The organism is Pseudomonas sp. C321 (assembly GCF_055407105.1).
Genome location: NZ_JBUZRB010000001.1, coordinates 228,647 through 286,084 on the forward strand (window position 1 = coordinate 228,647; position 57,438 = coordinate 286,084).

The following is a 57,438-nucleotide window of genomic DNA, read 5'->3' on the forward strand; positions in this document are numbered from 1 at the left end:
CTGCGGCGCTTAGGGCGTTGTTGAGTCGGCATTTGCCGCTTTAGCCAGGATACGCTGCCACACAAGCCACATATATTGACGGTGCTCTACTCCGGTAACTGCGCCACACCGTCTTCATCGGTCATCGCCCGCTCCAGCAGATCGGCCGGAAGGCTTTTACTGGCGCGAGCACCGAGCAGTTTCAGTTGCTCGGTACGACTGACCAGATTCCCGCGCCCATCCGTCAGCTTATTGCGCGCCGCGCTGTAAGCCTTGTCCAACTGCTGCAGGCGATTGCCCACCTCATCCAGATCCTGGATAAACAACACGAATTTGTCATACAGCCAGCCAGCACGTTCGGCGATTTCCCGGGCGTTCTGGCTTTGCCGTTCCTGTTTCCACAGGCTGTCGATCACCCGCAGGGTCGCCAGTAACGTCGTCGGGCTGACGATGACGATGTTGCGGTCGAAAGCCTCCTGAAACAGGTTCGGCTCAGCCTGCAATGCAGCGGAAAACGCGGCTTCGATGGGCACGAACAGCAGGACAAAGTCCAGGCTGTGCAAGCCCTCCAGACGCTTATAGTCCTTGCCGGCGAGGCCTTTAACGTGGGTGCGCAAGGACAAGACATGCTGCTTGAGAGCGGCCTGGCCGATCACTTCATCATCAGCAACAACGTACTGCTGATAGGCGGTCAGGCTGACCTTGGAGTCCACCACCACCTGCTTGTCACCCGGCAACATGATCAGTACGTCCGGCTGGAAGCGCTCGCCATCCGGGCCCTTGAGGTTGACCTGAGTCTGGTACTCGCGGCCTTTCTCCAGGCCTGCATGCTCAAGCACCCTTTCAAGAATCAACTCACCCCAGTTGCCCTGGGTTTTCTGGCCTTTGAGAGCACGGGTCAGGTTGGTCGCTTCGTCCGACAGACGCAGGTTCAGTTGCTGCAGGCGCTCAAGTTCCTTGGCCAGGGAAAAACGTTCCCGCGCCTCGCTCTGATAGCTTTCTTCCACGCGCTTTTCGAAGGACTGAATGCGCTCCTTGAGGGGATCAAGCAGTTGTCCCAGGCGCTGCTGGCTGGTTTCGGCGAACCGCTGCTCGCGCTCGTCGAAGATTTTTCCGGCAAGCTCCGCGAACTGCGCCCGCAGCTCATCCCGCGAACCCTGCAGGTCGCTGAGGCGTTGCTGATGGCTTTCCTGTTGTTCCCGAAGTTCGGCGCGCAGGGCGGCCGACAAGGCATCAAGACGCCGCAGCTCGACTTCCTTGGCAGAGCGCTCGATATTCCAGGCATGGGCAGCGTCGCGTGCGTTGTCGCGATCGATCTGCAGCAACTCGACTTCCCGGCGCACAGCAGCAAGATCTGCCTGCTTGGCGGCATTGGCCTGGCTCAGGTCGCTGATTTCATCGCGACTGGCGTCCAATTGCGCCGCCAACCCTTCCTGGGCTAGTTGCGCGGTGGACAGGCGCTCTTCGAGCAATTCCCAGCCAGCCATGCGCGCACTCAGGCGTCGCTGAATCTGCCAGCACAGCACCAATAAAGGTAACGCAGCAGCAGCGAGACCCAGCGCCACACTGGTCCAGTCAAAAGCCATAGCCACTCCTGCCATCACCATAAAAGAAGAAGGTTAACCAAGCAGGCGCGCCGTGGACAGCTCAGTCTTCGATCTGGCCCAGTTCGCGCTGGGCACGGAGGTCGCCTGCACGAGCGGCCTGACGCAACAGATCGTGACCGATGCGCCGGTCCCGGGCGCTGCCACATTCGCGGCACATCAATTGGCCTAATCGACTTTGCGCGGCAACCACACCTTCACGGGCGGGCTGCTTGAGCAAGCGACCAGCGAAATGCTTGACGTTGGGGCTGTCAGCCAGGCGCGGGTTGTCCAGCAGCCACAAAGCGACCCTCAAGGAAAAACGCTTGGGTGCGGTAACAACGGAAGGGCTGTCGGTAACAGAAGGTGATACTGAGCGAAACTTCATAAAGCACTGTAGGGCAGAACGGAAGGCGCGCCACTCTACTCCTTTTTTCATACGGGTAAAGCTGAAAAAAGCCTGCACGCCCGTCCTAGAGCAAGCGCTTGGGACAATCCACAGAAGCTGTGGATAACTCAGTGGACAACCCTCCTTTAATCCCCGCAAAGGCCCATGGAGCGGGGGCCGCAGTCAAACTGACGATTTTTTCACCAATAAAAAAAAGCCAGATTTTTCATTGACTTAAATTTTCGTTGCAGGCATTCGAGGGTATTGCCAACCTTATGACTGTGAGGTGACACGCTGCGCAACCAATGTGCACAACTGCCCACCTGATGGTTATATCGCCGCCGCTTTTTAGCCAACCCCCCCAAAAAAACGTTACTGACGTCACACCTGCGCCACTTTTCAAACGCTCTCGGGCTCGCCACACTGCTCGGCCTACATGAAACCCATTCGGCTAGCCGCGACGACGACCGCGCTGATTTATCGAGGGCTTCTAGGGGCTGACTGAAGTATTTTCTCTAACGCGCTTCCTTTTCAGGATTCAATCCGTTAGTATCCCCGGCGTTAGTACCAAGCTGAAAGTCAATTCTGGTCGAACAAATCCCCCGCGACATAACTTTCCTAAAGAAGAGTGACTGTCCATATCGATGGGATCGACCACCTCGATGGTTTCCAGGTATCACTTGTGACGACACTGCCTTTGAATAATGCAAAGGGTGTCGCGAAGTCTCAATACTCTGACCGAACCAACCTGCAGATTGATCAGGATCTTCACCCTGGGCCCAGAACCTTTGCCCCTGTTGTGTTGCCTGCCCTCCTAAGTACCTACCTGCCAGCCCAAGCGCGCCAAACTAATTAGCGCTTCAAACTGGCTGCTTTGTTCCAGTCGGGCTCTTCGTTCGATCAATGGTGATCAACGTCACTGGAACGTTTTAATGTTGCACGGTTTTTAACCGTGTTATTTGTAGGAACACCAATAATATGTCCACTCAAATCCATACTCAGGATGCCATTCGCACCCTCACCAATGCTTTTGCACCAATGAATTGCCTGATCATGGCCGCTCGTAAAGGCTGCTTCAGCTTCACCCTGGTCAACGAACACGGCATCGCTCGTCACAGCGAACGCCTGTACCCCGATCAATACTCCAGCGCAGAACCGCTGCAGGCCGTGATCGAGCGTACCCGTCAGGCACTGATTGCCTGATCGACCCGACACTGAAAAACCCGAAACCCTGCCTGCAAAGCAGGGTTTTTTATTGCCTGAAATCCGAGTAATTGAACTTTCGATTAAGTTCAAACAGATATAACGGTTATAACCGAATGATAAAAATATTTTAAAAACAGTCCTTTACGTCGTAAATATGACACTACACTTCAACTCAAGCGGCATGATCCGCTTCCGGCGAGCCTGAGATCCGATTCACCGCTGCCAAGCCCCCCCTTCTCAGGCCTCGTCGACCACTTCCACGCTTCGAGGGCTTTATGGGTATCGCCGCCAGCGAATTGTGTCGTTATGTGATCCGGCCCACCTTGATTTACCTGGGCCGCCACAGCCAAGCTGCGGAATCTCTGCTGCTGGGCATCGCTGCCAGCCAATCCGCCCTGGGTACCGCCCTGCATGACCGTCGCGGCCATGGCCTGTATCGCATCACTGAACTACGCCACCGGGCCCTGTGGGACGAATACCTGGCCCTCGACCCAGAACGCGCCAGCCTGGTACGAGGTCTCGCCAGCCAACACGCATTCCTTAGCGGGCCCCAGCTTGAGTTGACGGTCAACCTGCGTTACGCCACTGCCATTGCCTGGCTGCTGGTGGAAAAACATCACCCCGCCCTACCCCCTCCCGACGACGTGCAGGCCATGGCGCGAATCTGGCGAGAAATCTTCCAACCCCAGGGCCGGCTGCGGGATTTTACCCGCGCCTGGCACACCTGTGTTTCACCGCTGAATCAGGTCGCCTGCTGATCGGGCAATTTGCATGATTCGACAAATGTCGCTTATTTTGGTCTGATTGTCCTACAAAACCGCTCTATCTCCTGCGTTTCAGCCTATAGCGCTAACTTGAAAATATTGTTACTTTCCGCAGCGGTGATCACCTCGGAGTTCTAATAATGAAAAAAGTAATGCTCAAGACCACACTTAGCCTCGCCGTTGCCATGGCCTCCTCCCAACTGTTCGCAAGCGGCTTTGCCCTTAACGAACAAAGCGTCAGCGGGATGGGTACCGGTTTTGCGGGTCGCTCTTCATCTGCCGATGATGCAAGCACTGTTTTTGGCAACCCTGCCGGTATGGCTCGCCTTGAAGGCCAGCAAGTCACGGGCGGTGTTGCAGTAATTGATGCCTCTAGCGACATCAGCGATACCAGCGGTCGCTCGCGCGGTAGCAACAAAGGCGACATGGTCCCGTTCACTGCAGTACCGTTCGGTTTCTACACCAATAAACTCAACGATCAGTGGGCTGTCGGTTTCGGTGTCTATGCACCATTTGGCCTGATTACTGACTACGAACGCGGCTTCCAGGGCAAAGCCTTCGGCAGCAAGAGCGAAGTTCAGGTCATCACGTTCCAGCCGACCATCAGCTACGCCTTCAATGACAAGGTTTCCATAGGTTTCGGTCCTACGATCAACCGCATTGCCGGCACCCTGGAATCGGAGCCAAGCCTGCAGGCCTTGGTCCCAGGCAGCGGCGACAACAAAGTCAAGGTCAAGGGCGACGACACCGCTCTGGGCTTCAACGCCGGCGTCCTGGTGCAAGCCACCGACACGACCCGCGTGGGCCTGACCTATCACTCGAAAGTGAAGTACAAGCTCGAAGGCCACACCGATGTGACCCCAGGTGCCGGCGTTCCAGCTACCGTCCTGGCCAACCGCCGCTACGACGCCTCGTTGAAGGTCGACACCCCTGAGTCCTGGGACCTGTCGGTCACCCAAGACCTCAGCGACGTCTGGAAACTCTACGCAGGTGCCACCTGGACCCGCTGGAGCCGCCTGAAAGACATCACCGTAGAGAACGAAGGCGTCACTCGCACTGGTGGCGGTATCGCTGCCCCCGGCATGGTCGGCACCATCAAGGAAGATCAGAACTGGCACGATACCTGGGCTTACGCCGTGGGTACTTCCTACAAGGTTCACCCTCAGTGGACACTGCGTACCGGCCTGACCTTCGACCAGTCGCCCACCAACAACACTGACCGTTCACCACGCATCCCTACCGGTGACCGTGTGATTTTCAGCGTGGGCGCTGGCTACGATGTCATGCCGAACATGACCATCGACGTGGCCTACTCCTACCTGAAGGAAGAAAGCGTCAAGGTTGCTCGCAACAACGCCTTGGGCCAGTCCTACAACGCCAAGTACGAAAACAGTGCCAACGGCTTCGGCCTGGGCATGACCTACCGCTTCTGATTCACCGCGGTATGAAAAAGCCCCGCCCTCCTGCAAAGGAGCCGGGGCTTTTTAATGGGCGGCGATCAGGGCTTGGAAGCCAACGCCTGCTCCACCGCCTTGATCAGATCCGGGCTGTCGGGCTTGGTCAGGCTGGAAAAATTGGCAATCACCTTGCCCTGGCGATCTACCACGTACTTGTAGAAATTCCACTTGGGCGCGCTGCTTTGTTGCGCGAGGATCTTGAACAGGTGCACAGCGTCTGGCCCCTTGACCTTTTGCGGCTCGGTCATGGTGAAGGTCACACCGTAATTGACGTAGCAGACCTTGGCCGTTTCCTCGCCGGTCTTGGCTTCCTGCTTGAAATCATCGGAAGGTACACCAATCACTTCCAGCCCATCGTCCTTATAGCGCTGGTACAACGCCTCAAGGCCTTTGAACTGGGGAGCGAACCCGCAGAAGCTGGCAGTGTTGACGATCACCAGCGGCTTACCGGCAAAGCGCTGGCACAGGTCGATGGACTCCTTGGCGCGCAACTTGGGCAATTGGCCTTCAAGCAACGCCGGGCAATCGGCAGCCATGGCGACACCGCCAAAAGCCGCCATCAGAGCAGGTACTGCAAGCCAGCGCATCAGCATGTGGAATGTCCTTGAATAGGTTCAGACACAGAACTTAACAGATCACCATGCCCAACTGCATCAACGCCAGGCCGCCCTGCTGCCACCCCCACCATGCCAGTAACAGCAGCAGGCCTGCTCCACCTGCCACGAACCAATGCCCTATCGAACTCATGCTGCCTCCATCTGCGCCTGCAATCGGGCCACCGGGCGCTCACGCACCGGCCAGTTCAAGGCAGCGGCGAGCACGCTCAAGACAATCGCCACCTGCCAGATCAAATCGTAGTTGCCGGTTCGATCATAGACCACCCCGCCCAGCCAGCCACCGAGGAACGAACCCAATTGGTGGAACAGGAACACGATCCCACCCAGCATGGAAAGGTTTCTGACACCGAACAGGGTTGCTACCGTGCCATTAGTCAGCGGTACGGTAGACAGCCACAAGAAGCCCATGGCCATGCCGAACAGGTAGGCACTCATTTCAGTCACTGGCGCCCACAGGAACAGCACGATCACCACAGCCCGCAACAGGTACAAGCCGGTCAACAGCCGCGGCTTGGACATCCGCCCGCCGAGCCAACCGGCCGTGTAGGTGCCGAAGATATTGAACAAGCCAATCAACGCCAACACCGTCGTACCCACGGTGGCCGGCAGATGCTGGTCCACCAGATACGCCGGCAAATGCACACCAATAAATACCACCTGGAAACCGCAGACGAAAAAGCCAAAGGCCAGCAACCAGAAACCAGAAACCAGAATGGGAACAGGCTTCGTGCAGCGCTTCACGTAGTGTCTGCTGGCCTGCCAACACCGGCAGCGGGCGATCCTTGAGCATGGTCACCAGCGGCACAATCAACGCCACCAGAAGGCCCAGCACCAGCAACGCGGCAGACCAGCCGAGCCAACCGATCAAGCCGAGGGTGCCTGGCAACATGGCGAACTGGCCGAAAGAGCCGGCCGCACTGGCGATACCCATGGCCATGCTGCGTTTCTCCGCTGGCACGGCGCGCCCCACCACGCCAAGAATCACCGAGAACGAAGTACCGGAAAGGCCAATCCCGATCAATAAACCGGCACTCAGCGACAGCGACCATGCCGAGTCCGACAAGCCCATGAACACCAGACCCAGGGCATAAAGTACGCCGCCAATCATCACCACTTTTGCCGCACCGAAGCGGTCGGCCACGGCGCCGGTGAAAGGTTGGGCCAGGCCCCAGATCAGATTTTGCAAGGCGATGGCAAAGGCAAAGGTTTCGCGCCCCCAGCCAAATTCTGCACTCATGGGCGCCAGGAATAGGCCAAAGCCGTGCCGCACACCCAGGGACAGAGCCAGGATCAGCGCACTCCCGACAAGAATCCAGCCACTGGTACGCCACATCGAGGTCATTTCTTATTCTCCGCTAACGGGTATATACCCGCTTATGATCGAACAAGCTTGCGTTTAAGCAAGTTCGTCCAGCAAGGCCAACAGGGTTTCGCGCTTTTCTGCTCCCAACCGATCAATCAGCTTCTGCTGCGCCGCTTCCCAGGCGGGCAAGGCCGCGGCAAGCCGCTCATTGCCTGCCTCGGTGAGCAACACCAGGCGATTGCGCAGATCATCTCCCTCGACCAATTGCACCAGGCCTTCGCCCTCCAGCACCCGCAGATTGCGCCCCAGGGTGCTGCGATCCAGGCCCATGGCATCGGCCAGGCTGGAAATGCTCGGTTGATCAAGACGCTGCAGGTTGCATAGCAAAGAATACTGGGCGACGTTGATCCCGAAGCCGTCGAGAGCGCCGTCGTAATGCCTGCTGACGCCACGAGCGGCGCGACGCAGGTTGGTACATAAACATTGGGAGGCAAGCATGGAGCGTGTATATACCCGCGATTAAGGAAATGCAAGAAACTGTTACAAAGCCATACCGATCAACACCGCCACTTCCAGCAGTTCCAGCAGGGCACCGGCGGTGTCGCCGGTGGTGCCGCCCAGTCGATTGACCATCAGTTGGCGCAAGCCAATGAAGCAGATGGCCGCCAGTAACACCGCTATCCCACCGCTGAAGCCGCCGATCAAGATACACGCCAGACCACTGAGGATCAGCACCTGTTGGCCGACGATCCTCGGTAAATGATCCGATAACGCCTGGCCCAGCCCTCCGGCCCGCACATAGCGAGTGGTAAGAAAAAGTGCCAACATCGAGCTACGACCGATCAACGGTGCCAGGAGCAGCGCAGCACCGTTGTGCTGTTCGATCAGGGCCACCAGCGCAGTAAATTTAAGCAGCAACACCAGGCCCAGGGTAACCACGGCAATCGGCCCGCTGCGCGGGTCTTTCATGATGGTCAGGGTACGCTCGCGGTCACCAAAACCGCCCAGCCAGGCATCGGCGCTGTCGGCCAGGCCGTCCAGGTGCAAGCCGCCGCTGAGCAACACCCACGCCGTCAGCAACAACGCCGCATGTAACAGCAACGGCGCGCCCATCAGTACCGTGTTCAAGCCCCACAGCAACAGCCCGAACAACAGCCCCACCAGCGGATAGAACAGCAGTGAACGCCCCAGTTCCTGCGGCTGCGGCATACCCGGCAAGCGGATCGGTAAGCTGCTGAGAAACTGCAGGGCAATCCAGAATGGCAACATGATCAGGCGCCTTCCCTTAATACACCATCGGCCTCGACCTGCAGGCTGAACAAGCCGCCGTGGCCGACTTCAACATTCAATAGCTGCTCACGGGGCAAGCCTCGGGCCTGGGCCAGCAGCAAGCGCATGACCCCGCCGTGACTGATCAACAGCACTCGTTGGCCGGTATAGGCCTGATGCAAACGCGAGACGGCGCCGCGCACACGGTTGGAAAACTGCTCCACCGGTTCGCCATTGGGCGGGGTGAAACGATAGGGATCAGCCCAGAACAAGCCCAGCGCCTCGGCATCGGTTTCCATCAACGTCACAGCGCTCTGCCCTTCCCAGGCGCCGAAATGCAGCTCTTGCAAATCCTTTTCCAGGGTCACCGGCAGGTTCAGGCGCACGCCCAACTCGTCGGCAAAGCGCGCGCAACGTTGCAGCGGCGAGCTGACCAAACGGTCCCACGGCCCCCGCTCGATCACAGCAGCACGCATCTGCTCCCAGCCCTTGGCCGTCAACGCATCGTCCAGGCTGCCGCGCAAGCCGCCGCCCAGTTCGGTTTCACCGTGACGCAGCAAGTCCAGGTGCAAGGTCATGCCGGACGATCCGCTACAGCGGCTTCGGCAAAGGTCGCCATCTGACCGTGCAGCGCGCAAGCCAGGCGCAGCAACGGCACCGCCAACGCAGCGCCACTGCCTTCGCCCAGGCGCAGGCCCAGTTCCAGCAGCGGTTCAGCGTTAAGACTTTCCAGCACATGACGATGGCCCGGCTCGGCACCGCGATGGCTGAATAGCAGCCACTCGCGGCACACCGGGTTCAAGCGTGTGGCTACCAGGGCCGCGACGGTGCAGATAAAACCGTCCACCAACACCACGACACCCTCTTGGGCGCAGGCCAGATAAGCACCGACCAACGCGGCAATCTCGAAACCACCCAGGTTGAACAGGGTTTGCAGCGCATCGCCGCGCTGAGCCGCATGCAATACCAAGGCACGCTCGATCACGGCCACCTTATGGCTGATGCCCTGGGCGTTCAAGCCAGTACCTGGCCCGGTCAAGTCACTCACTCGGCAGCCCAGCAACGCACACGCCAGCGCACTGGCTGCCGTGGTGTTGCCGATACCCATCTCGCCGCCAATGAACAATTGAGCGCCGCCCGCGACAGCCCGGCGCACGCTGTCGCGCCCCGCTTCCAGGGCCAGGCGGCCTTGGGCCTCGGTCATCGCCGGGCCGTTGACGAAGTTGGTGGTGCCCGCGCCGATATTCAGGTGACGCACACCCGGCAGGTTCAACGACGGCGTGACGGTGCCCAGGTCGATTACTTCCAGTTGCGCATCCAACTGACGGGCCAACACGCTGATGGCAGCGCCGCCAGTGACGAAGTTGTGCAGCATCTGCCCGGTGACTTCCTGGGGAAATGCGGAGACTCCTTCGGCAACCACGCCGTGATCGCCGGCAAAGATTGCGACCCACAGGTGGTCGAGGCTCGGTTTGACTTGCCCTTGCAAGCCGGCCAGTTGCACTGCCACTGTTTCCAACTGGCCGAGGGAGCCGGCGGGTTTGGTCAGCTGTTGTTGACGGGCCAGGGCTTGGTCGTGCGCTTGGGCGTCAATAGCCTTACAAGGGTTGAGCCACCAGGTGTCAGTCATAACGCAGTACCTTTCAAAGTCAGGGGCAGGCCGGCGACGGTCAGGACAACACGCTGACAACGCTCGGCCAGGGCTTGATGCAGCCAACCGGCTTCATCGACATAGCGGCGAGTCAATTCGCCCAGCGGCACGACACCCAGTCCGGTCTCGTTGCTGACAAAGATGATTTCACCTGGCAGGAAGGCCAGGATTTGCAGCAGGGCGTCGCGCTCTGAGGCAAGACGTGCGGGATCTTCGAGCATGAGCAGGTTGGTTAGCCATAGGGTCAGGCAGTCGACCAGCAGGCAGCGGTCGGGGCCGGCGGCTTCCCGTAGGACGCGGGCCAGTTCGATGGGTTCTTCGATCAGGCTCCATTCGGCCGGGCGGCGCTGGCGATGCAGGGTGACGCGCTCGTTCATTTCGCCGTCCAGGGGTTGGCTGGTGGCTATGTAGGTAACCGGAAGCGCGCTGTTCGCGGCGAGTTTTTCGGCGAGGCGGCTTTTGCCGGAGCGGGCGCCGCCCAGGATTAGTTGGAGCATGGGTGGGACCTCTTTTTTTGATTGTGTGTGTATCCGTTGCTGCGGTAACGGCGGCTTGGGGTTTCGCTCTTACAGCGACTCACTTTTGAAAGAGCCCAAAAGTAAGCAAAAGGCTCTTGCCCCACCACTTGGTGCCTCGCTGTGGCTCGGCGTACCCTCACTCCGGCCCACGGAGCAATGCCGGAGTGAGGGTACGCCGAGCCACAGCGAGGCGCCGACAGGTAGGGCAGGAGCGCTTTGGTTACTTTGTCGCTTTTACAAAGTGACACGCCGTAAGGGCGTAACCCTAAGTCGCCGTCACCGCAGCAACGGATATACACACCACCCAAAACAAAGCCCGGCTCCCACACTGGATCGGTGTACACCCTCAAACCCCACACAACGAACGCAACAATCCTGTATCCAAATGCTGCTCCACCAAATCCGCCAACCGCTCAATATCCCGCTCGCGAAGGGCGTGGTAATCCACCTCCTGCACATCCTCCAACCCCGCCCAGCGCAACAACGCACTGCAAGCGGCCGGAGTCTCAAACAACCCATGCAGATAAGTACCAAGAATCTGCCCGTCGGCACTTTGCGCACCATCCTTACGACCGTCATCCAAAACCACCGCCGGTCGCAACAAGGCACTGCCACTGGTCACACCCGCATGAATCTCATAACCACTGACCTCAGCGTCTTCCAACAGCAACCGCCCGCGAACATTGCGCAGTTGCTTCTCTTCTTCCAGCGTCGTGCTAAACGCCAAAAGCCCCAGTCCCTCACTGGAACCGCAGGGCCCTTCCAGCCCCAACGGGTCATGCACCTGCTCGCCAAGCATCTGCAACCCACCGCAAATCCCCAACACCTTGCCGCCATAGCGCAAGTGCCGGCCCAGCGCCACGTCCCAACCATTGGCCCGCAAATAGGCCAAGTCGCTACGTACGCTTTTCGACCCCGGCAAGATAATCAGGTCAGCCGCAGGAATCGCCTGCCCCGGCCCGACAAACTGCAAATCCACCTGGGGATGCAGCCGCAGCGGATCAAAATCCGTGTGATTGCTGATACGCGGCAATACCGGCACCACTACCTTGAGCACCTGCGCCGCCTTGTCGATCTGACGCTGGTCGATGCCGTCTTCGGCCTCCAGGTGCAAATCCATCACGTAAGGCAGAACACCCAGCACCGGCTTGCCGGTGCGTTCTTCCAGCCAGTCCAGTCCCGGTTGCAGCAGCGCGATATCGCCACGAAAACGGTTGATGATGAAACCCTTGACCCGCGCCTGCTCCGAAGGCGACAGCAATTCCAGCGTCCCTACCAAATGAGCAAACACCCCGCCGCGATTGATGTCGGCGATCAACAGCACTGGGCAATCCACCGCTTCGGCAAAGCCCATGTTGGCGATGTCGTTGGCCCGCAGATTGATCTCCGCGGGTGATCCGGCACCTTCCACCATCACCACCGGATACGCCGCGCTCAAGCGGGCATGGGACGCCAACACCGCTTGCATGGCGATGGCCTTGTAGTCGTGATAAGCCACCGCATTCATGGTGGTGACGGCCCGGCCATGGATGATGACCTGCGAACCGGTGTCGCTATTGGGTTTGAGCAGCACCGGGTTCATATCGGTGTGAGGCGCCAGCTTCGCCGCCTGGGCCTGGACCGCCTGGGCCCGGCCAATCTCGCCGCCCTCGGCAGTCACCGCGCTGTTGAGCGCCATGTTCTGCGGTTTGAACGGCACCACCGCCACGCCCTGGCGCACCAGCCAGCGGCACAAGGCGGTGACCAAGGTGCTTTTGCCCGCATCGGACGTGGTGCCCTGCACCATCAAGGTACTCATGATGCTTCCTTGTACGCGGTGAGCGCTTGTTCCAGGCGCAGCCAGTCAGCGTCGGTACCCGGCAGGCCAAAGCGCAGGCTGCTGTCGTGGACAAACAGGCGCAGCAGAATGCCGCGCTGGGCCATGAATTCGTGCAGGTGCTCGGCGCAGTCGGTAATCAACCACTGGAACAGCGCGCAGCCGCCTTGCGGTCGCAGGCCATGCTGCTCCAGCAGTTCAAACAGTCGCTGGCTGGCTTCTTCGCAGCGCAGGCGCTGGCGCGTATGGCCGGCGACATCCTTAAGGCACACCTGGCCCAACACCCGCGTCGGCCCGCTGACCGCCCATGGCCCGACTTGTTCAGCAAGCAACTTGAGCAACTTGCGCTCGGCCAGGACAAAGCCCAGTCGAACCCCGGCCAGGCCAAAAAACTTGCCGAACGAGCGCAATACGATCAAGCCCACCTGATGGGTCTGGCTCGCCAGGCTTAACTGTGGGGTGTTGTCCATAAAGGCCTCATCCACCACCAGCCAGCCGCCGCGTTGGGCCAGGCGTGCGTGCCAGTCCAGCAGGCGTTGCGTCGTGAGGCTCAGGCCGGTGGGGTTGTTGGGGTTGACCACCACCAGCACGTCAAGGCTGTCGAGGAAGAAGTCCACTTCCTGCTCCAATACTTCACGCACGATATAACCGGCGCGGCGCCAGGCTTCGGCGTGCTCGGCATAGCACGGCGACAGCACGCCGACCTTGCCCGAACGACGCAGACGCGGCAGCAATTGGATTGCGGCCTGGGAGCCGGGCACCGGCAGCACCTGGGCGGCGCCGTAGTACTCGCAGGCGGCCGCCTCCAGGCCATCATCGGTTTCCGGCAGGCGCGCCCAGGCCCGCAGCGGGATCTCGGGGATCGGCCAGGGCCAGGGCGCCAGGCCGCTGGACAGGTCCAGCCAGTCGGCCTCGCTGATGCCGTATTGCATCGCTGCCTTGCGCAGCCGACCACCGTGCTCAAGCATAAAATTCAGCCCCCACACACAGAATCAACAACCATAGCCACACGCCGCGCTGCACCAGTTGCCAGCCTTGGTCGATAGAATCGGCACTCGCCGGCACACCTTCGCCCAATTGCGGACGCTGATGCAGTTCGCCGTGATAAATCGCTGCCCCGCCCAACTCGACACCCAGGGCACCTGCGCCCGCAGCCATCACCGGACCGGCGTTGGGGCTGTCCCAAGTCGGGCCTTGAGTGCGCCAGCACTTGAGCGCCAGCCGAGTTTTGCCCAGTAGCGCGTAGGTCAACGCCACCAACCTTGCAGGAATATAGTTGAGCAGATCGTCGATCTTCGCCGCAGCCCAGCCAAAACGTTCAAAACGTTGGTTGCGATAACCCCACATCGCATCCAGGGTATTGCTCAAGCGATAGAGCACTACACCGGGCACGCCGGCGATGACAAACCAAAACAGCGCGGCGAACACCGCATCGCTGCCGTTTTCCAATACCGACTCGGTGGCGGCGCGTGCAACTTCGGTGTGGTCCAGCTCGCTGGTTTGGCGGCTGACCAGATAACCGACGCGCTTGCGCGCCTCGTCCAGGTCATCACTGCGCAGGGCCTGGGCCACGGGCGCCACGTGTTCGCCAAGGCTGCGCATGCCGAGGGCGCAATACAACGCGAGGATCTCGATCACCCAACCCACATACGGCGCCCACGACAAGGCCGTGGCCAGCAGGGTCAGCGGCACCACCGCGATCACCCAGGCGGTCACGCCATGGCTGCGCCAGCCTCGGCCACCCGAGTTGAAACGCTGCTCGATACGCCCGGCGAAATTACCGAATGCCACCAGCGGATGCCAGCGCCTGGGTTCGCCCAGCAGCGCATCCAGCGCCACGGCAGCGACACTCAGCAAGGCCACACTCATTGACTCACTCCCCAATAATTCTCATACAGCATGTCACTCAATGGACGCGGTTCAGTCCAGCCTTCCAGCTGCAACATCGGTGCCGGGTAGAACTCGGCCACCGGGCCCAGACACAGCACCGCCAGGGGCTTGGCGCCCGCCGGCAAACCCAGCAGATCGGCCAGAGCCTGGGGCTCGAACAACGACACCCAGCCCATGCCCAGCCCTTCGACCCGGGATGCCAGCCATAGATTCTGGATCGCGCAGGACAAGGACGCCATGTCCATTTCCGGCAAGGTGCGACGGCCGAAGATATGCCGTTCGCGGTCATCCATCAGCGCGGCCACCAGCACCTCAGCGCACTCGTTGATGCCTTCGACCTTGAGCTTCATAAACTGGTCGGAACGCTCGCCGAGGGCTTCGGCGGTGCGAATACGCTCTTCTTCCACCAGTTGCTGAATCTTGCCCCGCAGGTCGCGGTCGCTGATGCGGATGAAACGCCACGGCTGCATCAGGCCGACGCTGGGCGCCTGGTGGGCGGCTTGCAGCAAACGGTGAAGCAGCTCGGGAGCGACGGTGCCGCCGCTGAAGTGGCGCATGTCGCGGCGTTCGGCGATGGCCCGGTAGACGGCTTCGCGGTCGGCCTGGGGGAAGGTGTTGTCGGTCATGGCCTCATTGCGGGCAAGCCCGCTCCCACATTGGCCTGGGTGTCTGGCACAAATAACGCTGCAATCGCTGTCGGGTTGGACGGGAAATAAAAGTGCACATAAGAGGCGGTCATCCGTCCCTGCCGATAAACCGCCTCGGCGCCGCGTCCGCCGTTGGGGCTCAGGCCCCGGGCAATCGGCTGCCATTGGGTACTGGTCAGGGAATGATGGTAGGTGTGGCCGCGCAGAACGCCTTCGGGCAAATCGACACTTTGCAGCGCCAGGGCGGCCAGGCGCTTTTGCATCACAGCATCGCCCTGAAGCAGTCCGAGTAATTCGGCGCGGGTGCCATCGACATCGGTGAGCGAGTCCAGCAAATACAGCATGCCGCCGCATTCGGCCAGCAAGGGCTTGCCGGCGCCATGGTGGGCGCGGATGGCGGTCAGCATCGAAGTGTTTTGCGACAACGCCAGGTGATGCAGTTCCGGATAACCACCGGGCAGGTACAAGCTGTCAGCTTCTGGCAGTTCACAATCATGAATCGGCGAGAAGAAGCGCAGCTCAGCGCCCATCGCTCGCAACAAGTCGAGGCCGGCGCCGTAGGTAAAGGCAAAGGCTTCGTCACGGGCAACGGCAATCCGTACACCGGCCAGCAACGGTTCGGCCTCTATCGGCTCAGGCGCAGCGAACTCTACCGGCGGCGGCAGCGCTACCTCGCAACTGCTACCCAACGCTTGCGCGGCGGCATCCAGGCGCAGATCCAGGTCATTCAATTCGCTGGCTTGCACCAGCCCAAGATGACGACTCGGCAGCTCGATACCGGTCTCCCGCGACAGTGCGCCGTACCAGCGCAGGCCTTCGGTAAGGCTACCTTCCAGCAACTGCGCATGACGCAGGGTGCCGACGCGATTGGCCAGCACCCCGGCGAACGGCAGATCAGGCTGGTAACGGGCGAGCCCCAAGGCCAAAGCGCCAAAAGTCTGGGCCATCGCCGTGCCGTCGATTACCGCCAGCACCGGCACGCCAAAATGCCGCGCCAGGTCAGCGCTGGACGGCGTGCCGTCGAACAGGCCCATGACGCCTTCGATCAAAATCAGGTCGGCCTCCCCCGCCGCTTCCCACAACAGCCGCCGACTTTCCTGCTCGCCGACCATCCACATGTCCAATTGATAGACCGGCGCACCGCTAGCGCGCTCGTGGATCATCGGGTCGAGAAAGTCCGGGCCGCACTTGAACACGCGGACCTTGCGCCCGAGATTGCGGTGCAAGCGGGCCAGTGCGGCGGTGACGGTGGTTTTGCCCTGGCCTGACGCCGGCGCGGCGATCAAGACTGCAGGGCAGTGACGGGACTGCTTCAAAGTTCAATGCCCTTCTGTGCCTTGATACCGGCCTGGAACGCGTGTTTGAGCACGCCCATTTCAGTGACGGTGTCGGCCATTTCAATCAGTTCCGGCTTGGCGCCGCGGCCGGTGACCAGTACATGCTGCATCGGCGGGCGGGCTTGCAGGTCGCTGAGGACCTGGTCCAGGTCGAGGTAGCCGTGCTTGAGGGCGATGTTCAACTCATCCAGCACCACCAGGCCGATGGACGGATCGCGCAGCATTTCCTGGGACACCACCCAGGCGGCTTCGGCCGCGGCGATGTCGCGCTGGCGGTCCTGGGTTTCCCAGGTAAAGCCTTCGCCCATCACATGGAAACGCACTTGCTCGGGGAAGCGGCGGAAGAACAGCTCTTCACCGGTGCTGTTGCGGCCCTTGATAAACTGCACCACACCGCACTGCATGCCGTGGCCCATGGCCCGGGCCAGCATGCCAAAGGCTGAACTGCTCTTGCCTTTGCCATTGCCGGTGAGCACCAGCAGCAATCCGCATTCGTTCGGTGAATTGGCAATGCGCTCGTCGATCACCGCTTTTTTGCGCAGCATGCGCGCCAGGTGGCGCTCGTCACGATCGGGGGATTCAGTCATGGCAGCTCTCCGTTGGGGCTGGACAAAAACGGCGGGCAGGAAAAGAGAAAGCAAACAGCCAAGCATCGCCCACCGTGATGCTGTTGGATGAATCAGGCCGGTCTCCGGGCTCATGAGTGGCGTTGCGCGCCGAGGGTGCGCCTTCCCATATCGCGGGGCGATACAGTGGCGAAAGCACCGTCTTGACTCATTTACCGTTGCGGGGGCAGCGCCGGGATCGTGGCTTCACTGTGTACAAGTGCGCTCACTCACCGGCTTCCCTGTTTCACTCTGTTGACGCACACGCCACAGAGCACCTGAAACAAGCGGCGAAGGTTAGTGGGTTGGGGGTGGAGCGTCAATTAAAGCTGGCGGCGCACTTGAACCATCGCAGCGCGTCGTGCCTCTATGACTACAGGTATTGAGGAGAAAAACATGCATAAGACCCGACTCGCCTTACTCATCATGGTCGCTGGCACCCTGGCCGCTTGCGGTGATAGTTCCACCTTGCAAGTGTCCGACGGCACCGGGCCCTCGCCCAAGCTGCCGGAGCCGAACAAAACCCTGATCCCCACCGTGAATATCGCCCCGGCGATTGGTTGGCCGAACGGCGTCAAGCCCACTGCGGCGGCCGGCACCCAGGTGGCAGCGTTCGCCGAAGGCCTGGATCACCCGCGCTGGCTGTACGTACTGCCCAATGGTGATGTGCTGGTGGCGGAAACCAACGCACCGCCCAAGCCGGACGATTCCAAGGGCATTCGCGGCTGGGTGATGGGCAAGGTCATGGGCCGAGCCGGCGCTGGCGTGCCGAGCCCGAACCGCATCACCCTGCTGCGGGACGCCGACCACGATGGCGTCGCTGAAACCCGCACGGTGTTCCTGGAAAACCTCAACTCGCCGTTCGGCATGACCCTGGTGGGCAACGACCTGTACGTCGCTGACTCGGACAAGCTGTTGCGCTTCCCTTATCAGTCAGGCGAAACCTCCATCAAGGAGGCTGGCACCAAGGTCGTCGACCTGCCGGGCGGCCCTCTGAACCATCACTGGACCAAAAACGTGGTGGCCAGCAAGGATGGCAACAAGCTGTACGTCAGCGTCGGCTCCAACAGCAACGTCGCGGAAAACGGCCTGGAAGCGGAGCAAGGTCGGGCGGCGATTTGGGAAGTAGACCGCGCCACCGGCCAGCACCGCATCTTCGCCTCTGGCCTGCGCAACCCCAACGGCATGGCCTGGGAGCCGCAAAGCGGCAAACTGTGGACGGCGGTCAACGAGCGGGATGAAATCGGTAGCGACCTGGTGCCGGACTACATCACCTCGGTCAAGGATGGCGGCTTCTATGGCTGGCCGTTCAGCTACTACGGCCAGCACGTCGATGTGCGCGTGACTCCACAAGACCCGGACCTGGTGGCCAAGGCCATTGCGCCGGACTATGCGGTCGGCCCGCACACTGCATCACTGGGTCTGACCTTCGCCGAGGGCAGCAAGTTGCCAGCACCGTTCAGTAACGGCGCGTTTATCGGCCAGCATGGCTCGTGGAATCGCAAGCCTCACAGTGGTTACAAAGTGATCTTTGTGCCGTTTGAAGCGGGCAAGCCAAAAGGGCAACCGGTGGATGTGCTGACCGGGTTCCTCAACAGCGATGAAAAAGCCATGGGCCGGCCAGTGGGCGTGGTGATCGATCAGCTGGGGGATTTGCTGGTGGCCGATGATGTGGGGAATAAAGTGTGGCGGGTGTCAGCAACTAAATAACCTGCTAACAAGCCTCAAGCTGCAAGTGGCCGTTAGGCGCCTTCTTGCAGCTCATAGCTTGAAGCTTGTAGCTGCTTCTTAGGGATTACGCGCCAGATGCTCCGGCGGCAATACGCGCTTGGCGCTCAGGTACGCATTCTGCCAATACGCCTTGGATAGCGTGTCCAGCTTCACCGTACCGCCCGTTTGCGGGGCATGCACAAAGCGCCCTTCGCCCACATAGATTCCCGCGTGGCTGACCTGCGAGCCGCCATTGGTGGCAAAAAAGAGTAGGTCGCCGGTTTGCAGGGCATCTTCACTCACATCCTGGGCACGCATCACGATCAGTTCGCGGGTGGTGCGTGGCAAGGAGATACCGGCAGCGTCACGGTAGACAAAACCAATCAGGCCGCTGCAATCAAACCCCGAGTCCGGCGTATTGCCGCCCCAGCGATAAGGCGTGCCGACCAGGCCCAACGCACGAAAAAGTACGTCTTCGGCAGCCGGAGAAAAGGTTTGGGTGGAATAGTTGAACACCGGCTTGGGCTTGACGGCCACGGGAGGTGGACGACTTGCGCAGGCGCTGAGCAGCGCGGCGCAAATGACAAGAATTAGGCGGGCCGAGGTCGACATGGGCAGAACGATCCTGATCTGGATGCGGCTTTCGTTACCGAAGGCTGAAAACCAGACCGCGCAAGCAAAGCTCGCGCGATCAGCTCACAACAATATCCAAGGATTCTAGCGCTTACACGTCAAACTTCAAGTATCACTTTAACTTTACTTGCGGGAGGTAACGGTAGTCGGGGCCATGGCCAGGGCGCGCTTGGCTTCGATAAAGGTCTTGCTCCAGTAACTATCGCCCAACTTATCGACCCGAACGCCACCGCTACGACGGCTGCTGGAGTGGATAAATTGGTCATCGCCCAGGTAAATACCGGCGTGACTGACGCGACCACGACCATTGGTACTAAAGAAAAGCAGATCACCAGGCTTGAGGTTGTTGCGAGCGACCAACGGTGCATCAACGTTGATCATTTCACGAGTGGAACGCGGCAGCTTCATGCCGGCCTCTTCGCGAAACAGGTAACCGATGAAACCGCTGCAATCGAAACCGGCTTCAGAGGTACCGCCGAAACGGTAACGGGTGCCGACCAGGGACAGACCGCGCTCGAGGATGCTGTCGGCCAGAACTGGAAGCTGATAAGGCTTGCTGTCGGAAAACTCAGCCAGTTCTTTTTCTGTCGCTACTTCTTCTGAATAGACAGCTTCCTGGTAAGCAGTGGAAGACTGCGCAGCGACAAATTTTTGTTGATTGTGTTGTTGAGGCTTTTGCTGCTCAGCCACCTGTTGAGGGTGGGTGGCGCAACCAAACAACAGGGTAACAAGTGCGAGAGGCACGAGGGGTGCGAAGCGATTTAGCATGGGCACGACCGTGGCTGGATGTGTAAAGAAGCCGAGACTATGCCTTCTATCATATCGATTTGCAAATTCAATCGTGATCCATGTGACTTCTTGTTTGGGCCATGACATCTAAGCCCTTAAACCCCTACAAGACCCTTTTGCGTGGCCAAACAGGCTAAAACGCAGAATTTCTGGCGCCTGCAAAATGCCAAGAGCCCCTATTTTAAAGGGCTGGCTACCAGCCGAGGGTTTCTTTCAGGAAAGGAATAGTCAGCTTGCGCTGGGCCTGCAAAGAGGCTTGATCGAGGCGTTCGAGCAATTCGAACAGCGCACTCATGCTGCGGGTGCCACGGGTGAGGATAAAGTGCCCGACTTCATCGGTAAGGTGCAGGCCCCGACGGGACGCACGCAATTGCAGGGCGCGCAGCTTGTCTTCATCAGACAGTGGGCGCATCTGGAAAATCAGTGCCAGGGTCAGGCGAGACTTGAGATCCGCCAGCTTCACCGGCAACTCCCGAGGCGAGGTGGACGCAGCAATCAGCAAGCGCCGCCCGCTGTCACGCAAGCGGTTGAACAGATGAAACAGCGCCTCTTCCCAATCCGCCCGCCCCGCAACTGCTTGCAGGTCATCCAGGCAAACCAGTTCGTATTGTTCAAGGTTGTCGAGGATTTCGGTGCCCCGATCCAGTAACTCGGCCAAAGGCAGGTACACCGCCGGTTCGCCCATCTGCTCAAAACGCAGGCAAGCGGCCTGCAACAAGTGGGTACGCCCCACGCCGTCCTTGCCCCAGAGGTAAATCAGGCTTTCGGTCCACCCGGCGTCGGCTTCGCAAAGCCGCTCGACATAGCCGAGTGCAGCGGCATTGGCGCCTGGGTAGTAATTGATAAAGGTAGCGTCGTCACGCAGACGCACACCTAGGGGCAGCTGAATCGGTTTCATGCTGACTGAACGGTTCCAATCGGACCGTTAGTGGCCTCTGTGAAAAGTGTGCAAAGTTTATACCCGTGACGCCGGGTGCACAATGCAGCAGACCACAAGCAAAATCAAAGGTTTGCGTTAACGTGCTGGATTTCGTAGAGATTATTTGACGCCACGGCCACTGGCCTGGGGAGCAACTACGACAAACCCGGCACTGAGCCGGGTTTGTGAGGGAGCGCTGAACCTCGACCTTATAGATTGGGCTCGTCGACACCGGTGTAGACATCTGAATCCTTGTACAGGTCGTGCACATGGCGCACCAGTACCATGATCACTGCCGCCACTGGCAATGCCAGCAGGATGCCGGTAAAGCCAAACAGTTCACCGCCCGCCAGGATCGCAAAGATCACCGCCACCGGGTGTAGACCGATCCGATCCCCCACCAGCAATGGCGTCAGCACCATGCCTTCCAGCGCCTGGCCCACCATGAATACCGCGACAATCCCCAGCATCGGGTAGAAGTCACCGCCAAACTGGAACAGCCCGGCCACCAGCGCCGCACCAATGCCAATGACAAACCCCATGTACGGCACAATCGCCGCGAGGCCAGCAATCAGGCCGATCAACAGGCCCAGTTCCAGACCGATTGCCATCAGCCCCGCCGCATAGATAATCCCCAAGGCCAACATCACCAGCAGCTGACCACGAACGAACGCGCCGAGCACTTCATGGCACTCTCCTGCCAGGGAGACGATGCGCTCCTCACGGCTACGCGGCAACAGGCTGCGGATCTTCGCCATCATCAGGTCCCAGTCCCGCAGCAGGTAGAACGCCACCACCGGGATCAACACCAGATTGGTCAACCAGCCAATCAGCGCCAGGCTGGAAGCCGTCGCCTGACTGAGGACAATCCCGACAATATCGGTGGTCTGCCCCATGTGCTCACTGATGGCGGCCTTGACCTTGTCGAATTTCCAGAAGCCATCGGCCAGGCCAAGCTTGGCCTGAGCCCAAGGCATGGCAGTGTGTTGCAGCCAATCGAGCATTTGCGGCGCCAACTCATAGAGGCGAAACAATTGCTTGGCCAACATCGGTACCAGCACCAGCAGCAGCGCCATGACAATCAGGGTGAACAGCGCAAACACCGCCACCACACCCCAGGTGCGCGACAACCCAACCTTTTCCAGGCGATCCACTAAGGGATCGAACAGATAGGCCAGCAGCAGCGCAACCAGGAACGGCGTCAATATCGAATGCAGCAAGAATACAAAAACGCACAGCACGACGATCCCGCCAAGCCACACCCAACGACGCGAATCCGCCATAAACCACTCCATCTGTTAGTTGCTTCTATATAAGGAAGAACAGTTACCAACGAAAACGCAGTTGCGGCGTCGGCTCGACCTGCGGCGCGGGCGCCGGTTGCGCACCTTCGGCCGTCGGCTGCTGGACGGGCGCAGGTGCAGGCACCTCACCGGCCGGCACCTCCTGCAACTTTGCCAGACTCAACTGGGTGCGCAACTGGTCGGCGCTGCCATTGACCCGATAGATGATACGACCGCCATCAACCCGTTGCAGTTGCGCGCCAAACGGCTCCAGCAAGTGCCCCAAGGCAGCGTAGCGCTCCAGGGTCATGCCCTGCACCTCAAGCAGTTGCTCGCTGGTTGCCCCCGCCTTGACTGCAAAGCGCGGCGCCAGGCGCTCACTCACGGCCAACAGCACCGCGTCGGCCAGGGCCGCGGTATCTGCGCCTTGGACGGTGCCCTGCTCGGCTTTATCGCCCAGCCACAAACGCCATTTGGCTTGCCATTGCCCGCCCTCTTCACGGGCATGCACCGCCAGCATGGCATCGGCACCGTAACGTTCCGACGCCGAGCGCAGTGGCGCTGGGTCAGCGCTTTCAAGATTAGGTGCGGTGGCGACGATCTGCTCATCGAGATCGCCCAACGGCAGGCGCAACGGCAAACCTCGATGCTGGGCCGCGCGACGCAATGGCTGTGCAGCGGCCTGGCCGTCACCGACCAGGCTGCTGCCTTCGGTGGAATCACTCAGCCACCAACCAAGGATCGATGGCCGATTGCTGCCCCACAGCGCCAGGCCTGCTTCGCGCAAGGCGCGATCGGTGCTGACCGGGTCGAAATCTACCTGCAGGCTTTCAGGCGGGCCGGCGTCGTAGCCGTACTGGCTGATGATTTGTTGCGGGTCCTTGCGGATTGCCGCCAGGCCGGGGCCTTTGGCTGCCTTGGCGTCGCCGGTCAAGCGAATCACCAGGGTTTCCAAGGCACGCTGGGTCGCCTGGGCGCGCTCATCCGGCGTCTGGCTGCTGACAGGTTCGAGTACTTGATAGAGGCCATTGAGGGTTTCGGCATGACTCGCCAGGCTGACCAATGACAAACAGCCTACAAAAAAGAATTTACACAAACGCATGGAAGATTCCCGAACGACAAAAAAGCGGCTGGAATAGACCGCGTGAGCACTGTTAAGCAAGGCTGTGACCACAGCGACCAGCAAAACATTCACAAGATCCTGGTAAGTTTTTGTACCGTCATAACGATAGCCGGTTAAAGGCTATACCTTATATACGGTCAGAAGCCGCATCGATTAGCGTTTTTTTAACCCCATATGCCCCTGCCCGTCGGCCCGAGGATGGCCGCTGCCCCTCAAGCCTGATAAAATCGCGCGCCTTCGCAGACCGTCCATGGCAAGGCATTCTGAAACCATCCGTTTCAGCATTCCCGCCGCATTCGGTCGTTACCCCTGAATCCCCCCTAAAGGCCTGGATCATGAGCAAGCAACCCTCCCTGAGCTACAAGGACGCCGGTGTAGACATCGACGCCGGTGAAGCATTGGTCGAACGCATCAAGAGCGTCGCCAAGCGCACTGCGCGCCCTGAAGTCATGGGTGGCCTGGGCGGTTTTGGCGCCCTCTGCGAAATCCCGGCCGGTTACAAGCAGCCTGTTCTGGTCTCCGGCACCGACGGCGTCGGCACCAAGCTGCGCCTGGCGCTGAACCTGAACAAGCACGACACCATCGGCATCGACCTGGTGGCCATGTGCGTCAACGACCTGGTGGTCTGCGGTGCCGAACCGTTGTTCTTCCTCGACTACTACGCCACCGGCAAGCTCAATGTCGAGACCGCGACCCAGGTCGTGACCGGCATCGGCGCGGGCTGTGAACTGTCCGGTTGCTCCCTGGTAGGCGGTGAAACCGCTGAAATGCCGGGCATGTACGAAGGCGAAGACTATGACCTGGCTGGCTTCTGCGTCGGCGTCGTGGAAAAAGCCGAGATCATCGACGGCTCCAAGGTTGCCGCCGGTGACGCCCTGCTGGCCCTGCCATCGTCCGGCCCGCACTCCAACGGCTACTCGCTGATCCGCAAGATCATCGAAGTGTCCGGTGCCGACATCGAAAACATCCAGCTCGACGGCAAACCACTGACCGACCTGCTGATGGCCCCGACCCGCATCTACGTCAAGCCGTTGCTCAAGCTGATCAAGGACACTGGCGCCGTCAAGGCCATGGCCCACATCACCGGTGGCGGCCTGCTGGACAACATCCCGCGCGTACTGCCTAAAGGCGCCCAGGCCATTGTCGACGTGGCCAGCTGGCAACGTCCGGCAGTATTTGACTGGCTGCAAGAGAAAGGCAACGTCAACGAAACCGAAATGCACCGCGTGCTGAACTGCGGCGTCGGCATGGTCATCTGCGTAGCTCAAGAGCACGTTGAAACCGCTCTGAACGTCCTGCGTGAAGCCGGCGAGCAGCCATGGGTCATCGGCCAGATCGCCACGGCTGCCGAAGGCGCAGCCCAGGTGGAACTGAAGAACCTCAAGGCGCACTGATGTCAGCAACCTGTAACGTCGTGGTGCTGCTCTCCGGCACCGGCAGTAACTTGCAGGCTCTGATCGATAGCACGCGCACGGGCGACAGCCCGGCGCGCATCGCTGCGGTGATTTCCAACCGCAGCGACGCCTACGGCCTGCAACGTGCCAGGGACGCAGGGATCGACACCCGCGCCCTGGATCACAAGGCTTTCGAGGGCCGCGAGGCCTTCGATGCGGCCCTGATCGAACTGATCGACACCTTCAACCCCAAGCTTGTGGTACTGGCCGGCTTCATGCGCATTCTCAGCGCTGGTTTCGTGCGGCACTACCAGGGGCGCCTGCTCAATATCCACCCTTCACTGCTGCCCAAGTACAAAGGCCTGCATACCCACCAGCGCGCCCTCGAAGCCGGCGATACGGAGCATGGTTGCAGCGTGCACTTCGTCACCGAGGAACTCGATGGCGGGCCTCTGGTCGTACAGGCAGTGGTTCCGGTAGAGTCTGCGGACTCTGCGCAGTCACTTGCGCAACGGGTTCACACCCAGGAACACAAGATTTACCCGCTGGCTGTTCGCTGGTTCGCTGAGGGGCGGTTGATTCTTGGTGAACAGGGTGCATTATTGGACGGCCAGTTACTTGCGGCCAGCGGCCACTTGATTCGAACCTAGGAGATTTTATGCGTCGCGCCCTGCTCTTTGCTTTTGCGCTGCTCACCCTGCCTTTGGCGCAGGCGGCAGACCTTCAGCCGTTCTCCGCCAGCTACACCGCCGACTGGAAGCAGTTGCCCATGAGCGGCACCGCTTCGCGAAGCCTGGAGAAAACTGCCAACGGCGCCTGGAAGCTGAGCTTCAAAGCCTCGATGATGATCGCCAGCCTGACCGAAGAAAGCACCTTGACCCTGGACAAGGACACCTTGCTGCCACAGTCCTACCACTTCGAACGTGGTGGCCTGGGCAAAGCCAAGAAAGCCGACCTGGATTTCGACTGGACCACCAAGATGGTCACCGGCACTGACCGCGGCGACGCGGTGAAGATCCCGCTGAACCGTGGCATGGTCGACAAATCCACTTACCAGTTGGCTCTGCAACATGACGTCGCCGCTGGCAAGAAGACCATGAGTTACCAAGTGGTCGATGACGGCGAAGTCGAGACCTATGACTTCCGTGTACTGGGTGAAGAGAAAGTCGAGACCAAGGCCGGCCAGATCGACGCCATCAAGGTCGAGCGCGTGCGTGACCCGACTCAAAGCAAACGCACCACCGTGATGTGGTTTGCCAAGAGCTGGGACTACCTGCTGGTTCGCCTGCAACAGGTTGAAACCGACGGCAAGGAATACAACATCATGTTGTTGGAAGGTACGGTCAACGGCAAGGCTGTGAAAGGCAGCTGATCCACGATCGATTAAAAGAGCCTCGCGAAATGCGGGGCTTTTTTTCGTCTGCAGGATATCGGCAACTCGGCGACCTGACTGCAACATGAAACTTTTGTCATAAAACTCAGCCACCTGCGACGCAATGTCGCGGTTTTCGGGGCCTGGGCGACTGTTCCTATTTCTGTAAAGGTTTGTTGCAAATCCTGGTTATTTACTTAGCAAGCTAACAAAATATATAACAAAGGCCTGCGACGACTTGCCGCAGACCAACCAGAGATTGGAGCAAGCATATGACTGTAAAAGTAACTGAACGCGACGATGCACATATGTCCCACGAAGGTGTAGCCAACGGCATACGTATCTGGGATGTCCATCAGCAAGACTTGCTGGTGGGAATGTTTCACTCCGAGACCGACGCCCATAACTATAAAAGCGAGCTCGAAACTCTGGAGATGAGACACCAGCCGCAAAGCGCCTGAAACTCTGAAATCCGGCGGGCACCCCGGCCCACGCAGCCGCAGTACCCGCAAACACAAACCCCGCCATTAAGCGGGGTTTGTTGTTTTCGGGCCTTATTGGGGCTGCTGCGCAGCCCAACGGGGGCCAGGCCCCCTCGCCACAGTGTTGTTTTTACAGCCTTACCACATCAGATCATCAGGGATCTGGTAGGCGGCGTATGGATCATCCTCATCCGGCACCTGGGTCTCGGTGAGGATGTTGAGCTGAACGATACGCTCCGCAGCCCGCTCCTGGATCTTCAGCGCCGCCTCGCGAGGGATCACTTCGTAACCGCCGCCATGGTGGACAATTGCCAGTGAGCCGTTGCTCAGCTTGTTGCGCATCAAGGTGTTGACCGACAGGCGCTTGACCTTCTTGTCATCGACGAAGTTGTAGTAGTCCTCGGTGGTCAGCTTGGGTAAACGCGAGGTTTCGATCAATTGCTTGACCTGAGCCGTACGGGCCTTGGCCTCGACCTTTTCCTGCTGCTGGCGGTTGAGTTCCTGGTCGCGCTTGACCTTCTCGGCCTGTGCTTCCTGGGCCAGACGCACCTGAGTGTCGTCCGCCTCGGCCTGGCCTTTATGAACCAGACGTTGCTGCTTCTGCTTGTCTTTGCCGACCTGCTTGGCCTGCTTTTGGTTGACCAGCCCTGCTTTGAGCAACTGGTCGCGAAGGGAAATGCTCATGGTGCTTACTCACTTAGGCAACTGCTCAACCGCAGCTGGACACGTTCTTTTCCTGGCGTTTGGCTTCGCCCCATAGGGCGTCCAACTCTTCGAGGGTGCAATCTTCCATGGGACGACGGGTGTCGCGCAATGCCTGTTCGATAAATCGGAAGCGCCTTTCGAATTTGGCGTTGGCAAGCCGCAGGGCGGTTTCCGGGTCGACCTTGAGGTGCCGCGCCAGGTTGACCACCGTGAACAGCAGGTCACCGACCTCGTCGCTAATGGCCGCTGAGTCGTTATCGGCCATGGCTTCCAGCACTTCATCCAGCTCTTCGCGGACCTTATCCACCACCGGCAACGCCTCAGGCCAGTCGAAACCGACCTGCCCGGCGCGCTTCTGCAATTTGGCCGCGCGGGACAACGCCGGCAAGGTTGTTGGCACGTCGTCGAGCAGGGATAACTGCTCCGGGGCGTCAGATTTTTCTGCGCGCTCCTCGGCCTTGATCTCTTCCCAGCGCTGCTTGACCTGCTCTTCGCTCAGTTGCGGGATATCCAGCGGCGCATACAGATCACCCGTCGGGAACACGTGCGGGTGACGACGAATCAGCTTGCGGGTGATGCTGTCGATCACCCCGGCAAATTCGAAGCGCCCTTCTTCCCGTGCCAACTGGCTGTAATACACCACCTGGAACAACAGATCGCCCAGCTCACCTTGCAAGTGATCAAAGTCGCCGCGCTCAATGGCGTCGGCGACTTCGTAAGCTTCTTCAAGGGTGTGAGGGACGATGGTGGCGTAGGTTTGCTTGATGTCCCACGGGCAACCGTACTGCGGGTCGCGCAGACGGCTCATCAGGTGCAGCAGGTCTTCAAGTGAATACATCGATCAATCTCTGTCCGCTCATGGCGTCCGGTTGCGCCGGGTCTCAATAATGTTCGGCAACTGGGAGATTCGCCCCAGCAACCGCCCCAACGCGTCCATCCCCGGAATCTCGATGGTGAGGGACATCAACGCCGTGTTGTCCTCCTTGTTCGAGCGCGTGTTGACCGCCAGCACGTTGATCCGCTCATTAAGCAGCACTTGCGACACGTCCCTCAGCAGGCCGGAGCGGTCGTAGGCGCGAATGATGATGTCCACCGGGTAGGTCAACACCGGCACCGGGCCCCAACTGACCTGAATGATCCGTTCTGGCTCGCGTCCGCCCAGTTGCAACACCGAGGCGCAATCCTGACGGTGAATGCTCACCCCGCGGCCCTGGGTGATGTAACCGACGATGGCATCACCCGGCAACGGCTGGCAGCAGCCGGCCATTTGCGTCAGCAAGTTGCCGACACCCTGGATCTGAATGTCGCCGCGCTTGCCTGGCTTGTAGCCGGTGGCCTTGCGCGGGATCAGTTCCAGCTGTTCGTTGCCACGTTCCGGCTCCACCAGTTGCTGGGCCAGGTTGACCAGTTGCGCCAAGCGCAAATCGCCGGCGCCGAGGGCGGCGAACATGTCTTCGGCGAGCTTCATGTTGGCCTTTTCGGCCAGCTTGTCGAAGTCCACCTGGGGCAGGCCCAGGCGCCCGAGTTCCCGTTCCAGCAAGGTTTTGCCAGCGGCGACGTTCTGGTCGCGCGCCTGCAACTTGAACCAGTGGACAATCTTCGCCCGCGCCCTGGACGTGGTGATGTAGCCCAGGTTCGGGTTCAGCCAGTCGCGGCTCGGCGTGCCGTGCTTGCTGGTGATGATCTCGACCTGTTCACCGGTCTGCAGGCTGTAGTTGAGCGGCACGATGCGTCCGTTGATCTTCGCGCCACGGCAGTTGTGGCCGATCTCGGTGTGCACGCGGTAGGCGAAGTCCAAGGGTGTGGAGCCTTTGGGCAGGTCGATGGCGTGGCCGTCGGGAGTGAAGATGTAGACCCGGTCAGGCTCAATATCCACCCGCAACTGTTCGACCAGGCCGCCGATGTCCCCCAGCTCTTCGTGCCATTCCAGCACTTGGCGCAGCCAGGAGATTTTCTCTTCGTACTGGTTGGACCCCGCCTTGACGTCGGTGCCCTTGTAGCGCCAGTGAGCACACACACCCAGCTCTGCCTCTTCGTGCATGGCATGGGTACGAATCTGCACTTCCAACACCTTGCCCTCGGGGCCGATTACCGCCGTATGTAACGAGCGGTAGCCGTTTTCCTTGGGGTTGGCGATGTAGTCGTCGAATTCCTTGGGGATGTGTCGCCACAGGGTGTGGACGATTCCCAGCGCGGTGTAGCAATCGCGCATTTCAGGCACCAGCACCCGCACGGCACGCACGTCATAGATCTGGCTGAACTCCAGACCCTTGCGCTGCATTTTGCGCCAGATGGAATAGATGTGCTTGGCCCGACCGCTGATGTCGGCTTCGACCCCAGTGGCCTGCAATTCCGTGCGCAACTGGCCCATCACATCGGAGATGAAGCGCTCACGGTCGAGCCGCCGCTCATGGAGCAGCGTGGCAATCTGTTTGTATTGATCGGGTTCCAGGTAGCGGAAGGACAAGTCCTCCAGCTCCCATTTGATATGGCCGATGCCCAGGCGGTGAGCCAGGGGCGCGTAGATGTCGAAGACTTCCCGGGCGACGCGGTTGCGTTTTTCGTCATCGGCGGTTTTCACCGCCCGAATCGCGCAGGTACGTTCGGCCAGCTTGATCAGGGCGACACGCACGTCGTCGACCATCGCCACCAGCATCTTGCGCAGGTTTTCCACCTGGCCCTGGGTGCCCAGCACCATGGACTGGCGCGGGCTCAGGCTGGCGCTGATGGCGGCCATGCGCAGCACGCCGTCGATCAGCTTGGCCACGACGGCGCCAAAACGCTGGCTGACCAGCGGCAACTGAATATGCCCTTCGCGTACGCCGCGATAGAGCACCGCAGCGATCAGCGAGTCTTGATCGAGCTTGAGGTCGGCGAGGATCTCGGCGATTTCAAGCCCGGTACGAAAACTTGACGTACCTTCGGACCACAAATTCTTGGCCGCATTGTCTTGCTGTTCAGACTCACGAGCGAACTCGCAGGCTGCTTTCAAGGCTTCACGGTCCAGTGCCGGGTCGACACTGACGGCATGATCCAGCCATGCCTCGAGATTGATACTGCCGTCGGTGTTGATCGGCTGGTGTGCTCTCACCTGTACCATCTTGCTTACCTTCCCTACGACGCGCCTTCAGCGCGTCAAAATCGCTGACCTTTGTAACGCATGCTCCCTGGCAGGTCACGGCCCTGGAGAACGCAGGCCAGTCGGACTAAGCGAGCATCCTAGCTCGCTTCAAATAACGCCATCGCCTCGACATGTGCCGTTTGCGGAAACATATCGAGGATCCCGGCACGTTTTAGCCGGTAGCCTTGCTTGACCAACTCGACCGTGTCCCGCGCCAGCGTGGCTGGATTGCAGGACACATACACCAGGCGATCGGCCCCAAGAGCGGCGAGCTTGCGCACAACCTCCAGGGCACCATCGCGGGGTGGGTCCAAGAGTACCGCAGAAAAGCCTGCATTGGCCCATTCTGCGTTAGCCAAGGGCTGGGACAAATCGGCCTGAAAAAACCGCACATTATGCAAATTGTTGCTCACAGCATTGGCAGCAGCGCGCTCAACCATAGCCTGCACGCCCTCCACCGCCACCACTTCCCGTACCTCACGGGCCAGGGGCAAGGCGAAGTTACCCAGGCCGCAAAACAGATCCAGCACCCGTTCATCGGGCTTTGGCGCCAGCCAATCCAGGGCCTGGGCGACCATCGCCTCGTTAACCCCGGCGTTGACCTGGATAAAGTCCCCCGGCCGGTAAGCCAGTTCCAGATCCCATCGATCCAGGCGATAGCCCAGGGTTTGATCGGGATCGAACGGTTGTGGCTCACCTTCGCCATGCAGCCACAGTTGCGCTTCATGGAACGTGCAAAACTCTTTCAGTACCACCAGGTCGGCATCCGACAGCGGCGCCATGTGCCGCAACAACACCGCGATGGACGAGCCACTGAACAGCTCAACATGCCCAAGAGCCTGCGGCTTGCTCAAACGCCGAAGCATGTTCGGCAAGCGTTGCATGATCGGTTGCAAGGCCTGTACCAGTACCGGGCAATCGTCGATACCGACGATGTCCTGGCTGGCGGCGGCGCGGAAACCCACTTCAAGTTTTTTGGCCTTGACGTCCCAGCGCACAGCCACCCGCGCACGACGTCGGTAGGCGAATTCCGGCCCGCTCAAGGGGGCGGCCCACTCCAGTGGTTCGACACCGGCCACACGGGACAGTTGCTCGGCGAGCATGCGCTGTTTCAGGGCAAGCTGTTCGTTGTGGGGCAAATGTTGCAGGCTGCAACCGCCGCAACGGCCGGCGTGTACACAAGGGGCTGGCCGACGCAGTTCGCTGGCGGTGAATACCCGCTCGGTGCGGGCCTCGACCACTTTGCCGTGGGCACCCAAGACCCGCGCCTCGACTTCTTCGCCGGCCAAGGCACCGGTCACAAACCAGGTACGACCTTCAAAGAACACGATGCCACGGCCGTCATTGGCCAGGCGCTCGATGGTCAGGCGTTGCTTTTTGCCCACTGGAATTTGTGGGGCCCGGCTGCCGCCCGTCGGCTGGAAGCGCAGGCCTCTCTCGTGCTTGGCCATCAGTTAGGCACGTCGAAAATGCCGGTCGACAGGTAACGGTCGCCTCGGTCACAGATGATGGCGACGATCACCGCGTTTTCAAGTTCCTGGGACAAGCGCAACATCCCGGCCACGGCACCGCCGGAGGACACGCCGCAGAAGATGCCTTCTTCACGGGCCAGACGACGGGTGGTGTCTTCGGCTTCGCGCTGGGCCATGTCGATGATGCGGTCAACACGGTCGGCGTTGTAGATCTTCGGCAGGTACTCTTCGGGCCAGCGACGAATCCCCGGGATCGCCGCGCCTTCCATCGGTTGCAGGCCAACGATCTGGATCTCGGGATTCTGCTCCTTGAGGTAGCGCGAGGTGCCCATGATGGTACCGGTGGTGCCCATCGAGCTGACGAAGTGAGTGATGCTGCCCTGGGTCTGGCGCCAGATTTCCGGACCCGTGCTGGTGTAGTGCGCTTCAGGATTATCACCGTTGGCGAACTGGTCCAGCACCTGGCCACGGCCTTCGGCCGCCATGCGTTCGGCAAGATCGCGCGCGCCTTCCATGCCTTCTTCCTGAGTCACCAGAATCAACTCGGCACCATAGGCAGTCATCGCTGCCTTGCGCTCGGCGCTGGAGTTGTCGGGCATGATCAGGATCATCTTGTAACCCTTGATCGCCGCGGCCATGGCCAGGGCAATCCCGGTGTTACCGGAGGTGGCTTCGATCAGGGTATCACCGGGCGTGATCTGCCCACGTAACTCGGCGCGGGTAATCATCGACAACGCCGGACGGTCCTTGACCGAACCCGCCGGGTTATTACCCTCAAGCTTGAGCAACAGGGTATTGCTGGTGACGCCCGGCAGACGCTGCAAGCGGACCAGCGGGGTGTTGCCGACGCAATCGGCGATAGTTGGGTACTGCAAGGTCATGACGTATTCGCAATCCAGACTGCGGGGGCGCCCATCATACCGGCAAACGCTGGCGGGCCATATCACGCAAAGTGCGGTTGATATAGCTGCAAGCTATAAGCCACAAGCGGCAAGTTGGGATCTTGCCGCTTGAGGCTTGCAGCTGTCGCTAGACCGTATCCACCTTCAACGAATGATCATTCAACATCCCATTGATAATAGTCGCCGTATCCGCCCCGCCCGCAATCACCCCGCCCGCCCCCGGCGTCACACCGTAATGGGTCGCCAGGTTGACCCCGGCCAGGTCGATGGTCTGGCTTGGTGGCGCACCCGCCACAGCACTTATATCGAGGGTGGTCATGCCCCCCACGACCTTGAAGTGCAGGTAGTCATCCAGCGAAGCCGTCGTCGCGTTTTCCCCTTGCAACAATTGCGACAGATCCAGCTTGTCGATACCCACCACGAAGTCCGTGATGACGTCATGCCCAGTGTTGCCGATGGTGTACTGAAAGGTGTCAGCCCCAGTGCCGCCGGTCAGCGTGTTGTTGCCCGGCCCGCCAATCAGGATGTCATCGCCACCGCCACCGCTGAGGGTGTCGTTGCCCAGCCCGCCAGAGAGCAGGTTGTTACTGCTGTTGCCGATCAGGGTGTCGTTGAAATTGGAACCGATGAGGTTTTCCACCGCCATAAGGGTATCGGTCCCGGCGCCAACAGTGTTTTGCGCCACCAGCAGACCAAGGTCCACGGTCACACCACCTGTGGCGTGGGCATAGCTGGCCGTGTCAATGCCTGCCCCGCCGTCGAGCAGGTCATTGCCCACTCCGCTGAACAGCAGGTCGTTGCCATTACCACCATGCAGTTGGTTATTGCCGCTGCCTGCGGTCAGCACATCATTGCCGTCACCGCCGTTGAGGATATTGTTCCCCGGGCCCGCCATCAGAATGTCGTCCCCGGCGGTACCGTTGAGGGTATTGCCGTTCTGATAACTGATGCTCACGGCACCGCTGTCGCTGCCGCCGTGGCTGTCGTTGACCGTGTAGTTACCATGGAAGTCCGGCGAGAAGTCCTGGGCGCCGGCGTAGTTGAGTTTCATGGTCAACAGGTAATTCTGCGAACCGTCGACGTTGCTGCCGCTGGTGTTGATGATGTTGGTGATATGGATCTGATAGACGCCATTGGCCGCTGCGGTGATGGTGCCTCCGTCGGCGATGGGGATATAGCCACCGCCATTAAGGGAGTACTCCATGGTGATACGACCGCCCGCCACATCGTGGTCCAGATTGAGGGTTTCACCCTGCTTGAGGCTGACGGTAATCCGGTCTTCGTCATTGGCGTTGGCCGTGGTGACGCTGCCCAGATAGCCGCTGATCGCCAGCGTCGCGATGAGTGTCGCGCTATTGCCAGCGAATGACGACCGCACATCAGGCAGAATCTGGTTGGCGGGAACATTGTTGTGGACGGCAAATGCCTTGCTGCCCGTGCCGGTGAAGTCGGCACCCTTGGCCGCCCAACCGGTGGTGAAGCTGGTGGGCGTGGCCGTCAGCCGGTCATAGTTGGGGTCACTGTCGTTGAGCAGCAGCAACTCGCCGGGCACCACAATGGTGCTGGAGAAAATGTTGGTGATGACATGGTCATCGCCGGCAACCGGCGCCGCATTCGGGTTGACCTTGACCACCAGGCTGGAGTTGACCAGGTCGCCGTCGTTATCGCTCACCACCACGCCGAAGTTTTCAGTGATGCCCGTGCCCGACAGCTTCGGCGGCGTGTAGCGGAACTCGCCACTGTCCATGTCCACCACCAACGTACCGCCCTGGCTGGTGGTGATGGTGATGCTGTTGCTCAAGGTGTCGAACGTGCCATGACCGCCTGGCAGGTTGGCGCTCATTGAGCCCTGATTGCCCAGGCCTGCGGGGTCGTAGGTGTAGGTGATGCCATCCACCATGAGGGATTTGATAAAGCCGCCGTCGGCGCCAAAGGTGCCAGCGGTCATCAGGCTGCCGGTGACCGGCGCCCCTTGCACGGTGCCGGCCAATACCGCATCCAGGCCGGCGAGGTTAGTGACCACCACCGAGTTGGTATTGGTATGGGTACTGCCGTCATAGGCCACCGGGTCCAGGTAAATGCCGTTGACACCAGCGCCCAGGCCAATGGCGTAGGACTTGATGCCGTTGGCGTCGAGGAAGGCTTTCCACAGCACCTCTTCGCTCGCGTTGATACCGTCGCCAAACTCCGGATTGACCTGATCGCCAGGGTTGTTCGGGTTGTTGGTATTGGACAGCGTGGGGTTGCCGTCGGAGAAGAAGTACGACAGGTTCTGCGCCCCTGTCAGCTTGCCTCCAGAGGTGAAGGCCGTTTGTGCAGTGCCCAGGGCCGAGTCGTAGTTGGTACCGCCGGTGGCGCTGAGGCCGGTGACGATGCTCTTCGCGGTCGCCACATCCACCCACTGGCTGGTCAACTGCGTAGAGCCGGTGCTGAAGGTGACGATCTGCACCTTCACATCGCCCATCTCGTCGTATTTGGTCAATAGCTCGTTGATCGCCGCCTTGGCCAGGCTCAAACGCGTGCCGCCCGCGCCCGATGCATCATTCATGCTACCGGACACGTCGATGATCAGCAGCAGGTTGGAATCCACCTCGGTGGCCGTGACCGAGCGTTCGCTGGCCACCACCTTGGGTACGTCATCGACGATGCTCACCACGATGTTGCTGGTGACGGTATTGCCCTGGGCGTCGGTGGCCTTGTAGGCGAAGGTGTCGGTCAGCACATTCGGCCCATCGTTGGCGCCGGGCGACGTCTTCGGTGCCGAGGTCAGGGTGTAGGTGTAGGTGCCGTTTGGGTTGAGCAGGATTTGCCCGTAATTTCCCGTGGCGCTGCCCACCAAACTGAAACTCAGCGGGGTGCCGCCGCCAGTCACCGAGTCCACCAAGGTGCCAGTGGCGGTTTCAGCCGTTGACGTCGGATCGCTGCCGATCACCGTGCCGGGCGCCAGGTCCTGACCGTCCTGATTCAGGTCCAGAGCCTTTTCATAAACAGTGACATCGTGGTCGGGAACTGCCTGCAGGCCGCTGTCGGTCACCTTGATGGTGATGGTAGTGGTGCTTTCATCGCCATCGGCATCGCGCACCGTATAGACGAAGGTGTCGGTGGCACCGAGCGGGCTGACCGAGTTCGGATAGCTGTGGTATACGCCGTTGCCGGCGGCATTCAGGGTCAGGTAACCATAGGCGCCAATGATGTTGGTACCCAGGCCGCCAATGGCCGAGGTAGTGATGTCGCCGCCGGCTCGCACGCCGACTACCGCGCCGGTCAGGGCCATACCATCGGCGCCACCGACATCGTTCAACAGCACATTGCTGGTCACCACGCCACCCTCGATGACGGTGGCGGTATCGGCGTGAGCGATAGGCAGGTCGTCGACGATATTGACGTCGATGACACCCGATGCGGTGTTGGTATCAGTGTCGGTGGCCGTCACTGTGATCTGTTCGGTGATGCTGTTGGCGCCACTGGCATTGGGATGGGATTCATTGTCGAGCAAGGTGTAGCTGTAGCTGACAACGCCGGTGATGGCGTTATAGCCGGTGATGGTCAGGGTGTTGCCATAACCGGTCGGGATCGACTGTGGGAATGTAGCCGCGACGCCGCCACTGACGACGTTGATCCCTCCCACATTCAGGGTTTGCAAACCATCGAGCGCGGTGACAGTAAACGTACCGCTTTGGGTCAACGCCGGAGTATTGGGATTGGTGCCGTCAATGAGGTTTTTTTCGTAGACCGTCAACTCGCCGCCGGTGACATCCAGGCCGGTGATGATGACGGGGTCGTTGTTGTTATGCACCTGCAAGACCAGGTTGGCGGTGCTGGTGTCGCCGTCGGCGTCGGTCAGGGTGTAGGCAAAGGTTTCGGTGCCGTTACCGCCGCCGTGCAGGGCGATGAAGTCGGTGTCGGCGGTATCCAGTGTGTAGGTATAAGTACCGTCGGCGGCCAGTACCAGCGAGCCGTAAGTCCCGGCAAAAGTCCCCGCTGTAACAGGACCGGTGGCGACACGATCAGCACCTTGCACATCGTTGCCGAGCACCGCACCGCTGAGGGTTTGCAAGCTTTCAGACGCAGTGCTGAGGTTGCTGTCATCCACCGCCTTGGGCACATCATCAACGATGTTAACGTCCAGCGAACCAGTGGCGGTGTTGGTATCAGAGTCGGCAGCGGTGACGACAAAGGATTCACTGATGCTGTTAGCGCCAGCACCGGTCGGATGGCTGTCGGTACCGTTGAGGGTGTAGCTGTAGCTGATCACGCCCGTGGTCGCGTTGTAGCCGGTGATGGTCAGGGTATTGCCATAGCCGGTCGGGATCGACTGTGGAAAACCAGCCGCCACCCCGCCGCTAACGACGCTGATGCCGCCCACGGTCAAGGTTTGCAAACCGTCCAACGCGGTGACGGTGAAGGTGCCGCTTTGGGTCAAGGCGGGAGTGTCTGTAGCGCTGCCCAATGGCAGGTTTTTTTCGTAGACGGTGAGTTCCCCGCCGTTCACTTCCAGGCCAGTGAGCACAACGGGATCGTTGTTGTTATGCACTTGCAAGACCAGGTTGGCGGTACTGGTGTCGCCGTCGGCATCGGTCAGGGTGTAGGCAAAGGTTTCGGTGCCGTTACCGCCGCCGTGCAGGGCGATGAAGTCGGTGTCGGCGGTATCCAGTGTGTAGGTGTAGGTACCGTCAGCGGCCAGTACCAGCGAGCCGTAAGTCCCGGCAAAAGTCCCCGCTGTAACAGGACCGGTGGCGACACGATCAGCACCTTGCACATCGTTGCCGAGCACCGTACCGCTGAGGGTTTGCAAGCTTTCAGACGCAGTGCTGAGATTGCTGTCATCCACCGCCTTGGGCACGTCATCGACGATGGTAACGTCCAACGAACCAGTGGCGGTGTTGGTATCAGAGTCGGCAGCGGTGACGACGAAGGACTCGCTGATGCTGTTAGCGCCAGCACCGGTCGGATGGCTGTCGGTGCCGTTTAGGGTGTAGCTGTAGCTGATTACGCCCGTGGTCGCGTTATAGCCGGTGATGGTCAAGGTATTGCCATAACCGGTCGGGATCGACTGTGGAAAACCAGCCGCCACCCCGCCGCTAACGACGCTGATGCCGCCCACGGTCAGGGTTTGCAAACCGTCCAGCGCAGTGACGGTGAAGGTACCGCTTTGGGTCAAGGCGGGAGTGTCTGTAGCGCTGCCCAATGGCAGGTTTTTTTCGTAGACGGTGAGTTCTCCGCCGTTCACTTCCAGGCCAGTGAGCACAACGGGATCGTTGTTGTTATGCACTTGCAAGACCAGGTTGGCGGTACTGGTGTCGCCGTCGGCATCGGTCAGGGTGTAGGCAAAGGTTTCGGTGCCGTTACCGCCGCCGTGCAGGGCGATGAAGTCGGTGTCGGCGGTATCCAGTGTGTAGGTGTAGGTACCGTCAGCGGCCAGTACCAGCGAGCCGTAAGTCCCGGCAAAAGTCCCCGCTGTAACAGGACCGGTGGCGACACGATCAGCACCTTGCACATCGTTGCCGAGCACCGTACCGCTGAGGGTTAGCAGGCTTTCAGACGCAGTGCTGAGGTTGCTGTCATCGACCGCCTTGGGCACATCATCGACGATGTTAACGTCCAGCGAACCAGTGGCGGTGTTGGTATCAGAGTCGGCAGCGGTGACGACGAAGGACTCGCTGATGCTGTTAGCGCCAGCACCGGTCGGATGGCTGTCGGTGCCGTTTAGGGTGTAGCTGTAGCTGATTACGCCCGTGGTCGCGTTGTAGTCGGTGATGGTCAGAGTGTTGCCATAACCGGTCGGGATCGACTGTGGAAAACCAGCCGCCACCCCGCCGCTAACGACGCTGATGCCGCCCACGGTCAGGGTTTGCAAACCGTCCAGCGCAGTGACGGTGAAGGTACCGCTTTGGGTCAAGGCGGGAGTGTCTGTAGCGCTGCCCAATGGCAGGTTTTTTTCGTAGACGGTGAGTTCTCCGCCATTTACTTCCAAGCCAGTGAGCACGACCGGATCGTTGTTGTTATGCACTTGCAAGACGAGGTTGGCGGTGCTGGTATCGCCGTCGGCGTCGGTCAGTGTGTAGGCGAAAGTCTCCGTGCCGTTGCCGCCGCCGTGCAGGGCGATGAAGTCGGTGTCGGCGGTATCCAGTGTGTAGGTGTAGGTACCGTCAGCGGCCAGTACCAGCGAGCCGTAAGTCCCGGCAAAAGTTCCCGCTGTAACAGGACCGGTGGCGACACGATCAGCACCTTGCACATCGTTGCCGAGCACCGTACCGCTGAGGGTTAGCAGGCTTTCAGACGCAGTGCTGAGGTTGCTGTCATCGACCGCCTTGGGCACATCATCGACGATGTTAACGTCCAGCGAACCAGTGGCGGTGTTGGTATCAGAGTCGGCAGCGGTGACGACGAAGGACTCGCTGATGCTGTTAGCGCCAGCACCGGTCGGATGGCTGTCGGTACCGTTGAGGGTGTAGCTGTAGCTGATCACGCCCGTGGTCGCGTTGTAGCCGGTGATGGTCAGGGTATTGCCATAGCCGGTCGGGATCGACTGTGGAAAACCAGCCGCCACCCCGCCGCTAACGACGCTGATGCCGCCCACGGTCAAGGTTTGCAAACCGTCCAACGCAGTGACGGTGAAGGTGCCGCTTTGGGTCAAGGCGGGAGTGTCTGTAGCGCTGCCCAATGGCAGGTTTTTTTCGTAGACGGTGAGTTCGCCGCCGTTCACTTCCAGGCCAGTGAGCACGACCGGATCGTTGTTGTTATGCACTTGCAAGACCAGGTTGGCGGTACTGGTGTCGCCGTCGGCATCGGTCAGGGTGTAGGCAAAGGTTTCGGTGCCGTTACCGCCGCCGTGCAGGGCGATGAAGTCGGTGTCGGCGGTATCCAGTGTGTAGGTGTAAGTACCGTCAGCGGCCAGTACCAGCGAGCCGTAAGTCCCGGCAAAAGTTCCCGCTGTAACAGGACCGGTGGCGACACGATCAGCACCTTGCACATCGTTGCCGAGCACGGTGCCGCTCAACGTCAGAAGACTTTCAGATGATGTATTGAGATTGCTGTCATCAACTGCCTGTGGCACATCATCAACCACGCTGATATGCAACGCGCCCGTGGCCGAACTGTCGTTAGTATCCGTGGCTACGACGCTAAAGCTCTCGGCCAGGCTGTTGGTCCCGTCCGCGTTAGGGTGCGCTTCATTGCCGGTCAAGGTGTAGCTGTAGGTGACGACCCCAGTGGCCGCGTTATAGCCGGTAATGGTCAGGGTGTTGCCCAACCCGGTAACGATCGATTGCGGGAAGCCTGCGCTTACGCCGCCAGCGACCACGTTGATGCCACCCACATTGAGACTCTGCAGGCCATCCACCGCCGACACTGTCAGGCTGCCGGTACGGGTCAGTGCCGTGGCGTCAGGGCTGCTGCCATCGGTCAGGTTTTTTTCGTAGAGGGTCAGGTCAGCACCGTTGACGTTGATACCGCCAATCACCACTGGATCATCGTTGTTGTGCACTTGCAGCACCAGGTTGGCGGTGCTGGTATCGCCGTCTGCGTCGGTCAGGGTGTAGGCGAAAGTCTCCGTGCCATTGCCGCCGCCATGCAGGGCAATAAAGTCCGCGTCGAACGTGTTCAACGTGTAGATGTAGCTGCCGTCAGCCTGCAGGACCAGGGTGCCGTATTGCCCGGCAAACGTACCGCCGACGATCGGGCCGCTGGCGACACGGTCGGCGCCTTGCACGTCGTTGCCCAACACATTGCCAGTGAGGATCAATTGGCTTTCCGAAGCACTGCCTTCGGGGGTGTCGTTGATAGCTCTGGGCACGTCATCGATAACCGTGACATCCAGCGAACCTGTGGCCGAGTCGCCATCGCTGTCGGTGGCGACCACGCTGAACTGTTCGTCCAGGCTGTTGGTACCACCGCCCGCCGAATGGGCTTCATTGCCAGTCAAGGTATAGCTGTAGCTGATCACCCCTGTGGCTGAGTTATACCCGGTGATGCTCAAGGTGTTGCCCAGCCCGGTGGTGATGCTTTGCGGAAAGCCGCTGGCCACGCCGCCGCTGACGACACTGATCCCGCCCACCGTCAGGCTCTGCAAACCATCGGGTGCCGAGACACTGAAGGTGCCGGTTTGCACCAGCGCCGCCGGATTGCTCGCTGAACCCAAGGCCAGGTTGGCCTCGTTGACGGTCACTTCACCGCCTTCGACCGTCAACCCGCTCAATGTCACCGGGTTATCGGGTGGCAGGACCGGTGGCGGCGCAACCACGGGGGTGTCGTTGCCGGTATCGGGCTCTCCCGCGACCTGGAACAGAGGAAACTCGGGAATCCCACCAAAGCCTGCCGTCGGAAAGCCTATGACCGGTTCCACCCGCCCAGCCACCTCCGTCAGCAGCACAAAGGAATGCCCGCCACCCAAGGCGCCAGAAGCGTTGGTACCAGTGGGGCCGGCAGCGGTGGCTTCGCCGGTTTGGGTCGGGTCGGCGCCGGCGGCAATAGCTTTTTGCAGCTGCTGGACATCGGTCAGCATCGCCTCGGTGGGCGTCACGCTGTCGGGCGTGTTGACCTGGGGCGCCTGGCTTGCCAGCAATTGCGGTGACAGGCTCATGCTGCTGTCGCGCCCAAGGGTCAGTTCATGGCCGTTTTGCAAGTGCACCGCCACCGCGCCAGCAGCACCGGTCTGCAGTTGCTCGCCAGCGAACAGGCGGTCGCCTTCGGTCAGGGCACGGCGGCTGCCATCCCCCGCGACGGCAAAGACTTCCCCAACGATCTTGCTGACAACACCGATTAACTTAGCCATGTGCTCTTCTCCATGTCCGACCCAGGTCGGCACATCGGTTACGTGCACAAATGCAGCGGAGTCATGAATCACCAGGCCGGCGACTGGAGGGCTCTCGGCATACCGTAAGCAGTGGCACAAAACTGAATCAAATCAAGCTCAGCCAACACCTGCACACCTGCTAAAAGAACCACCCTAAAAGGCAAGTGACAAAAAACCGTCACCATGAAATTCCTTTTTTTCCTCTCAACCTTCACCCGATTGCATTTGCGATTGAACTTTCCTTGAGCCCGAAAACGCGCCCTAGCGCTTAAAATTCAAGGCCTATGGTTTGAACAATGTATTGCTTCAGGCCGAACGCATAAGTTTTTTTGTGCATAACCATTATGAGAAATTCTTCTTAGCTTGCCCCGCAAATGTTCTTAGCTGTGTTGTTACAAGCCTGAGACGGTTTGACCATTAAAATTCGTCAAATAAATGACGACAAGCTAGCAACACTGACAGCGGGAGATGTACCCCATGCGCGTTTTGACCCCACTCTGCAGCGCGATTCTGATCGCCATGGCCTGCGCCAATACCCAAGCCATGTCGCTGACCCAAGCGATCCAAAGCACTCTGGACAGCCATCCAGAACTGAACGCCAGCCGCAACAACCGGCTCTCGGCCGATGAGGATGTGAAAGTCGCCCGGGGCGGTTTCTACCCCAGCCTCGACCTCAACGCCGCCTATGGCCGCGGCTATAGCGACAACAGCACCACACGGGCGCGAGGGAACAACCACAATACGCAAACCGACAACTACACCCAGTCGGAACTGCGCTTGCGGCAAATGCTCTTCGACGGTTTCAACACCTCCAACGAAGTGCAGCGCACGGGCGCAGTGGTCAATTCCAGAGCCTATTACACCCGTGGCACCGCCGAGAGCCTGGCCTTGCGTACCACCGAGGTGTACCTGGAAGTGCTGAAACGGCGGGAGTTGCTGACCCTGGCAAAAAACAACCTGCAGGCGCACCTGCGGGTCAATGACCAGATCGGCCTGCGCACTCAGCGCGGCATCGGCAGCACCGCCGACAGCGATCAATCCACTGCCCGTCGGGCCCTGGCGGAAAACAACTACCAGACGGCGATGGTCGACCTGCAGGACGCCGAGTCGAATTTCTTCAGCGTTGTCGGTCGTCTGCCCGATGAGCTGGAAGGCCCGGCCTCGATCAAGGGAGAACTGCCCGCTGACATGCTCGGCGCAAGGCGCAGCATGCTGGAGAACAACCCCTACCTGAAATCCGCCCAGGCCGATGTGATGGCCGCCGAAAGTCAGTACGAAGTGGCCAAATCGCCGTTCTACCCGCGCTTCGATGCCGAAGCGGCGGTGGGCGCCAACAACAATGTGCAGGGTGATCTCGGCCACGACAATGAATGGCGGGTCGGCGTGGTGATGAACTACAACCTGTTCCGTGGCGGCAGCGACAAGGCCCGCCTGGCGTCGGACTCCCACAAGATCAACCAGGCCATGGACATCCGCAACAACGCCCTGCGCATGCTCAACGAAAACCTCTCGCTGGCCTGGCATGCGATGGACAACGCGCGCGTGCAGACCCCCACCGCGCGGGAATACGCCGAAACCACCCAACGGGTGCGGGCGGCCTACCAGGATCAGTTCGGCCTTGGCCAACGCACCCTGCTCGACCTGCTGGACAGTGAAAACGAGCTGTACAACGCCAACCGCCGCTACACCGAAGTGCGCTACACCGAAGAGTTTTCCATGTACCGCGTGCTGGCCAACATAGGCGAGTTGCTGAACAAGGAACGCGTGGTGGTGCCGGCCGAAGCCATTGCCCAGTCGGAAGTCAGAAGCGATGCCCACTTGCCTGAAATGAAGTAGCCCTAAGCCGTGGAGCACACCGCCGTGACCCAAATGGAACCGTTGAACACCGGCAGCGACCCGCGCCAGAGCTTTGATGACCCGCTGCTCGACGGTCTGCTGATCCTCTGCAAACTGCACGGCTGCACCGTCAGCCGTTCCAGCCTGAGTGCCGGTTTGCCGTTGGCGCAACAGCGCCTGAGCCTGGAGTTGTTGCCACGGGCTGCGGCGCGGGCCAGTTTGCAAGCGCGGTTACTGCGTCGCGAGTTGGGAGCGATTTCAGCGTTGAACCTGCCGGTCTTGCTGATACTCAAGGACGGCCGCTGCGCCGTCCTCAGACGCTGGAGCGAAGATGACCAGGCGCTGATTTTGCCCAGCGAGGCCGAAGGTGGCGAGCAATGGGTCAGCCGCGAAGAACTGGCCGAGGCCTACAGCGGCCAGGCCTTGTTCGCCCGCCCCCGTCACGAAATCGAAGACCTGCGCGCCCCCCTGGTACCTCGGGTTGAAGCCTGGTTTCGCGACACCCTGAAACTGTCCCGCTGGCTCTACAGCGATGCGATTCTCGCCAGTTTTCTGATCAACCTGCTGGGGCTGATGGTGCCGCTGTTCGTCATGCAAACCTACGACCGCGTGGTACCCAACCAGGCGGTCTCGACCTTGTGGGTGCTGGCCATCGGGTTGTTGATCGGCACCGGTTTTGAGTTGGTGCTGCGGGTGGTACGCGCCCATTTACTGGACACTGCCGGCAAGAAGACCGATGTAATTCTTTCCGCTACCTTGTTCGAACGCATCACCGGCATGTCGATGAAGGCCCGACCCGCGACCATCGGCGGCTTCGCCCAGAGCATCCATGACTTCCAGGGCCTGCGGGAATTCCTCACCGCCGTGACCCTCACCAGCCTGATCGACCTGCCCTTCGCCGTGCTGATGCTGGTGGTGATCGGCCTGCTGGGCGGCTGGCTGGTGATCATCCCGCTGTGCGCGTTTCCACTGACCATCCTCTTCGCCCTGATCATCCAGACTCGCCTGCGCGATACCGTGCAAAAAAGCCTGGCCCTGGGGGCTGAACGCCAGGCCCTGCTGATTGAAACCCTCGGCGGCCTGGAAACCCTCAAGGCCTGCAGCGCCGAAAGCGAACGCCAGCACCAGTGGGAAAGTACCCACGGCGCGCTCACCCGCCTCGACAGCCACGCGCGTAACCTGTCGGCGCTGGCGACCAACGGCACGCTGTTTATCCAGCAGTTTTCCGGGATGGCCACCATCGTCGCCGGGGTCTACAGCATCATTGCCGGCAACCTCAGCGTCGGTGCGCTGGTGGCAACTTACATGCTCGGCAGCCGGGTATTGGCGCCGCTGGGGCAGATCGCCGGGTTGATCACCCGCTACCAACAGGCGCAACTGACCATGCGCAGCACCGACGCGCTAATGTCCTTGCCCCAGGAGCGCGACCCGCACCAGCGCCCGCTGGAGCGCACACAATTGACCGGAGCGCTGGAAGTCAACCAAGTGACCTTCCGCTACGCCGGGCAAAACGCCCCGGCCCTGACCACTATCAGTTTCAGCCTCAAGGCCGGCGAACGCGTCGGCATCATCGGCCGTAGCGGCTCGGGCAAAAGCACACTCGGGCGACTGGTGATGGGTTTTTATGCGCCCGATGAAGGCCAATTACTGCTGGACGGCCTCGACCTGCGGCAACTGGATGTGGCCGACCTGCGTCAGCAAGTGGGTTACGTCGCCCATGACCTGCCGCTGCTGGCCGGTAGCTTGCGCGATAACCTGACCCTCGGCGCCCGCTACATCAGCGACGCGCGGATGCTCGAAGTGGCCGAACTGACCGGCGTCAGCGAACTGGCCCGCCAACATCCGCAGGGCTTCGACCGCCCAGTGGGTGAACGCGGCCAACTGCTTTCCGGCGGCCAGCGCCAGGCGGTGCTGCTGGCTCGATCGCTGCTGCTCGACCCGCCTATCCTGCTGCTGGACGAACCCACCAGCGCCATGGACAACAGCAGCGAAGAACGCCTGCGCCAGCGCCTGGAACACTGGATCAAGGGCAAGACCTTGCTGCTGGTGACCCACCGCACCTCGATGCTCAGCCTGGTGGATCGGCTGATCGTTCTGGACAACGGCCGGATCGTTGCCGATGGCCCGAAAGAAAGCGTCATCGATGCACTGCGCAAGGGCCGTGTCGGCTCGGCGGCGGTCTAGGAGCCCTACCATGTCAGCGACTACCGGTTCACGGGGCTATTTCTCAAGCTTTGGCAAAAGCGCCGAAAGCGAATTCATGCCCGAAGTGGCCGGCGCCTCGCTGCAGGATTCGCCACGAGGCTCGCGCATCACCGTGTGGCTCACCGCCGCCCTGATCATCAGCGCCCTGGTCTGGGCCAATTTCGCCGTGCTCGATGAAGTAACCATGGGCGAAGGCAAGGCCATCCCATCGAGCAAGGTGCAAGTGATCCAGAACCTGGAGGGCGGTATCGTCACGCAGATTTTCGTGCGCGAAGGACAAATGGTCGATAAAGGCGACACCTTGCTGCAACTGGACGACACGCGTTTTCGTTCCAACAAGGGCGAAAGCGAGGTCGACCGTTTTGCGCTGATCGCCCAGGTCGAGCGGCTGTCCGCTGAGGCTGAAGGCCGGCCGTTCAAGCTGTCAGACGAAGTGATCGCCAAGGCGCCGCAGGTGGCCGAGGACGAGCGCTCTTTATATGAACAACGCCAGCGGCGCCTGAACAGCGAACAACGGACGTTGACCGAACAACTGCGGCAGAAAACCCAGGAACTGGCGGAGTTTCGCTCCAAGCAAGGCCAGTTCAGTTCCAGCCTGGCGTTGCTGCAGCAAGAGATGAACATGTCGGCGCCGCTGGTGGGCACCGGCGCGGTGTCGCCGGTGGAAATTCTGCGGCTCAAACGCAGCGCTGTGGAGATTCGTGGCTCATTGAACGCGACCACCCTGGCGATCCCGCGGGCGGAGTCAGCGATCAATGAGATCAAGAGCAAGATCGACGAATCGGTGCAGGGCTTTCGTTCGGACGCGGCCAAGGAACTCAATGAAAAACGCACCGACCTGTCGAAAATCACCGCCACGAGCATCGCCATCGACGACCGGGTCAGCCGCACCACCGTGGTCTCGCCGGTGCATGGGGTGATCAAGCAATTGAAGGTCAACACCATCGGTGGCGTGGTCCAGCCGGGCAGCGATATGGTGGAAATCGTGCCCCTGGAAGACAACCTGCTGATCGAGGCCAAAGTGCGCCCGCAGGATGTGGCGTTCCTGCATCCGGGACAGAAGGCGATGGTCAAGTTCAGTGCCTACGACTACACCATCTACGGTGGGCTGGCGGCGAAGCTGGAGTTGATCAGCGCCGATACGATTACCGATGACAAGGGCAACAGTTTCTACCTGATCCAGGTACGCACCGAAAAAAACCATCTGGGCGGGGATGCCAAACCGCTGCTGATCATTCCGGGGATGGTGGCAACGGTAGACATCATTACCGGGGAGAAGAGTGTGCTGGATTACTTGCTCAAGCCAGTGTTGAAGGCACGGACGGAGGCAATGCGCGAACGGTAGATGTACGCCTGACGGAATGCATATCCCCTCGTAGCAGCTGTCGAGTAGAACGAGGCTGCGTCCGAGGACGAAGTCCTCGTAAAACCTGTGTCCTAGGTATATCTGGCATACCGGGGTGGATGGTTTACGACGGCTGCGCCGCCGAACGTAGCCTCGTTCTACTCGTCAACTGCTACGGGGGGGCCCATTGCCGTGGTTCTTACGAAAAACCTCTTCGCCCATCGCCGCAATCTGCCCTTCGATCAACGCTTCAAACGGCTTCAACAACAGCTCAAATGAGGCCGGAGCTTCCAGCACCTGCAACGCCTGCACAATCGCCTCTACCGTCGACAATGCCCCAGGCCCCGGTGCCTTGCGCAGCCGATAGCGGGAAACAGCGCCCTCGGCCAACGTCACCCGAGGCAGTGCCGCCAGCAGTGGATTGAGGTGCAGCAACTTGCGCGCCTTGCGCCAGGTGCCGTCGGGGACCACCAGCAACAACGGTTCGTCGGACGGCGTGTAAGGCTGCAATGGCTGCGCATCCTCAGCGGGAAACAACAACCGCGCCTGATACCCCGGCGGGTTCAACAGCGCCGGTAAATCGTCAAACACCTCCCCCACCACCAACTGCGCATTCTCCAACCCCAACGCCGCCAGCCGCGCCGTATTCAAGGCATGGTTGACCTCACTGGGATGCTGCAACAGCAACACGCGAGTACGGCTGTCGAGGCTGGGGATCAGCGCGCATAAACAATGGCTGGCGGGGCGCATACAGCGTGGGCATTGGGGTCTGGACATGGGATCAGGCCTGGTTGAGCTGGGCTTTAAGCAAATCGCGGAAGGTCTGGATCAGCGGCTCGCGGCTGCGGCCCCGGCGCATAATCATCGAGAACGGCGCCTGATAACCGAAGGTCGCCGGCAGTAATACCCGCAAGTCGCCCTTGTCGGCCCAGGCCTGGGCATAGTGTTCCGGCAAGTAGCCGATGTAAGCGCCGGACAGCACCAGAATCAACTGAGCCTCCATACTTTCCACGGTGGCGGCGCTGTGCTTGAAGCCGTGGCGCGCCAGTTCCGCCTGGCTCCAGTAACCACGGCCGACCATGCGCTGCTGGGTGATCACCTGTTCGGGAATACGCCGCTCGTTGAACAACGGATGGCGGGGGCTGCAATACAGCCAGTGCTGCTCGCGATACAGCGGCATATACATCAACCCGCTCATGCGCGTGGAAAAGGCACCGATGGCCAGGTCCAGGCGATTGTCCTGTACGCCCAACTGCAATTCGTAAGGGCTCATCACCGACAGGTGCAAATGCACCGCCGGATGCTCAAGGCTGTAGGCGCCAATCACTTCGGCAAACGGCAGCGCCTTGTCGCTGACGGTGGAGTCCAGCACGCCCAGCTTGAGGGTGCCGCGCAGTTCGCCCTTGAGTGCGGCGGCGTATTGCTCGAAGCCTTCCAGCTCGCCCAACAGACGCAGGGTTTCCTGGTGGAACAACTCGCCCTTGCTGGTCAGGCTGAAGCCGCCTCGGCCACGGTGGCACAGCACCAGACCCAACGCGCCTTCCAGTTGGCTCATGTAAGTGCTGATGGCTGACGTCGACAGGTTGAGTTCGTGCTGGGCGTTGGCAAAACCCTGGTGCCGCACGACGCTGACGAAGATGCGCAAGAGTTTGAGGTCGGGCAAGGCGCTGGCCATGGGTTCTCCGCTTAAGAGCGGACGCAGAGCGTCCAGGGCGGCATTCCCACGTGGAGCGTGGGAATGATCACTGCGCAGTCTACCTCAGGCTTTAGTTTAGAAAAATATGAACTAAGTATTTGCCCACAGCGATTCTTTCCACCCTCGGCATTTCGCAGAATCGGCCTCTAATAAACAAAATAACGATGAGGCAATCCCGTGGACAAGACTTTCCACCAACCACTGGGCGGCAACGAAATGCCGCGCTTCGCCGGCATCGCCACCATGATGCGTCTTCCCCATCTGCAATCGGCCGAAGGCCTGGACGCTGCCTTTATCGGCGTGCCCCTGGACATCGGCACCTCGCTGCGCCCCGGCACCCGCTTCGGCCCCCGGGAAATTCGCGCCGAGTCGGTGATGATCCGCCCTTACAATATGGCCACCGGTGCCGCGCCGTTCGACTCACTGTCGGTTGCCGACATCGGCGACGTCGCCATTAACACCTTCAACCTGCTGGACGCCGTGCGCATTATCGAAGAAGCCTACGATGAGATCCTTGAGCACAAGGTCATCCCCCTGACCCTGGGCGGCGACCACACCATCACCCTGCCGATCCTGCGGGCGATCCACAAAAAACACGGCAAGGTTGGCTTGGTGCACATCGATGCCCACGCCGACGTCAACGATCATATGTTTGGCGAGAAAATCGCCCACGGCACTACCTTCCGTCGCGCCGTGGAAGAAGGCCTGCTCGATTGCGACCGTGTGGTACAGATCGGCCTGCGGGCCCAGGGCTACACCGCCGAAGACTTCAACTGGAGCCGTAAACAGGGCTTTCGCGTGATCCAGGCCGAGGAATGCTGGCATCACTCCCTCGCGCCCTTGATGGCCGAAGTGCGGGAAAAAGTCGGCGGCGGCCCGGTGTACCTCAGCTTTGATATCGACGGCATCGACCCGGCTTGGGCACCTGGCACCGGTACGCCAGAAATTGGCGGGCTGACCACTATCCAGGCCATTGAAATCATCCGTGGCTGCCAGGGCCTCGACCTGGTTGGTTGCGATCTGGTAGAGGTTTCGCCGCCCTACGACACCACCGGCAACACCTCGCTGCTGGGCGCTAACTTGCTGTACGAGATGCTCTGCGTACTGCCCGGCGTGGTCCATCGCTGAGGATCGGCCTGGTGGTAGGTCTGTGTTTATGGGCCGAAAGATCCTCGCAACAAGCGCATGGATGCGCTCGATAAACCGGCGATGCGTCAAGCCGCCTGATAGCCCATAAAAAAGATAATCGGAGACTCTCATCATGGCTTTGGATTTATTCGTCGTACTCATCTACGCCGCCGGAATGCTCGTGCTCGGCTACTACGGCATGCGTCGGGCCAAAACTCACGAAGACTACCTGGTCGCCGGCCGCAACCTCGGCCCGACGCTCTACATGGGCACCATGGCCGCCACCGTGCTGGGTGGTGCGTCCACAGTGGGCACCGTGCGCCTGGGTTATGTCCACGGGATTTCCGGGTTCTGGCTGTGCGCCGCGCTGGGTATGGGGATCATCGCGCTGAACCTGTTCCTGGCCAAACCGTTGCTGAAGCTGAAGATCTTTACCGTCACCCAGGTGCTGGAAAAACGCTATAACCCGATGGCCCGCCAGGCCAGCGCGGTGATCATGTTGGCCTACGCGCTAATGATCGGCGTGACCTCGATCCTGGCCATCGGCACCGTGCTGCAAGTGCTATTCGACCTGCCGTTCTGGATCTCGGTGTTGGTGGGCGGTGGCGTGGTGGTGGTTTATTCGACCATCGGCGGCATGTGGTCGCTAACCCTGACCGACATCGTGCAGTTCGTGATCAAGACCGTCGGTCTGATGTTTATCCTGCTGCCGATCTGCCTGTACCGCGTCGGCGGTTGGGATGAACTGGTGGCCAAGCTGCCGGCATCGAGCTTCAGCTTCACCAGCATCGGCTGGGACACCATCATCACCTACTTCATGATCTACTTCTTCGGCATCCTGATCGGCCAGGACATCTGGCAACGGGTGTTCACTGCTCGTGACGAAAAAGTCGCCAAGTACGCCGGCACCTTCGCTGGCTTCTACTGCATTCTCTACGGCTTGGCCTGTGCGCTGATCGGCATGGCCGCCCAGGTGTTGATCCCGGACCTGGACAACGTCAACAACGCCTTTGCCGCGATCGTCAAAGTGTCGTTGCCCGAGGGTATTCGTGGTCTGGTGATCGCCGCCGCACTGGCCGCGATGATGTCCACTGCCAGCGCCGGCTTGCTCGCCGCTTCCACCGTACTGACCGAAGACCTGCTGCCGCGTCTGCGCGGTGGCAAACAGTCGAGCCTGAAGATCAACCGCCTGTTCACAGCGCTGACCGGCATCGCCGTATTGGGTATTGCCCTGGTGGTGAACGACGTGATCAGCGCTCTGACCCTGGCCTACAACCTGTTGGTGGGCGGTATGTTGATTCCGTTGATTGGCGCAATCTACTGGAAGCGGGCGACCACCTCGGGGGCCATTACGTCCATGACGCTAGGCTTTGTCACCGCGCTGGTGTTCATGATCAAGGATGGGTTGGCTGCCAATACGCCGATCTATTACAGCCTGGGGGTTGGCCTGGTGAGCTTTGTGTTGGTGAGCTTGCTGTCCCGTCGGCCGGAGGCCGTGGCCGAGGCGGCCTGAGTGCTGCCTTTGCCTTGAGGGGAAAGCCGTATGGGGATTTAAAATAACGAAAAAGCTGACGCTTAACACGATGGGAAATATCCGACCAGGAAATCTCCATAATCAGACGAATACACCGGGGGAGGGAATTTAGGAAGGATTTAGCCCGCGAGCGTGACCTTTAGGGACAGGGAATGCCCCCAAATAACTCACCCGGCAGCGCTCGCCCGATACCAGCAACAATCGTTCGAGCGCTTTTCAGGACTTACCTGCGACGTGGGCGACGCTGCTCATCATCGGTGCGAATCGGCACCGGTTGCAGCGGTGGCTCGATCAAGCCGAGTGCGACGCCGAGGTCGTGCAGCCAGTTTTGCAGTTTCTCTTTCATGGTGCCCCCTTTGAGGGTAGTGCCGAGCGGCTGGAATTCTGTAACCGCTTCCTACAGATAGTAGCCCTAAGTCCTACGTAATGCTCGCCTGAAACCACAACGAACTATTACTGAATTGATCACGATTTTGACTGATCGTTCAAGCAATCGCTCGTGTGCCCTGCAGCGGTACCGTCCTGCTCTCTTATTGCAGGTCAATCCACGCATTGAGATTAGCCCCGAGCATGGCTTTGCGCCACATCAAACACGCACTCGTGGGAAAACCAGGCGGGCCAGCCGCGCCCGATAGGAACAGCTGCGTCGGAAGGTGAACACCAAGCGGCCAGCCACGTCCTGCTGCCCGCGCACTCTCGGATGGTCAGCTCAGCTCAATACGATCCGCGTGAATCACAATGTGCCCTTGCTTGTAGAGCGCCCCAATGGCCTTCTTGAAGTTGCCCTTGCTGACACCGAACAAGCTGCTGATCACCGCCGGGTCGCTTTTGTCGCTAACTGGCAAGGTGCCGTTGTTGTCACGCAACTTGGCAAGGATCTTCGAGTTCAGGCTCGAAGCGGCTTCTTCGCCCACCGGCTGCAGGCTCAGGCTGATGTTACCGTCGGCACGAATCTCCTTGATAAAACCTTTCTCTTCCTTGCCCGGACGCAGGAACTTGAACACTTCGTTCTTGTGAATCAAACCCCAGTGTTTGTTGTTGATGATTGCCTTGAAGCCCATATCGGTCGCTTCGGCTACCAGCAAGTCAACTTCCTGACCGACCTGGTAGTTGGCCGGGGTCTTGTCCAGATAGCGATCAAGACGCGCGGTGGCGGTGATGCGCTTGGTGTGTTTGTCGAGATAGACATGCACGACGCAATATTCACCCGCCGTCATCTGGCGTTTTTCTTCGGAGTACGGCAGCAGCAAATCTTTGGGCAGGCCCCAATCCAGGAAGACGCCGATACTATTCACTTCAACAACTTTCAGACTGGCAAACTCGCCCACCTGAACTTTCGGTTTTTCCGTGGTGGCGATGAGTTTGTCATCGCTGTCCAGATAAATAAAAACGTTAAGCCAGTCTTCATCTTCACTGGGAATATCTTTGGGGATATACCGATTGGGCAAGAGGATCTCTCCCTCTTGATCACCGTCCAGGTACAAACCAAAGTTAGTGTGTTTAACCACTTGCAAGCTGTTGTAGCGCCCGACTAAAGCCATTTCCAATACCCTCATTGCGTGGGCGGCATTCTACCCGAGTTTAGCGGCGGCGGTGCCGCGTCCAGGCGCGCAACCCCGAAAAATCATGTCCTGAGTGCGAACGGTCCCGCTCGTCTGATCAACACCCTCGATTTCACCGATGATCCAGGCACGCTTCCTCGAGGGTTCGTAGTTAAAACAGCGAGTTAGGTATTTTTTCAAACGTCAACTTAGCTACTTTCCAACAGCACCGCTTATTTCAGGAGGATATTTGCCAAGCAATTGTCAAGCTTTTCATGTATGATGTTTGGCCAAGTTAATTTTCTACAGGTTAGTGGCCGCCATGCGCGTAAAAGCATCCAACAGCAAAGCAAAGCCAGCTCCGGCCGTTGAAACCAGCGAATCGATCAACAACCAAATTGCTGCCTTCCTCAAATCCGGTGGCGAAATCCAGCAGATTGCCAAAGGCGTGAGCGGTCAGACTTTCGGTCCGTCCAAGCAGATTACGCTGGGCAAGAAGTAAGCTTAAAAAAAGCAGCTTGCGCATCACACCTGGTCCCTATGCGCTTTGCCTTCCAAGGCGCTAGGACTAGAGCACGCAACACCCATCTTGATACACCTCTTGCTTAGCTAATCGACGAACGGGCCTCATCGCCAGGCTTTCGCCGGTATGCTTGCACACGTCTAGATCAGGCATTTTCCTGATATTTCCGGTTACTGCTCCTCGCTTTTTACGGAGTGAAGCGTGCTCAAAATATGCATACTCCTGGTCAGCGCCCTGTTGGCTTGCCCCGTTGCCCAAGCGCAGGTCTTCCAGCGTGAATTGGGCGATTTCGACCTCAAGTTAGGCACCAGCCCCAGCCGCAGCATGGCCCAGGGCCTGGTCAAACCCACGTCTGCTGGCAGCGACTCCTTCCATGGCGGACTGGACCTGACCCACGACAGCGGCCTGTACTTCGGCCAATTCTCACCCAGCATGGGCATTTCGCCGACCAGCAACCTGGAAGTCGATTCCTATATGGGTTTCAAGCGCCCTTTCGACCAGACCCTGGGCTATGAATTGGGGATGATTCATTACAGCTACCCCAAGCTAAGCCCCCTCGATAGCCAGGAACTCTACGGAGGTCTCAACTTGCTGGGCAATCGCTTCGGCGCGTCTTTCAGCAACGACCCAGACCGCCGTGACAGCACCTTGTTTGCCGACCTGGGAGGCACTCAGCCCTTCGGCATCGGCGTCAGCATGAAGTACACCACTCACCGGTTGGGCGCCCCGGTTTCATTGGCCGAGGGCGGCTCCATCAGTAACTTCAGCGACTGGTCGGTGAAGTTCTCTCGCCCCTGGATGGGCATTGACCTTGATCTAATCTACAGCGACTCCAGCCTCCGCGGCGGCGATTGCTCGGCCTACTCTGGGCGCAATTCGCAATGTGATGGCCTGTTGACCTTGAAGGCCGAACGATCGTTTTATTGATGGGCTGAACTGTCGCGCCCATGGCGAGTTCAGATGCACTACTCTCGTCTGCGCAAGGACTCGCCCATGCTGCGTCGGTTAAAACTCCTGGTGGTATTGCTGACCCTGAGCCTGGTGCTTGCAGGCTGCAACCGCGTCGGCCTGGCCTACCGCAACCTCGACGTGATCATCCCCTGGACCCTCAACGACTACCTGGACATGAACGCCGGGCAAAAGAGTTGGTTCAACGACAAACTCAAGGAACACTTGGCCTGGCATTGCACCACGCAACTGCCGGGCTACCTGGGCTGGCTGGACCGTTTGCAACAAATGGTCGACAGCAATCAGGTGACCGACGCCGCTCTGCAAACCCGTACCACTGAAGCCAAACAGGCCATTGCCGAGGTCGCGCGCGAAGTCACGCCATCGGCCATCGAGTTGCTGCAAGGATTGGACGACCAGCAGGTCGAGGAAATGAACGAGGCGCTGGCCAAGGACCTGCGCAAGCGCCAGGACGAATACCTGAACCCGTCTCTGGAACAGCAGATCAAGGAGCGCGGCGAGCGCATGAGCAAACGCCTGGATGCATGGCTGGGACCATTAAGCACCAGCCAGCAGAATCGAGTGACGGCCTGGTCGATCGCACTGGGCGAGCAGAACAAACAATGGATCGGCAACCGGGCTCACTGGCAGGCGCAGTTCATCGCAGCCGTGGGGCAACGCGCCAGCAGCGATTTCCCGCAAAAAATGGAACAGCTACTGGTGGACCGGGAAAGCCTGTGGACCCCGGACTATCGACAAGCCTACGCCCAGACCGAAGCTGCGGCCCGCAGCCTGATCGTCGACCTGATGGCCGAAAGCACCGTGCAGCAACGGCAGAAACTGGCGCTGAAGATCGACAAGGTGCGCAGTGATTTCAAGGCATTAAAATGCCTGAAGGCCGCCCCTTTGTAGAGCGAGCTTGCTCGCGATGAGTTCAAGAACCGCGCGCTTATCCAAAAAGCACGCGTTAACGTACACGACCATCGTCAGATCGCCGCCCGGAGCAAGCTCGCTCAACATTTAATCAGGCAATCTGCGCCTTGGACGCTACCTCATCAAACGTCGCCGTATCCAGCGCATCCGCCTGCTCATCCAGCACCTCGCGCGGGTGATCGTTGCCGGGGATCGAGCTGTCGATCAGGCTCAACAACTGTGAGCCGCGAGGGGTCAGGATGAAGTTTTCGCCATTGCCACCTTCATCTTCAGGACGCGACTCGATAAAGCCACGGTCCAGCAAGAGCTTTTCGTACTCGGTGGCAGTCACTTTCAGCTCATCCAGGTTACCCGTCGGCTCACCGTCCGCCGCCTTGGCCGCCGCTTCCTGTTCGGCGTAGGGGCGTGGTGTAAAGCTGTGACCGGCGCTGTTCTGCACTTCATGAAGCAGACGCTCGATCAAATCCCAATTGTAAGTCGTCATCCTGATTCCTCCTGCAGGCACACGGAAAAGATGCCCTTCAAAGGTTGTGACATGCGACATCACTGGCCGTTCAGCCTAGTGGACAGGCGTCATTGCACTGAACTTTTCACCCGCCTGGGCCCTCAACCAAATATCACCGCCATGGAGGTCTGAACAATGAAAACCCTACTGAATATGGCCATCGCGGCTACGTTGCTGGCCGCCCTGCCCGTCTGGGCCTGCACCCCGGAAGAAGCCACGACCAAGCGTGAGCAACTGGCCCTGGAAGTGACAAGGCTCACCGAACAGAATCCAACAAAAGCCAAGGAAATCAACGATGAGCTGCAGAAAATGGACCTGGATACCGAAAGTTCAAAGTTCCCGGACAAGTGCCAATTGATCGACGCTCGACTCAAGGAGTTGAAAGAAGCGGCGGCCAAAGCCGATAGTTGAGGCCAAAAAAAACCGGACATCGTCCGGTTTTTTTTACGCCAACACTTTATTCAGCGGCTGGCGCTTCTGGCTTGCGGCGCTTGAGTGGCGCCATGCCGTCCTTGCTGACCAGCGACAGTGCGTCGGTCTTCGGTCGGTTGGCTATCTTGCGTTTGGTCGGCGACTTGGCGCCGGTTTTCTTCTTCTCGCCCTTGGCGTCGACCTTTTTCTTTTTCACGCCAACAGCCTTGCCCGACGCCTTGACCTTCTTCGGCCCGCCGTAGGTGCCTTTGACTTCCTTGATGGTGCGGCGCTCGAACGACTGCTTCAAGTAGCGCTCGACGCTCGACATCAGGTTCCAGTCGCCATGACAGATCAGCGAGATGGCCAGGCCATCGTTGCCGGCGCGACCGGTACGACCGATACGGTGTACGTATTCGTCGCCACTGCGAGGCATATCGAAGTTGATCACCATGTCCAGGCCGTCGACGTCCAGGCCGCGTGCGGCGACGTCGGTGGCCACCAGGATCTTCACGCCGCCCTGTTTCAGGCGGTCAATGGCCAGCTTGCGATCCTTCTGGTCCTTCTCACCGTGCAAGACAAACGCCTTGTACTCCTGCGCCACCAGACGACCGTAAATGCGGTCGGCCATGGCCCGGGTGTTGGTGAAGACGATGGCCTTCTGGTAGGTCTCGTTAGCCAGCAACCAGTTGAGGATCTGCTCTTTATGCACGTTGTGGTCAGCGGTGATGACTTGCTGACGAGTGGTCGAGTTCAGTTGGCTGACGGCGTTGAGTTGCAGGTGCTCGGGGTTGTTCAGGACCTTGGCGACCATGTCGCGCAGGGTCGAACCACCGGTGGTGGCGGAGAACAGCATGGTCTGCTGGCGGTTGGTGCACTCTTCCACCAGGCGCTGCACATCGTCGGAGAAACCCATGTCAAGCATGCGGTCGGCTTCGTCGAGGACCAGCACTTCGACTTCCTTGAGGTCCAGGTTGCCGGCGTTCAGTTGCTCGATCATCCGGCCCGGCGTACCGATCAGGATGTCAGGCACCTTGCGCAGCATGGCGGCCTGGACCTTGAAGTCTTCGCCACCGGTGATCAGGCCAGACTTGATGAAGGTGA

49 protein-coding genes, 2 pseudogenes and 1 riboswitch (2 of these 52 only partly in view) are annotated in these 57,438 nt (G+C 59.9%); of the genes and pseudogenes, 18 read left to right on the plus strand and 33 right to left on the minus strand.

Features of this window, described 5'->3' with window-relative positions; translation table 11 throughout:
- Nucleotides 1-44 carry the 3' end of a hybrid sensor histidine kinase/response regulator gene (locus ACZRJ6_RS01000; protein WP_463969837.1) on the plus strand. The gene continues 3,427 nt to the left of window position 1, outside the view, so 44 of the gene's 3,471 nt are visible here — the last part of the coding sequence; the start codon falls outside the window, past its left edge; its stop codon occupies nt 42-44.
- Nucleotides 45-86: 42 nt separating this feature from the next.
- On the opposite strand, the gene ACZRJ6_RS01005 is transcribed toward ACZRJ6_RS01000, so the two are convergent.
- Both ACZRJ6_RS01005 and ACZRJ6_RS01010 read right to left on the minus strand, forming a co-directional pair.
- A complete protein-coding gene (locus ACZRJ6_RS01005; RefSeq protein WP_463969980.1) occupies nt 87-1,451 on the minus strand; it encodes a DNA recombination protein RmuC in 1,365 nt (454 codons plus the stop codon).
- A gap of 175 nt (nt 1,452-1,626) precedes the next feature.
- The gene (locus tag ACZRJ6_RS01010) at nt 1,627-1,950 is read right to left on the minus strand and encodes an SEL1-like repeat protein (protein WP_149412110.1); all 324 of its coding nucleotides are present in this window, start codon (nt 1,948-1,950) and stop codon (nt 1,627-1,629) included.
- 978 nt (nt 1,951-2,928) lie between these two features.
- On the opposite strand from ACZRJ6_RS01010, the gene ACZRJ6_RS01015 reads away from it, so the two are divergent.
- The 3 genes from ACZRJ6_RS01015 (at nt 2,929) to ACZRJ6_RS01025 (ending at nt 5,353) form a co-directional block, all read left to right on the plus strand.
- On the plus strand, nt 2,929-3,153 hold the full coding sequence (locus ACZRJ6_RS01015) for a hypothetical protein (RefSeq protein ID WP_019407963.1): 225 nt from the start codon (nt 2,929-2,931) through the stop codon (nt 3,151-3,153).
- A 278-nt stretch (nt 3,154-3,431) separates the two neighbouring features.
- Complete coding sequence (locus ACZRJ6_RS01020) at nt 3,432-3,914, plus strand: hypothetical protein (RefSeq protein WP_463969836.1); 483 nt, start codon at nt 3,432-3,434, stop codon at nt 3,912-3,914.
- 146 nt (nt 3,915-4,060) lie between these two features.
- Nucleotides 4,061-5,353 carry an OmpP1/FadL family transporter gene (locus tag ACZRJ6_RS01025; protein ID WP_463969835.1) on the plus strand — a complete coding sequence of 431 codons (1,293 nt, stop codon included), beginning with the start codon at nt 4,061-4,063 and terminating at the stop codon, nt 5,351-5,353.
- Nucleotides 5,354-5,418: 65 nt separating this feature from the next.
- Here ACZRJ6_RS01025 and ACZRJ6_RS01030 read toward each other — a convergent pair whose 3' ends face one another.
- From ACZRJ6_RS01030 to cobO, 13 genes and pseudogenes are all read right to left on the minus strand, one after another.
- Nucleotides 5,419-5,970 carry a glutathione peroxidase gene (locus tag ACZRJ6_RS01030; protein WP_463969834.1) on the minus strand — a complete coding sequence of 184 codons (552 nt, stop codon included), beginning with the start codon at nt 5,968-5,970 and terminating at the stop codon, nt 5,419-5,421.
- 150 nt (nt 5,971-6,120) lie between these two features.
- A pseudogene (locus ACZRJ6_RS01035) lies at nt 6,121-7,327 on the minus strand (MFS transporter).
- 63 nt (nt 7,328-7,390) lie between these two features.
- Nucleotides 7,391-7,795 carry a MarR family winged helix-turn-helix transcriptional regulator gene (locus tag ACZRJ6_RS01040; protein WP_149412115.1) on the minus strand — a complete coding sequence of 135 codons (405 nt, stop codon included), beginning with the start codon at nt 7,793-7,795 and terminating at the stop codon, nt 7,391-7,393.
- Between the two features lie 42 nt (nt 7,796-7,837).
- Nucleotides 7,838-8,566 (minus strand): adenosylcobinamide-GDP ribazoletransferase, encoded by a 729-nt coding sequence (locus ACZRJ6_RS01045; RefSeq protein ID WP_463969833.1) that lies wholly within the window; start codon nt 8,564-8,566, stop codon nt 7,838-7,840.
- Nucleotides 8,567-8,568: 2 nt separating this feature from the next.
- Nucleotides 8,569-9,144, minus strand: a complete 576-nt coding sequence (cobC, locus tag ACZRJ6_RS01050; protein ID WP_463969832.1) for an alpha-ribazole phosphatase family protein — start codon at nt 9,142-9,144, stop codon at nt 8,569-8,571.
- Nucleotides 9,141-10,196, minus strand: a complete 1,056-nt coding sequence (gene cobT / locus ACZRJ6_RS01055) for a nicotinate-nucleotide--dimethylbenzimidazole phosphoribosyltransferase (protein WP_463969831.1) — start codon at nt 10,194-10,196, stop codon at nt 9,141-9,143. The genes cobC and cobT overlap by 4 nt, the downstream gene beginning before the upstream one ends.
- The gene (cobU, locus tag ACZRJ6_RS01060) at nt 10,193-10,714 is read right to left on the minus strand and encodes a bifunctional adenosylcobinamide kinase/adenosylcobinamide-phosphate guanylyltransferase (protein ID WP_463969830.1); all 522 of its coding nucleotides are present in this window, start codon (nt 10,712-10,714) and stop codon (nt 10,193-10,195) included. Before cobU ends, cobT begins: the two co-directional genes overlap by 4 nt.
- Before the next feature lie 367 nt (nt 10,715-11,081).
- Nucleotides 11,082-12,533: a cobyric acid synthase gene (locus ACZRJ6_RS01065; protein ID WP_463969829.1), complete on the minus strand. Its 1,452-nt coding sequence runs from the start codon at nt 12,531-12,533 to the stop codon at nt 11,082-11,084.
- On the minus strand, nt 12,530-13,519 hold the full coding sequence (gene cobD / locus ACZRJ6_RS01070; RefSeq protein WP_463969828.1) for a threonine-phosphate decarboxylase CobD: 990 nt from the start codon (nt 13,517-13,519) through the stop codon (nt 12,530-12,532). Before cobD ends, ACZRJ6_RS01065 begins: the two co-directional genes overlap by 4 nt.
- A complete protein-coding gene (gene cbiB / locus ACZRJ6_RS01075) occupies nt 13,512-14,420 on the minus strand; it encodes an adenosylcobinamide-phosphate synthase CbiB (protein WP_463969827.1) in 909 nt (302 codons plus the stop codon). The genes cobD and cbiB overlap by 8 nt, the downstream gene beginning before the upstream one ends.
- Entirely contained in the window at nt 14,417-15,067 is a 651-nt protein-coding gene (gene bluB, locus ACZRJ6_RS01080) for a 5,6-dimethylbenzimidazole synthase (protein WP_463969826.1), read from the minus strand. Before bluB ends, cbiB begins: the two co-directional genes overlap by 4 nt.
- On the minus strand, nt 15,064-16,404 hold the full coding sequence (locus tag ACZRJ6_RS01085; RefSeq protein ID WP_463969825.1) for a cobyrinate a,c-diamide synthase: 1,341 nt from the start codon (nt 16,402-16,404) through the stop codon (nt 15,064-15,066). The genes bluB and ACZRJ6_RS01085 overlap by 4 nt, the downstream gene beginning before the upstream one ends.
- Nucleotides 16,401-17,012 (minus strand): cob(I)yrinic acid a,c-diamide adenosyltransferase, encoded by a 612-nt coding sequence (gene cobO / locus ACZRJ6_RS01090; RefSeq protein WP_463969824.1) that lies wholly within the window; start codon nt 17,010-17,012, stop codon nt 16,401-16,403. The genes ACZRJ6_RS01085 and cobO overlap by 4 nt, the downstream gene beginning before the upstream one ends.
- Before the next feature lie 78 nt (nt 17,013-17,090).
- Nucleotides 17,091-17,327: riboswitch (cobalamin riboswitch) on the minus strand.
- Nucleotides 17,328-17,426: 99 nt separating this feature from the next.
- Here cobO and ACZRJ6_RS01095 point away from each other — a divergent pair.
- Nucleotides 17,427-18,740, plus strand: coding sequence for a PQQ-dependent sugar dehydrogenase (locus ACZRJ6_RS01095; RefSeq protein WP_463969823.1), 1,314 nt, complete (start codon nt 17,427-17,429; stop codon nt 18,738-18,740).
- A gap of 78 nt (nt 18,741-18,818) precedes the next feature.
- Here the strand turns inward: ACZRJ6_RS01095 and ACZRJ6_RS01100 are convergent, their stop codons facing one another.
- The 5 genes from ACZRJ6_RS01100 to ACZRJ6_RS01120 form a co-directional block, all read right to left on the minus strand.
- The gene (locus ACZRJ6_RS01100) at nt 18,819-19,352 is read right to left on the minus strand and encodes a C40 family peptidase (RefSeq protein ID WP_463969822.1); all 534 of its coding nucleotides are present in this window, start codon (nt 19,350-19,352) and stop codon (nt 18,819-18,821) included.
- A 144-nt stretch (nt 19,353-19,496) separates the two neighbouring features.
- A complete protein-coding gene (locus tag ACZRJ6_RS01105) occupies nt 19,497-20,141 on the minus strand; it encodes a C40 family peptidase (protein WP_463969821.1) in 645 nt (214 codons plus the stop codon).
- A 214-nt stretch (nt 20,142-20,355) separates the two neighbouring features.
- On the minus strand, nt 20,356-21,060 hold the full coding sequence (gene hda / locus ACZRJ6_RS01110; protein ID WP_463969820.1) for a DnaA regulatory inactivator Hda: 705 nt from the start codon (nt 21,058-21,060) through the stop codon (nt 20,356-20,358).
- A 230-nt stretch (nt 21,061-21,290) separates the two neighbouring features.
- On the minus strand, nt 21,291-22,364 hold the full coding sequence (locus ACZRJ6_RS01115) for an AI-2E family transporter (RefSeq protein WP_463969819.1): 1,074 nt from the start codon (nt 22,362-22,364) through the stop codon (nt 21,291-21,293).
- A 43-nt stretch (nt 22,365-22,407) separates the two neighbouring features.
- A complete protein-coding gene (locus ACZRJ6_RS01120) occupies nt 22,408-23,466 on the minus strand; it encodes a DUF2066 domain-containing protein (protein WP_463969818.1) in 1,059 nt (352 codons plus the stop codon).
- 356 nt (nt 23,467-23,822) lie between these two features.
- Here ACZRJ6_RS01120 and purM point away from each other — a divergent pair, with 356 nt between their 5' ends.
- The 4 genes from purM (at nt 23,823) to ACZRJ6_RS01140 (ending at nt 26,714) form a co-directional block, all read left to right on the plus strand.
- Complete coding sequence (purM, locus tag ACZRJ6_RS01125) at nt 23,823-24,881, plus strand: phosphoribosylformylglycinamidine cyclo-ligase (RefSeq protein ID WP_463969817.1); 1,059 nt, start codon at nt 23,823-23,825, stop codon at nt 24,879-24,881.
- Entirely contained in the window at nt 24,881-25,531 is a 651-nt protein-coding gene (gene purN / locus ACZRJ6_RS01130) for a phosphoribosylglycinamide formyltransferase (protein ID WP_463969816.1), read from the plus strand. The genes purM and purN overlap by 1 nt, the downstream gene beginning before the upstream one ends.
- 8 nt (nt 25,532-25,539) lie before the next feature.
- A complete protein-coding gene (locus tag ACZRJ6_RS01135) occupies nt 25,540-26,253 on the plus strand; it encodes a DUF3108 domain-containing protein (RefSeq protein ID WP_133101792.1) in 714 nt (237 codons plus the stop codon).
- Between the two features lie 272 nt (nt 26,254-26,525).
- Nucleotides 26,526-26,714 carry a hypothetical protein gene (locus ACZRJ6_RS01140; protein WP_463969815.1) on the plus strand — a complete coding sequence of 63 codons (189 nt, stop codon included), beginning with the start codon at nt 26,526-26,528 and terminating at the stop codon, nt 26,712-26,714.
- A 159-nt stretch (nt 26,715-26,873) separates the two neighbouring features.
- Here the strand turns inward: ACZRJ6_RS01140 and ACZRJ6_RS01145 are convergent, their stop codons facing one another.
- The 6 genes from ACZRJ6_RS01145 to ACZRJ6_RS01170 form a co-directional block, all read right to left on the minus strand.
- On the minus strand, nt 26,874-27,419 hold the full coding sequence (locus ACZRJ6_RS01145) for a DUF2058 domain-containing protein (protein WP_149412132.1): 546 nt from the start codon (nt 27,417-27,419) through the stop codon (nt 26,874-26,876).
- A gap of 25 nt (nt 27,420-27,444) precedes the next feature.
- A complete protein-coding gene (gene mazG / locus ACZRJ6_RS01150; RefSeq protein ID WP_463969814.1) occupies nt 27,445-28,278 on the minus strand; it encodes a nucleoside triphosphate pyrophosphohydrolase in 834 nt (277 codons plus the stop codon).
- Between the two features lie 18 nt (nt 28,279-28,296).
- Nucleotides 28,297-30,540 carry a GTP diphosphokinase gene (gene relA, locus ACZRJ6_RS01155; protein WP_463969813.1) on the minus strand — a complete coding sequence of 748 codons (2,244 nt, stop codon included), beginning with the start codon at nt 30,538-30,540 and terminating at the stop codon, nt 28,297-28,299.
- A 119-nt stretch (nt 30,541-30,659) separates the two neighbouring features.
- A complete protein-coding gene (rlmD, locus tag ACZRJ6_RS01160) occupies nt 30,660-32,012 on the minus strand; it encodes a 23S rRNA (uracil(1939)-C(5))-methyltransferase RlmD (protein WP_463969812.1) in 1,353 nt (450 codons plus the stop codon).
- Complete coding sequence (gene cysM, locus ACZRJ6_RS01165; protein WP_133101798.1) at nt 32,012-32,914, minus strand: cysteine synthase CysM; 903 nt, start codon at nt 32,912-32,914, stop codon at nt 32,012-32,014. The genes rlmD and cysM overlap by 1 nt, the downstream gene beginning before the upstream one ends.
- Before the next feature lie 148 nt (nt 32,915-33,062).
- Nucleotides 33,063-41,708, minus strand: a complete 8,646-nt coding sequence (locus ACZRJ6_RS01170) for a retention module-containing protein (protein WP_463993527.1) — start codon at nt 41,706-41,708, stop codon at nt 33,063-33,065.
- 498 nt (nt 41,709-42,206) lie between these two features.
- On the opposite strand from ACZRJ6_RS01170, the gene ACZRJ6_RS01175 reads away from it, so the two are divergent.
- Genes ACZRJ6_RS01175 through ACZRJ6_RS01185 form a run of 3 tightly spaced genes read left to right on the plus strand, consistent with a single transcriptional unit; the run spans nt 42,207 to nt 47,115 of the window.
- The gene (locus tag ACZRJ6_RS01175) at nt 42,207-43,565 is read left to right on the plus strand and encodes a TolC family outer membrane protein (protein ID WP_463970305.1); all 1,359 of its coding nucleotides are present in this window, start codon (nt 42,207-42,209) and stop codon (nt 43,563-43,565) included.
- Nucleotides 43,566-43,589: 24 nt separating this feature from the next.
- The gene (locus ACZRJ6_RS01180) at nt 43,590-45,749 is read left to right on the plus strand and encodes a type I secretion system permease/ATPase (protein ID WP_463970306.1); all 2,160 of its coding nucleotides are present in this window, start codon (nt 43,590-43,592) and stop codon (nt 45,747-45,749) included.
- Between the two features lie 10 nt (nt 45,750-45,759).
- Nucleotides 45,760-47,115 (plus strand): HlyD family type I secretion periplasmic adaptor subunit, encoded by a 1,356-nt coding sequence (locus tag ACZRJ6_RS01185; RefSeq protein WP_463970307.1) that lies wholly within the window; start codon nt 45,760-45,762, stop codon nt 47,113-47,115.
- Between the two features lie 165 nt (nt 47,116-47,280).
- Here ACZRJ6_RS01185 and ACZRJ6_RS01190 read toward each other — a convergent pair whose 3' ends face one another.
- Nucleotides 47,281-47,892 (minus strand): tRNA-uridine aminocarboxypropyltransferase, encoded by a 612-nt coding sequence (locus ACZRJ6_RS01190; RefSeq protein WP_463970308.1) that lies wholly within the window; start codon nt 47,890-47,892, stop codon nt 47,281-47,283.
- Nucleotides 47,893-47,896: 4 nt separating this feature from the next.
- Nucleotides 47,897-48,790, minus strand: a complete 894-nt coding sequence (locus tag ACZRJ6_RS01195) for a LysR family transcriptional regulator (RefSeq protein ID WP_463970309.1) — start codon at nt 48,788-48,790, stop codon at nt 47,897-47,899.
- Between the two features lie 198 nt (nt 48,791-48,988).
- Between ACZRJ6_RS01195 and speB the strand changes: the two genes are divergently transcribed.
- Together speB and ACZRJ6_RS01205 are read left to right on the plus strand one after the other, a co-directional pair.
- Nucleotides 48,989-49,939: an agmatinase gene (speB, locus tag ACZRJ6_RS01200; protein WP_463970310.1), complete on the plus strand. Its 951-nt coding sequence runs from the start codon at nt 48,989-48,991 to the stop codon at nt 49,937-49,939.
- Between the two features lie 133 nt (nt 49,940-50,072).
- Complete coding sequence (locus ACZRJ6_RS01205) at nt 50,073-51,452, plus strand: sodium:solute symporter family protein (protein WP_463970311.1); 1,380 nt, start codon at nt 50,073-50,075, stop codon at nt 51,450-51,452.
- Nucleotides 51,453-51,696: 244 nt separating this feature from the next.
- Here ACZRJ6_RS01205 and ACZRJ6_RS01210 read toward each other — a convergent pair whose 3' ends face one another.
- The 3 genes and pseudogenes from ACZRJ6_RS01210 to ACZRJ6_RS01220 all read right to left on the minus strand — a co-directional run bounded on the left by ACZRJ6_RS01210 (nt 51,697) and on the right by ACZRJ6_RS01220 (nt 53,014).
- Nucleotides 51,697-51,819 (minus strand): PA1414 family protein, encoded by a 123-nt coding sequence (locus ACZRJ6_RS01210; protein WP_003210728.1) that lies wholly within the window; start codon nt 51,817-51,819, stop codon nt 51,697-51,699.
- 184 nt (nt 51,820-52,003) lie between these two features.
- Nucleotides 52,004-52,182: pseudogene (locus ACZRJ6_RS01215) on the minus strand (LysR family transcriptional regulator); the annotation flags it as partial.
- Nucleotides 52,178-53,014, minus strand: a complete 837-nt coding sequence (locus ACZRJ6_RS01220; protein WP_133101807.1) for a S1-like domain-containing RNA-binding protein — start codon at nt 53,012-53,014, stop codon at nt 52,178-52,180. The pseudogene ACZRJ6_RS01215 and the gene ACZRJ6_RS01220, both read right to left, overlap by 5 nt.
- 322 nt (nt 53,015-53,336) lie before the next feature.
- Here ACZRJ6_RS01220 and ACZRJ6_RS01225 point away from each other — a divergent pair, with 322 nt between their 5' ends.
- From ACZRJ6_RS01225 to ACZRJ6_RS01235, 3 genes are all read left to right on the plus strand, one after another.
- Nucleotides 53,337-53,516 (plus strand): hypothetical protein, encoded by a 180-nt coding sequence (locus tag ACZRJ6_RS01225; protein WP_007946007.1) that lies wholly within the window; start codon nt 53,337-53,339, stop codon nt 53,514-53,516.
- A 222-nt stretch (nt 53,517-53,738) separates the two neighbouring features.
- Nucleotides 53,739-54,464 carry a TorF family putative porin gene (locus tag ACZRJ6_RS01230; RefSeq protein ID WP_463970312.1) on the plus strand — a complete coding sequence of 242 codons (726 nt, stop codon included), beginning with the start codon at nt 53,739-53,741 and terminating at the stop codon, nt 54,462-54,464.
- A 66-nt stretch (nt 54,465-54,530) separates the two neighbouring features.
- Nucleotides 54,531-55,397, plus strand: a complete 867-nt coding sequence (locus tag ACZRJ6_RS01235) for a DUF6279 family lipoprotein (RefSeq protein ID WP_463970380.1) — start codon at nt 54,531-54,533, stop codon at nt 55,395-55,397.
- Between the two features lie 112 nt (nt 55,398-55,509).
- Here the strand turns inward: ACZRJ6_RS01235 and ACZRJ6_RS01240 are convergent, their stop codons facing one another.
- Nucleotides 55,510-55,902 (minus strand): transcriptional regulator, encoded by a 393-nt coding sequence (locus tag ACZRJ6_RS01240; protein WP_463970313.1) that lies wholly within the window; start codon nt 55,900-55,902, stop codon nt 55,510-55,512.
- Nucleotides 55,903-56,058: 156 nt separating this feature from the next.
- Between ACZRJ6_RS01240 and ACZRJ6_RS01245 the strand changes: the two genes are divergently transcribed.
- Entirely contained in the window at nt 56,059-56,334 is a 276-nt protein-coding gene (locus tag ACZRJ6_RS01245) for a hypothetical protein (protein ID WP_463970314.1), read from the plus strand.
- A gap of 46 nt (nt 56,335-56,380) precedes the next feature.
- Here the strand turns inward: ACZRJ6_RS01245 and ACZRJ6_RS01250 are convergent, their stop codons facing one another.
- Nucleotides 56,381-57,438, minus strand: the 3' portion of a protein-coding gene (locus ACZRJ6_RS01250; protein WP_133101811.1) for a DEAD/DEAH box helicase. 289 nt of this gene lie beyond the right edge of the window; only the last 1,058 of its 1,347 coding nucleotides appear in the window; its start codon lies beyond the right edge, outside the window; the stop codon is at nt 56,381-56,383.

Excerpts from the sequence above, each read along its gene's own strand:
- ACZRJ6_RS01010 (WP_149412110.1), bottom strand. The coding sequence starts at position 1,950 with ATGAAGTTTCGCTCAGTATCACCTTCTGTTACCGACAGCCCTTCCGTT.
- ACZRJ6_RS01015 (WP_019407963.1), top strand. The coding sequence starts at position 2,929 with ATGTCCACTCAAATCCATACTCAGGATGCCATTCGCACCCTCACCAAT.
- ACZRJ6_RS01020 (WP_463969836.1), top strand. The coding sequence starts at position 3,432 with ATGGGTATCGCCGCCAGCGAATTGTGTCGTTATGTGATCCGGCCCACC.
- ACZRJ6_RS01025 (WP_463969835.1), top strand. The coding sequence starts at position 4,061 with ATGAAAAAAGTAATGCTCAAGACCACACTTAGCCTCGCCGTTGCCATG.
- ACZRJ6_RS01030 (WP_463969834.1), bottom strand. The coding sequence starts at position 5,970 with ATGCTGATGCGCTGGCTTGCAGTACCTGCTCTGATGGCGGCTTTTGGC.
- ACZRJ6_RS01040 (WP_149412115.1), bottom strand. The coding sequence starts at position 7,795 with ATGCTTGCCTCCCAATGTTTATGTACCAACCTGCGTCGCGCCGCTCGT.
- ACZRJ6_RS01045 (WP_463969833.1), bottom strand. The coding sequence starts at position 8,566 with ATGTTGCCATTCTGGATTGCCCTGCAGTTTCTCAGCAGCTTACCGATC.
- cobC (WP_463969832.1), bottom strand. The coding sequence starts at position 9,144 with ATGACCTTGCACCTGGACTTGCTGCGTCACGGTGAAACCGAACTGGGC.
- cobT (WP_463969831.1), bottom strand. The coding sequence starts at position 10,196 with ATGACTGACACCTGGTGGCTCAACCCTTGTAAGGCTATTGACGCCCAA.
- cobU (WP_463969830.1), bottom strand. The coding sequence starts at position 10,714 with ATGCTCCAACTAATCCTGGGCGGCGCCCGCTCCGGCAAAAGCCGCCTC.
- ACZRJ6_RS01065 (WP_463969829.1), bottom strand. The coding sequence starts at position 12,533 with ATGAGTACCTTGATGGTGCAGGGCACCACGTCCGATGCGGGCAAAAGC.
- cobD (WP_463969828.1), bottom strand. The coding sequence starts at position 13,519 with ATGCTTGAGCACGGTGGTCGGCTGCGCAAGGCAGCGATGCAATACGGC.
- cbiB (WP_463969827.1), bottom strand. The coding sequence starts at position 14,420 with ATGAGTGTGGCCTTGCTGAGTGTCGCTGCCGTGGCGCTGGATGCGCTG.
- bluB (WP_463969826.1), bottom strand. The coding sequence starts at position 15,067 with ATGACCGACAACACCTTCCCCCAGGCCGACCGCGAAGCCGTCTACCGG.
- cobO (WP_463969824.1), bottom strand. The coding sequence starts at position 17,012 with ATGACTGAATCCCCCGATCGTGACGAGCGCCACCTGGCGCGCATGCTG.
- ACZRJ6_RS01095 (WP_463969823.1), top strand. The coding sequence starts at position 17,427 with ATGCATAAGACCCGACTCGCCTTACTCATCATGGTCGCTGGCACCCTG.
- ACZRJ6_RS01100 (WP_463969822.1), bottom strand. The coding sequence starts at position 19,352 with ATGTCGACCTCGGCCCGCCTAATTCTTGTCATTTGCGCCGCGCTGCTC.
- ACZRJ6_RS01105 (WP_463969821.1), bottom strand. The coding sequence starts at position 20,141 with ATGCTAAATCGCTTCGCACCCCTCGTGCCTCTCGCACTTGTTACCCTG.
- hda (WP_463969820.1), bottom strand. The coding sequence starts at position 21,060 with ATGAAACCGATTCAGCTGCCCCTAGGTGTGCGTCTGCGTGACGACGCT.
- ACZRJ6_RS01115 (WP_463969819.1), bottom strand. The coding sequence starts at position 22,364 with ATGGCGGATTCGCGTCGTTGGGTGTGGCTTGGCGGGATCGTCGTGCTG.
- ACZRJ6_RS01120 (WP_463969818.1), bottom strand. The coding sequence starts at position 23,466 with ATGCGTTTGTGTAAATTCTTTTTTGTAGGCTGTTTGTCATTGGTCAGC.
- purM (WP_463969817.1), top strand. The coding sequence starts at position 23,823 with ATGAGCAAGCAACCCTCCCTGAGCTACAAGGACGCCGGTGTAGACATC.
- purN (WP_463969816.1), top strand. The coding sequence starts at position 24,881 with ATGTCAGCAACCTGTAACGTCGTGGTGCTGCTCTCCGGCACCGGCAGT.
- ACZRJ6_RS01135 (WP_133101792.1), top strand. The coding sequence starts at position 25,540 with ATGCGTCGCGCCCTGCTCTTTGCTTTTGCGCTGCTCACCCTGCCTTTG.
- ACZRJ6_RS01140 (WP_463969815.1), top strand. The coding sequence starts at position 26,526 with ATGACTGTAAAAGTAACTGAACGCGACGATGCACATATGTCCCACGAA.
- ACZRJ6_RS01145 (WP_149412132.1), bottom strand. The coding sequence starts at position 27,419 with ATGAGCATTTCCCTTCGCGACCAGTTGCTCAAAGCAGGGCTGGTCAAC.
- mazG (WP_463969814.1), bottom strand. The coding sequence starts at position 28,278 with ATGTATTCACTTGAAGACCTGCTGCACCTGATGAGCCGTCTGCGCGAC.
- relA (WP_463969813.1), bottom strand. The coding sequence starts at position 30,540 with ATGGTACAGGTGAGAGCACACCAGCCGATCAACACCGACGGCAGTATC.
- rlmD (WP_463969812.1), bottom strand. The coding sequence starts at position 32,012 with ATGGCCAAGCACGAGAGAGGCCTGCGCTTCCAGCCGACGGGCGGCAGC.
- cysM (WP_133101798.1), bottom strand. The coding sequence starts at position 32,914 with ATGACCTTGCAGTACCCAACTATCGCCGATTGCGTCGGCAACACCCCG.
- ACZRJ6_RS01170 (WP_463993527.1), bottom strand. The coding sequence starts at position 41,708 with ATGGCTAAGTTAATCGGTGTTGTCAGCAAGATCGTTGGGGAAGTCTTT.
- ACZRJ6_RS01175 (WP_463970305.1), top strand. The coding sequence starts at position 42,207 with ATGCGCGTTTTGACCCCACTCTGCAGCGCGATTCTGATCGCCATGGCC.
- ACZRJ6_RS01185 (WP_463970307.1), top strand. The coding sequence starts at position 45,760 with ATGTCAGCGACTACCGGTTCACGGGGCTATTTCTCAAGCTTTGGCAAA.
- ACZRJ6_RS01190 (WP_463970308.1), bottom strand. The coding sequence starts at position 47,892 with ATGTCCAGACCCCAATGCCCACGCTGTATGCGCCCCGCCAGCCATTGT.
- ACZRJ6_RS01195 (WP_463970309.1), bottom strand. The coding sequence starts at position 48,790 with ATGGCCAGCGCCTTGCCCGACCTCAAACTCTTGCGCATCTTCGTCAGC.
- ACZRJ6_RS01205 (WP_463970311.1), top strand. The coding sequence starts at position 50,073 with ATGGCTTTGGATTTATTCGTCGTACTCATCTACGCCGCCGGAATGCTC.
- ACZRJ6_RS01210 (WP_003210728.1), bottom strand. The coding sequence starts at position 51,819 with ATGAAAGAGAAACTGCAAAACTGGCTGCACGACCTCGGCGTCGCACTC.
- ACZRJ6_RS01220 (WP_133101807.1), bottom strand. The coding sequence starts at position 53,014 with ATGGCTTTAGTCGGGCGCTACAACAGCTTGCAAGTGGTTAAACACACT.
- ACZRJ6_RS01225 (WP_007946007.1), top strand. The coding sequence starts at position 53,337 with ATGCGCGTAAAAGCATCCAACAGCAAAGCAAAGCCAGCTCCGGCCGTT.
- ACZRJ6_RS01235 (WP_463970380.1), top strand. The coding sequence starts at position 54,531 with ATGCTGCGTCGGTTAAAACTCCTGGTGGTATTGCTGACCCTGAGCCTG.
- ACZRJ6_RS01240 (WP_463970313.1), bottom strand. The coding sequence starts at position 55,902 with ATGACGACTTACAATTGGGATTTGATCGAGCGTCTGCTTCATGAAGTG.
- ACZRJ6_RS01245 (WP_463970314.1), top strand. The coding sequence starts at position 56,059 with ATGAAAACCCTACTGAATATGGCCATCGCGGCTACGTTGCTGGCCGCC.